Below are 54130 nucleotides of genomic sequence, written 5' to 3'. Positions count from 1 at the left end.
CGATCGCGGTCGCGGTGGCGGACGACCTGGTGCTCTCCTGCGAGCGCCTCGCCCTCGACCAGATCCTCGACAACCTGATCACCAACGCGATCAAGTACGGCGATGCCGGCCCGATCACCCTCGCGGCGCATCGGGACGGCCCGGTCGCGCGGATCCGGGTCAGCGACCGCGGCGTCGGCATCCCGCCGGCCGACCAGGTCCGCATCTTCGAGCGGTTCGAGCGGGCGGTGGGCGATCCGGAGCGGGCGCCGACCGGCTTCGGGGTCGGCCTCTGGCTGGTGCGCCGCCTCGCCGAGGCGATGGGCGGCGGCGTCGCGGTTCACAGCCGCCCTGGCGAAGGCGCGACCTTCACGGTAACCCTGCCGCTCCACGACTGAAACGATCACGCGAGCCGAGAGTGCGGATGACGGGGGCGGGTCCGAACATGGGGCAGGCCGGTGCCTACGGGAGGCTGGAGCGGGTTCCGACCGGGATCGCCGGCCTCGACGACATCCTGGGCGGCGGGCTCTTCCGCGGCGGCGTCTACATCGTCCAGGGCACGCCGGGCTCGGGCAAGACGATCTTCGGCAACCAGGCCTGCTACACCCATGTGGGCGCGGGCGCCTCGCCCGAGCACCGGGCGCTTTACGTCACGCTGCTCGCCGAGAGCCACTCCCGGATGCTCGGCCACATCGCGCCCTTGGGCTTCTTCGCGGCCGGCCTGATCCCCGACCGGATCACGTATCTCAGCGCCTTCCGGACCCTGCAGGACGAGGGGCTGGCCGGCCTCCTGACCCTGCTGCGCCGCGAGATCGCCGCCCGCGAGGCGAGCCTGCTCGTCCTCGACGGGCTGGTGGCGGCGGAGGAGACCGCGTCCTCGACCCTCGAGTTCAAGACCTTCATCCACGAATTGCAGACCCAGGCCGCCGCGACCGGCGCCACCGTGCTGCTCCTCACCAGCGCCTCGGCCGGAACCGACATGGTGGCGGCGGAGCACACGATGGTGGACGGGCTGATCGCCCTGTCGAGCCGGCTCTACGGGCGGCGGGCCGAGCGCGAGCTCGAGGTGCGCAAGTTCCGCGGCAGCGGCTTCCTGCGCGGGCGCCACGCCTTCCGCATCACCGACGACGGGATCCGGGTCTTCCCGCGCATCGAGGCGTCGTTGCGGCTGCCGAGCCGGCGCGACCACGTCGAAGGGCCGCCGCTGACGACCGGGCTTCCCGCCCTCGACGCGATGCTGGGCGGCGGCCTGCCGCACCATTCGACGACCCTCCTCGGCGGCCCCGCCGGCATCGGCAAGACGACGCTCGGCCTGCAGTTCCTCGGGGCGGACCCGGCCACGCCGGGCCTGCTCTGCGGCTTCTACGAGAGCGAGGCGGCGATCCTCGCCAAGGCGCGGGCGCTGCGCCTGCCGGTCGCCGGACTGATCGAGCGCGACCAGGTCGCGGTGCTGTGGCAGCCCGCCACCGAGGGGCTGATCGACGAGATCTGCGCCGATCTCCTGGGGACGATCCGGAACCGGGGGGTCCGGCGCGTGTTCATCGACGGTCTGGACGCGATGTGCCGGATCGCAGGGGACCAGGATCGGATCGTCCGCATCTTCGCCGCTCTCACGGCCGAGCTGAGGGCACTGGGCGTGACGGCGATGTACACCCGAGAGACCGACCAGCGCGGCAACTTCCTCGACGCGCCCTCCGGCGCCCCCTCCCTGCGGCAGACCTCCAGCGTCGCCGAGAACGTCGTGCTGATGCGCCTGTGCGAGCTGCGCTCCGGCCTCCACCGCCTGATCGCCGTGGCCAAGGCCCGGGATTCCGCGATCGACCCCCGCCTGCGCCGCTTCGAGATCCGGGCCGGCGGCCTCGCCATCGATGACGGACCGGACCGGGCCGAGGCGATCCTCGCCGGTCGCGACGTCACGAGCCGCGGCGGGGAGTAGGTCCGTGGCGACGGTGCTCATCGTGGACGACGAATTCGGCATCGCCGAATTGCTGGACGCCGTCCTGGCCGATGACGGCCACACGGTGCTCACCGCCGCCAACGGCCGCCAGGGCCTCGCCCGCGTCGCCGCGCAAAGGCCCGACCTGATCGTCCTCGACTTCATGATGCCGGTGATGGACGGGCCCGCGATGCTGGCCGCCCTGAGGACCGACCCGGCGACGCGGGAGATCCCGGTCGTCCTGATGAGCTCGATGCCCGAGGAGACCGTGCGGGCGCGCGCCTCCGGCCACGCCGCCTTCCTGCGCAAGCCGTTCCGGATCAGGCAGGTGCGCGAACTGGTCGAGCGGCTCCTGGCGGGTCGCGACGGAGATGGTTGACTGAGTCAAATTTCTCGACGATCCTGCTGGCCTGACGGGAGACGGGCCGATGCGGCGGGACGACGAGGTCGAGGAGGCGATGGTCGCGGCGGTGCGGGCCTTCGGCCGGTTCTACACCCGGCAGATCGGCCTCCTGGAGGAGGGGCTGCACCGCAGCGCCTTCTCGCTCACCGAGGCGCGGGTGCTCTACGAGCTCGCCCACCGGGACGGCCTGACCGCCTCGGTCCTCGGCCAGGATCTCGGCCTCGATGCCGGCTATCTCAGCCGGCTGCTCAAGCGGTTCGAGGAGCAGGGCCTCGTGACCCGCACGACCTCCGCGGGCGACGCGAGGCGCCAGGTCCTGGGCCTGACGCCCGAGGGCCGGGCCGCCTTCGCGCCGCTCGACGCGGCGTCGCGGCGCGAGGTGGGGGCCCTGCTCGGGCGGCTCGCGGAGGCCGACCGGACGGCGCTCGTCGGCGCGATGGCGCGGGTGCGCCGCCTCCTCGGCGACCCGTCCGAGGAATCGGCCCAGGAACGTGCCACCTTCCGCGACCTGCGCTCGGGTGACATCGGCTGGATCGCCCACCGCCAGGGCGTGCTCTACGCGGCCGAGTACGGCTTCGACCTCGGCTTCGAGGCCCTGGTGGCCGAGATCCTGGCCGGCTTCGTGCGCGATCACGACCCGGCCCGCGCCGGGGCCTGGATCGCCGAGCAGGGGGGCGAGGTGCTGGGCAGCGTCTTCCTGGCGCCGTCCTCCGAGGGAACCGCGAAGCTGCGCCTGCTCTACGTCGAGCCCGCCGCCCGGGGGCAGGGCCTCGGCCGGCGCCTCGTCGAGGCCTGCATCGCCGGCGCCCGCGCCCGCGGCTACGGGCAATTGACCCTGTGGACCAACGACGTGCTGACGGCCGCCCGGCACATCTACACGCAGGCCGGCTTCCGCCTGGTGGAGAGCGCGCCGCACCGCTCCTTCGGGCAGGACCTCGTCGGGGAGACCTGGGTGCTCGACCTGCGGTGAGGCCGCTCGACCGGACCGACGCCGGCCAGCGTCAGGCCGGCCTGTGCAGGTGACCCCGGGGTCGGGATCGTCCCGGGGCCGTGAGGCCGGGACATCCCCGGCTCGGCTGCCTCACGGCGGCGGGCCGAGCCCGCTCGACCCTCAAGCCGCGTACATGCAAGCGGCGCATAGGCAAGTCGCGCCCATGCAGGCCGCATCCGCGGCGAGGCGGATCGGCGAGGGCCGGCGGGGACCGGGAGGTGACATGGCCGGCTCGCGCCGGGCTCAGTTCGGCACACGCAGCGTCTTGAAGCCGGTCCCAGCGCTGTCCTTGGCGCCGAAGGTGATCGGCTTCTGCGACGAGGACGTGCCGTCATAGATGTAGACGCCGCCGGACGCACCGAAGCCCGTGCTGAAGGGCGCAGCCTGTGGTGCCGTACCTCCCAGGATGACACGGCTGGAACTGCCGCTCAGGAGCGCGCTCTTGACGCTGCCGTCGTCGTTGAGCAGGCGCATGTACAAGACGCCGTCGTCGTTGAAGAAGGCCGCGATCCTGCTGTCGGCCGGGCCACCTCGGTCGGTCAGACGGAGCTGTGCGGCGGTCGCCCCCTGAATGTCGTCGATCATGCTGCCCGCGCCCGTCACCGTGCGCCTCGAGCCGGCGGCATCGGCGAATTCATGGAAATTGTTGGTTCCGGCGTCGGACCAGGGGATCTTGACCGACAGGTACTGGTTGAGCCGGACCTGCCACCCGGTCGTGTTCGCGCCCAGATGCCAGCCGGCATCGAACCCGGACACCTGGTTGCCGATCAGCAACCCATAGGCCCCGTCCGTCGCCCTCAGCAGCGTCTTGGCTCCGGTATAGCCGTCGCCCTGGAAGTAGGCTCCCTGGATCAGGACATTGCGCGTGTCGGATCCGGACAGGTCGAAGCCGACGTAGCCCGCCATTCGCTCCGGACGATAATTGGCGGCATAGTGCGTCCCGCCCTTCACGTGCAGCTGCTTGATGTTGACGCCTTTCACGATGCTCCTGTAGGCGCTGATCTGGCCGCCCATGACTTCGATCCAGGGCTTTCCGGCCGGGAACCTGGCAACGATTCCGTCATCGACGTCGATGTCGATGTGCCCGGCGAGCACCAGGCCCTCGCTCGTCTCTCCGATGTCGTGGGCAGCCAGCGCCGACAGGACCATGCCGCCGACATGCCGGATGTCGGTCGTGGTGCCGCGGTAGCGATGCGCGGCGTTCATCGGCGGCGACGAGAAGGATCCGGTGACGAACACCCCTTCGTAGAGCGGCGAGCGCACGTTCGTGAGGACGTCGGCCGCCTCGAACCAGCCCCCGTCCGCCATGACGTTGATGTCGCGCTGCACGAGCTGCTGCGTCGAGGAGGCCGTGCCGGAGAACGAGACCGTGAGGTAACGGCCCACCCCGGATTGCGACGTGCTGACCGCCATGCCCTCGACCACGAGGCGGTCGGCCGGACCGGCATTCTCGAAGGCGAAGCCCTTCGCTCCGCCCGTGAAGCGGATTTCCGTGGTCCCGGAGCCGCCTCCGCGCACATGGCGCGATCCCGGAGGCAGCGCCACGTCCCGGTTGAGCAGGCACTTGCCGCGCCCGAAGACGAGCCGTCCCGGCATGCCGGCCGGGAGCGCGTCCGCGGCGGCCTGGGCGGCGGCCCAGTCCATCTCGTCCGTCAGCGCCCTGGCCGCCGGATAGTCCGACTGTGCGGAGGCCAGGGCGCGGTACCGGCTCGACAGCGGGTGAGACTGCCCGTCGCAGACCGCACCGTAATCCATCACGCTCGGAGCGTCGGCCGCCCGGGCCGCCATGGTGCGCGTCACCGCACCCGAACCCGGAGGCGTGACGCTCATTCGCGACGCGTCGCACGGGCTGCCCGACTGGCAACCAGGCGGAACGCGCAGCTCCTGTGCCGACACGGCGGCCGGCGGAAGGGCCCCGAGAAGGGCGCTGCCAAGACCGGTGCCAAGAAGGGCGACTGCCCGGATCACGTCCACTGCCCACGCTCCATGAAAGACCCGACGGCTCGTCCGGCGCAGCCTAAGCATCATTCGCCGAGGCGGTCACCGGTCCGGCACCGGCCGTCCGCGATCGGCACCGGTCGTCCGCGATCGGCACCGGTCGTCTGCGACCGGCGGAAGGGTACCGGCGCAGGGATGCCGGGGGCGGACGCCCGACGGGAGGCACCATGTCGGTGGATGGCCCGGGTCGCGGACGCGTCGACCGGGAGCGTGGCGATCGGCGCCGGCCCGCCTGTGTCGGTTGCGAAGAGGCGCGACCGCACACGCTGCGGATCATCGTCCGCGCGCTGGTGACGGGTATCCCCGCCGCTGAGCGTGGAGGCCGCTGACCGTTGTGGCTCCTATCGGTGAGGGGGCCCAAACCGATGCTGACTTCCCGAGAGAGGACGACGCCCTTGACCAGTTCCTGTCGGGTTTGATTGCAGAAAAATGGCACGGCACACGCCACTGCCGATCTGCCTGCGGCGACGCATCTCCAACCCGCACCCTCATCCCGAGGTGCACGCGATGCGTGCCTCGAAGGAGAGCTCCAGACGCCTGTGCGATTCCTGGAGCCCTCCTTCGAGGCCGTCGATCAAAGATCGAGTCGATCTCCGATCGTATGCGAACTCCGATCGCCAGCACTTCAGGATGAGGTTCGAGGATCGGAGGTCCGTAACCCGCGGTCGCTCGCAGTGTCGAGTGCGGTGCAAAATGGCATTCAAGGAATTTAATCGCGAGATACACCCTGAAGTTGATACGATGACAGAATCTAATACTCAAGATACAAAGATATTTTATATCTTCCTTTACGGAATTGTCGCATGATCGAGACGTCATGGACACGATGTTTTTGCCCCGAGCCGTTGCGCACGAGTCCGGCGCTCTCACCCGCTGTCGGGAAGGGAGTGTCGCCTTCGTCTTCGCGATTTTGCTCCCCGTCCTTCTCGGCAGCGTCGGCTTCGGTGTTGATTATGCGACGTGGCTTCTCCGCAAGCAGAAGCTCCAGGGCATCGTCGATGCCACGGCGCTCGCCGTCGTCTCCGACATGCAGGTCACCGGTTTCGGCAGGGGCCGGGCGCAGGCCGTGGCGGAAGCAGCGGCACGCAGCTTGGCGGCGGACAAACTCGGCGAGGACCGGATCGCGGTGGCGACTGAGCCCATCTACCGCCGGCCGGCGACGATTCCGGACGATCCCTTCAGGCTGGCCCTGGCGAACGACCGGGACGAGGCGCCCACGGGCGTGAGGGTGACCCTGTCGCAGCGCAAGCGCGCGATCATGACCACGCTCGTCACGCCGTACCTGACCGACATCACCGTCCAGGCGACGGCCGAGATCGTCGGCACGTCCCGTGTCTGCGTCGTCGCGCTGGACGGGTCATCGGCAGCCGCCATCGGCCTACGGGACAGCGCCCGGATCTCGGCGAGCGACTGCTCGGTCTACGCGATGTCCACGTCCGGCGCGGCGATCGACGCGCGCGACGCCTCGCAACTCGCCGCCGGGAAGTCATGCGCGGTCGGGGGCTATGCCGGCGCGTCGCAGCGCTTCCGGCCGGTGCCGATCACCGGCTGCCCGGCCATCAAGGACCCGCTCGCGGCACGCGCTGCCCCGGCCGTCGGGGGCTGCACGTACACCAACAAGCAGGTCGGGAACTGGAGCGAGGTTCTGAGCCCCGGGACGTATTGCGGCGGGCTCGTCCTCACATCAGGCGCTGTCGTCAGGCTCAACCCCGGCATCTACGTCATGAAGGATGGGCCTCTCGTGGTCGGCTCGGACAGCGGGACGCCCGCGGCCGGGTCTGGGCACCCATATGCCAGCAAACACGTCTCACTCCTTTGTTACCACAACGATGTTTCACCGGCAGTCAAATCTTTTCTGCATTGTCCGACCGCATCGACGTATCTCTCGCCAGCTTCGCTGAGCGGCGACGGCGTCGGCTTCTACTTCACCGGGGCGGTACAGCCGGAATACGACGGCATCGCCCGCCCGATGCAGTTCATGCCGCGCTCGAACGTGTCGCTCGGCGCGCCGACGGAGGGTCCGATGGCGGGCTTGCTGTTCTTTGAGGACCGTGGCGCCCCGGCGGGCCGGCTGTTCGAGGTCATGAGCGACAATGCACGCCGGCTCGTCGGCACGATCTACATGCCGCGCGGCACCTTCGTGGTCTCCGCCAACCAAGTCGTCGCCGACCACTCGGAATACACGGCGATCGTCGCGCAGAAAGTGGCGCTCTCTCAGGCGCCTCGCCTCGTCGTCAACGCGAACTACAACGCGACCAAGGTGCCGGTGCCGCAGGGGCTCGGCCCGACGAGCGCCCGTCCGGCGCTCACGGATTGACGGGCGATCCGCTCCACCGGCTCGGTCGCATCGTCCCGTAACGTCAGGTGCATGGTCCGGGTTCCCGGGAGGCTCGCCGCGATGGGTCTGCCGGTGAGGCGCAATTTCCGGTTTCCTGCCTGGGGTGACGAGGAGATCCCAGGTCGCGGGCGGCGAGGGTGGCGGGGCCGGTGATCGGATCGTCCTGCCTCCGGGCGGGCACGGGAAGAATGGAGGCGGGGGACGGCGGGCGTCGATGACCGGCCGGTCATCTCCGGATGACCCGGGAGGTCACGATGCGACGACCTCGCACGTCATCCGCGCGCCTACTCGGTCACGATCACCCGGTTCGGCAGCTCGTCGGTGTCGCCGGGTCCCGGCGGAGCGGCCTCGGCCAGGATCGCGCCGGCGGCCTCCACCGCCTGCACCAGCCCCTCCGCGAGGGCGTCGCGGCGCAAGGCCGCCACGAGGTCGTCGAGCACCGGGCGCCAGGCGTCGGGGGCGGCGCCGATGCCGATATCGGTCACGACGTCGGCGTAGCGCTCGGCGAGGGCGACGTAGATCAGCACGCCGGTGCGGCCGCTCGTGTGGGAAAGGCCCCGGGCCCGGAAGGCGTGCTGGGCGGCGGCGCGGGCGCGGGCGCGGCGAACCGCGCGGGGCAGGGCGCGGGGCAAGGCCCAGGGAAAGAGGGCCGGGGCCGCCGCGAGGCCGAGGAGCAGCGCCAGGGCGACCGCGAGCTGGATCAGGAAGATCCGGGTGACGGAGAGCCCGGTGAGGAGGATCAGCGGCCAGGGCACCAGGAGCGCCCCGGCGAGCGCCAGCGCCGGCGGCACGCTGCGATAGGCCCCGGAGCGGGACGCCACCATCACGACGATCTCGCCCGCCGTGCCGCGCTCGGCCGCCGCGATGGCGGCACTGATGCGGGCGCGCTCCGCCTCGCTCAAGGATTCGGGCAAGGCTCCCGGCATCACCAGTCTCCCGAGGCGCCGCCACCGCCCGACGAGCCGCCCCCGCCCGAGAAGCCGCCGCCGTAGCCGCCGCCCGTGCCGCCCCCGAAGCCCCCGCAATACCCGCCGCCGAAGCCGCCGCCCGAGGGACCGGGCAGCACGATCCAGCTCCCGCCCGGGCGGCGATGCGGCCGGCCCGGGCCGCCGCGGCCCCCGGCGAGGAGCCGGACGAGCACGACGCCGATCACCACGAGCAGGATCACGACCAGGACCGGGTCGAGGCCGCCGGCGGCATCCTCCCGCACCTCCGCCCGGCGCTGCCACTCGGCGGCGTCCCCGGAGAGGATGCCGAGGATCCCGTCGACCCCCGCCCGGATGCCGCCGGGAAAGTCCCCGGCCTTGAACTTCGGCGCCACCGCGCTCGCGATGATCACCTTGGACAGGGCGTCGGTCAGCGCGCCCTCGAGGCCGTAGCCGACCTCGATCCGCACCTTGCGCTCGGTCGGCGCGACCAGGAACAGCACGCCGTTGTTCTTCGCCTTGGCGCCGAGGGCCCAGGCGCGAAACAGGCGGTTGGCGAAATCCTCGACCGAGGTGCCCTGGAGCGACGGCACGGTGGCGACCACGACCTGATCGGTGGTTCGGTCCTCGTGCGCCTTGAGCGTCGCGGACAAAGCCGCCCGCTCCTCGGGCCGCAGCAGGTTCGCGCCGTCGACCACCCGTCCGGCGAGGGGCGGCAGGTCGAGGGCGGCCGCGGCCCCGGCCCAGAGGACGAGGAGCAGGAAAGCGAGGGCCGCGCCGGCCGCCTTGCGCATGGTCCCGGGACCGGGCCTAGAACTTCACGGTCGGCGGGCGGCTCGACTCGGGGGTGGCGCTGAAGGATTCCATGGGTTTCGCCTCCGGGTAGAGGGTGGAGGCGATCCAGCGGCCCGGGATGGTGCGGATCTCGGTGTTGTAGGCCTGCACCGCCTGGATGTAGTCGCGCCGCGCCACCGCGATGCGGTTCTCGGTGCCCTCGAGCTGCGACTGCAGGGCCAGGAAGTTGGCGTTCGACTTCAGGTCGGGATAGCGCTCGACGGTGACGAGGAGCCGGCCGAGCGCGCCGGAGAGCTGGTTCTGGGCGTCCTGGAACTCGCGGAACTTCTGCGGGTCGCTCACCGTGGACGCATCGACCTTGACCGAGCTCGCCTTGGCGCGGGCCTCCGTCACCTGCACCAGCACGTCGCGCTCCTGCTGGGCGTAGCCCTTCACGGTCTCGACGAGGTTGGGGATCAGGTCGGCGCGGCGCTGGTACTGGTTCTGCACCTCGCCCCAGCGCGACTTGGCGGCCTCCTCGAGCGTCGGCACCCGGTTGACCGCGTCGCAGGCCGAGAGGGTGGTGGCGAGGGCGAGCGCCAGGACGACGAGGCGCAGGCGGCCGATCAGGGAGGCGGTCATGTGGCGGGGCTCCTCGTCCGCGAGCGTTGCCGTGTCGCAGATAGGCGGCCTTCCGCCGCGGACCAGCGGCGCCCGGAACATCAAGCGGCCCCGGCGCGGGTGCGCCGGGGCCGTCGAGCCGCGCGAGACCGGGACCGTCAGGCCGCCCGGATCGCCGCCAGGAACCGGTCGACCTGGCCCTTCACGGTCATCGACTGGGCCGAGAGGCTGCGGGCGGCGTCGAGCACCTGGCCCGCCGCGTGTCCGGTCTCGCTCGCCGAGGCGGTGACCTGGCCGATATTGCCGGACACCTCCTGGGTGCCGCGGGCGGCCTCCGCGATGGTGCGGGAGATCTCGTTGGTGGTGGCGGTCTGCTCGGTCACGGTCGCGGCGATCACCCCGGAGATCTCGCTGACCGACACGATGGTCTCGCCGATCTGCCGGATCGCCCCGGCGGCGCTGCCGGAGGCCGCCTGGATCCGGGCGATCTGGCTCGCGATGGCGTCGGTGGCCCGGGTCGTCTGGCCGGCGAGCTCCTTGACCTCCGCGGCGACGACCGCGAAGCCGCGCCCCGCCGCGCCGGCCCGGGCCGCCTCGATCGTGGCGTTGAGCGCCAGGAGGTTGGTCTGGCTGGCGATGGCCGAGATCATCGTGACGGCGGTGCCGATCTCGTCGGCGGCGCGGGCGAGGTCGCCCATCGCGGCGCCGGTGGACTCGGCCTCGTTCCGGGCCAGCGCCGCGACCTCGTTCGAGCGCAGCACCTGGCGCTCGATCTCCTGGAGCGAGGCCACCAGCTCCTCGGCGGCGACCGCCACGGTCTGCACGTTGGCGGCGGTCTCCTCGGAGGCCGCCCCCACCGCGACGGCGCGCTGGTTGGTGCCCTCCGCCACCCCGGTCATGGCGTGGGCGGTGGCGTCGAGCTGCGTGGCGGCGGCCGCCACGACGTCGAGGGAGGTGACGATGTCGGCCTCGAAGCCGCGCACCAGGCGGTCGACCGCGGCGACGCGCCGGTCGCGGTCGGACTGCTCGGCGAGCGCGCGGGCCTCCATCTCCTGGCGCGCCACCGCGTTGGCGCGGAAGACGTCGACCGCCTTGGCCATGTCGCCCATCTCGTCGGCGGCGTCGCGGGACGGCACCGCGACCGCGAGGTCGCCATCCGCCAGGCGGGTCATCGCCCCGGTCATGCCGCGGATCGGCCGGATGATGCTGCGGGCGATGACGAGCGCGAAGCCGAAGCCGAGGGCGACCACCGCACTGATGAGCCCGACGAGCGTCGCCTGGGCCGCGCGGGCGGCGGCGCCGGTCGAGGCCGCGAGCGCCTCCACGGTGGCCTCGATCGAGCCCCGGGCGGCGTCGCCGGCCTTGGCGATGGCGGCGAATTTCGGCTGGAAGCCCTGGTCGTAGAGTTCGGCGCTGGCGATGACCGCCGACGCGGTCGCCTCGAACCGCTCCTTGTAGGCGGCGAGCGCCTGGCGCACCGCCGCGACCGGCTTGGCGAAGGCGCCGAGGAGGTCCTGGTCGGCGAGCACCTTCAGGGCGGTCTCGGCAGCGCGGACGTTCGCCTGGAAGGTCGCCGGCCCGGCCGCGTCGGTCGTCGCGAGGAAGCGCCAGTTGGCGACCCGCACCAGCAGCGTCGCGGTCTCGATCGCGGTGGCGCGGCCCACGTCGGCGCTGGTGCCGTTCGCCCGGACCTCGGCCACCAGGGCGGTCGCCGCCTTCGTCAGGACGTCGCCGTTGGCGAACAGCTTCGCCCTGTTGTCGCGGATGAGCGTGCCGAGCTCGCCGAGCCGGGCGATGTCGGCCGTGAGGCTTCTGGCATTGGTCAGGACGGCGGCGTAGAGGGCCTGGCGCTCGGGGACGCTGGCGGCGCGCTCGAGCGCGGCACTGGTCTCCTCGAGGCGGGCGAGGGTGCCCTTCATCGCCTCGACGCTCTGCGGATCCTGGGTGAACCGGTACTTCAGGGCCTCGCCGGAGAGCTGGTGCGTGAGCGCGTTGACCGAGACGGTCCTGAGCGCGATGCCCTCCAGCAGCGCCCGCTCCTCGTAGCGCGCGTTGGTGCTGCCGCCGCTGCTCAGCGCGTAGGCGCCGAGACCCGCGGACAGGGCCACCAGCACCCCGAACCCGCCATAGAGGCGCGTGCGAATTCCCGTCTTCACCGGTGAGTCTCCTCGATCCTGGCGCAGCGCTAACGCGAACTCTCTTGCGGTAGGGTTAACATTTATTGATTCCGGTCCGACGCGACCGCTTCGCCGGCATCTCGCCGCCGCACGGCATGACTTCGCGACCATGCAATCAGTCCGGCAGGTCACGTTGCGGGATCGAATACCTGTCCGGCCGGATCGGCCTCCCGGTTGGTGCGGCGACGCTCCGGCGCTATGCCCTGGCGACGGCCGGTGCGGCCGATTCGGGACCGGCATGGCGAAGCGAGCGGCCAAGGCGACAGCGACGGGCAAGACCCCGTCGGGGGAGAAGACCCCGTCGGGGGAGAAGACCCCAAGGGCGGTGACGAGCGGATCCGTGTCCGGGACGGCGGGCGATCCGGCGGACGGGCCGCCCTCGGCCGCCTCCCTCTGGCGGGAGGCGCGCAACGGCGCGGCCCGGGCGCGCCTCGAGAAGTCCCTGCCGGCCGTCTTCCCGGCCCCGGTCCTGCGCCACGCGCTCTCGCGGCCGCTGGTGCCGCCGACGCCGCGGCTCGCCGTCGAGAGCTACTGGCGCCACCACATCCTGCGGGCCGACCGGCTGGCGCGGGCGCTGGCGGCGCAATCGGGCCAGCCGGAAGGCTGGACCTGGCGCCTCGGGACCTGGCGCCTCGGGACCTGGCGCCCGGATCCCCGGCGCCCCGCTCCTCTCCGCCTCGGCGCGGCCGGGGCGGACCTCGGGACGGAGGATGCGGAGGCCGGCCTCGCCTTCAGCTTCCGGATGCCGCCGGCGCCGTTCCGCGAGGCGCCCTACGCCCGGGGCAAGGGGCATTGCTGCGTCTGCGGCCAGCCGGTCTACCGCTTCGGCTGGCACCGGGACCTGTGGGGGGCGGGCGCGCCCAACCGCAACGCGTCGTGGCACGCTGCCTGCGTGGCCGCCTGGAAGCTCTGGACCGGCCCGAGCGACCACGTGAAGGTGCTCAAGCGCCGCCAGCGCCACCGCTGCGCCCAGTCCGGCAAGCGCCTTTTGCGCAGCGCCGAGGTCGACCACCGGGTGCCGCTCTACCGGATCTGGCGCGAGGAGCGGGCGCGGCCCTGGCCCGAGCTCCTCGGCTACTGGGGCCTGCCGAACCTCCAGGTGGTCAACCGGGCGATCCACGCCGACAAATGCGCCGTCGAGGCCGGCGAGCGGGCGAGCGTGCGGCGGTCCGGGCGCGACGGCGCGCCGCCGGCATGACCGACGACGATCAGGGCCCGGACCGCGTGACCGCGCGGACAAAGGCCGAGGCCGTCGCCCGCAGCTGCGGGGGATCGCCGTGGATGCGCTCCATCACCGCGAGGCCGCGGGTGAAGGCGACGGCGAGGGTCGCCGTCTCGGCGACGGACAGCGTCAGCTCGCCTTCGAGCGGTGCGAGCGCACCGGCGACCAGGGCTTCGAGATCCCGGATCAGCCCTTGCACCCGCTCGCGGATGCGCGGCTCGGCCAGGCTGCCGTCATTGGCCGTCTTGGTCGTCAGGCATCCGCGCGAGGGCGACCCCGCGGTCATGTTGGCGATGGCGGCCTCGAAGAAGCGCTCGAGCACCGCGCGCGCATCGCGACCGACCAGGCCGTTCTCGACGGCGCTCAGGAAGCGGGCCGCGTAGAGGTCGAACGCCTTGAGGAACAAGGCCTCCTTGTCGCCGTAGGCGTTGTAGAGCGAGCCGCGCTGCACCCCCGTCGCCTGGGCGAGAGCGGGCATCGACGTCGCGGCCGGCCCCTGCCGCCAGAACAGCGCGAGCGCCCGTTCGAGGACCGCCTGCTCATCAAACTGCCGGACGCCCACCATCTTCCCCGACCCGCGCGGTTCATTCTTGACATCAATGTCAAGTTTGACATTCTTGCCTAAGATAACATGCATGCCCGGCCGGCGCGACGCGGCATCGCAGGCAGGGGCTCACCCGGCGATCCGCGCGGCCGCGGTGGATCGAGGGAGATGCCCGCCGGCCCTGCATCGATCGGAGCGACGGAGGTCGCATGACGACGGACCGCATGACCTCGACGCGCGTGACCTCGGCACGGGTGGCGGGCTCGCTCTACGGCCTGGCTGCCGCCCTGATCTGGGGCGGCTTCCCGGTGGTCACGCGGTTCGGCGTGACCGGTTCCGGGCTCGACCTGTACGACGTGACCTTCGTGCGGTTCGCCGTCGCCGCGCTCCTGACCGTCCCGGTCCTGGTGCGGGCCGGGTGGCCCGACTGGCGGCTGACCGGCCTGCTCACCCTCGGCATCGGCGCGCCCTACATCCTCGTCGTGTCGGGCGGGCTGGCCCGGGCGCCGGTGGCGCTGTTCGCGGTGCTCACCCCGACGAGCATGGTGCTGTTCTCCGCCTGCCTCGGGATCTGGATCCTGGGCGAGCGACCGGGCCGCTGGCAGCTCGGCGGCATCGCGGCGATCGGCGTCGGCAGCGCGGTCGCCGCATCGGCCCTGATCGCCGGGCGTTCGGACCAGGCGTCGGCCCTCGGGCTGTTCGTCGGCGGCGGCGCGCTGTGGGCGCTCTACACCGTGACGGCGAAGCGGTCGGGGCTCGATGCCTGGGTGGCGACGGCGGCCGTCTCCGCCGCCTCGCTGATCGTCTACGGGCTGCCCTACCTGGCGGTCCGGGGCTTCGCGGTCCTGCATCATCCCTGGCCGGGCCTCGCGGGCCAGGCGCTGTACCAGGGCGCCCTCGTGTCGGTGGTGGCCCTGTTCTGCTACAGCAGGGCCGTCCTCCTGCTGGGCGCGCCGGTCGGCGCCTGCTTCGCCGCCCTGGTGCCGGCCCTGGCCATGGTGGAGGGCATCTGGCTGCTCGGCGAGATGCCGGCCCCGCTCTCGGCCCTCGGTCTCGGCCTGTCGACGCTCGGCATCGCCGCCGTCCTTCTCGCCCCCCGCGGCTGACCGGAGACGCGCGCCTGCCGGGGTGCGGGGGACGACCGCCGCCGCCCTGACGCGGCCACGCTCGCCGCAGGTCCGGCGCCGAGCCGCCGGGATCCCGGATCAGCGCGGAACGATGTGCAGCCCGTCATCCGGCAGCAGGTTGCGCGCCGGACCGCCGGTCTGCTGGCCGCCGCCCTGCTGGTAGGCGGGGAGCTCGGGGCGGCGGTCGTTGTCGCCGCCCGTGTCGTACACCCAGGGCGCGGACCACGGCGCGCGGCCGCCGACCGTTCCGGTGGCGTCGATGTCGCGCGGGCCGTAGCGGTACGGGCCCGGCTGGGCGGAGGCCGCCAGGGGAGCAAGGAGCGTGGCCGCCAGCACGGCGGCCGGAATCAGGAGGGGGCGCATCGGCGTCCTTTCGGGAAGGATGGGGTCCGCGGGGGGCGGTCCAAGTTGAGCAGATAACGGCCAGGCTCGGCCTGCCGTTCCGGCATGGCGGGATCCCGTGGCGGGGATCCTGCAGCCTGCGGCCGGCGCGGTTAAGGCTTCGGTCGAGGCGTCCCGCCGCCCTCAGCCGCGCCGCCCCTTGGCGTAGCGCTTGAGCACCCGCTCGCGCTTGAGGCGCGACAGCCGCTCGATCCAGAACACGCCGTCGAGCTGGTCGATCTCGTGCTGCAGGCAGGCGGCGGCAAAGCCCTCCTCCTCGGCCTCGTGCTCCGCCCCGTCGAGGTCGCGGAAGCGCAGCCGCACCCGGGCCGGGCGCTCGACCTCCTCGTCGACGCCGGGCATCGACACGCTGCCCTCGCGGTGGCGGGCGGTCTCGGGCGAGGTCCAGACCAGCTCCGGATTGACGTAGAGGCGCGGCGCGAGGTCGAGCCCGGCCCGGATCACCGTGAGCCGCACGGCCAAGCCGATATGGGGCCCGGTGAGGCCGAGGGCCGAGACGGCGAGCAGCGTCTCCGTCAGGTCGTCGGCCACGGCGCGCAGGGCGGCGTCGAAGGCGGCGACCGGCGGCACGGCGAGGCGCAGGCGCGGGTCCGGGTAGAGCACCAGCGGGCGGACGGGCATCGGGGATTCGCCTCAGCGGGTGTGGAACGAGTCGGGCCACAGGCCCGCCCGCTCGATCCCGACCACCAGCACCACCACCGCGAGGGCGACGGCGAGCACGACCAGGAGGTTGCGGCCCGGCACGCCCCGGGCGATCAGCACGAGCACCAGCAGCAGCGAGATGACCGAGACGACGACGTCCATGGGAGGCTCTTGTCCTGTCGGGAGGGGATCGGGGCGGGGGCCCTGCGTCAAGCCCGAGCCGCGCCGGGCGTTCCGGCCGGCGACGCGAGCGACAGACGGTCCGGTGCCTGACCAAACCGTAATCTTCGGGCCACGGGCCGGTCAGGCCCGAAAACCATAATGGTCCCATCGACCGGCCGCGAGCGCGGCCCGCCAGAGGGAGCCCAGAAACCCGATGCCCCAGACCTCCGAGACCTCCCGCGAGACCTCCCGCGAGACCCGCCGCTTCCACCGCAAGGCCCTCGCCTCCGTGGCCGCCGTGACCCTGGTGGCCACCGGAGCGCTGGGCACCGCCTTCGTGCCGCCGAGCACCCCGGCCTTCGCCCAGGCCCTGCCGCAGACCCCGATCACCGCCCCCGAGCACCCGCCGGGCAGCTTCGCGCCGATCGTCAACCGGGTGAAGCCCGGCGTCGTCTCGGTGAAGGTGAAGCTCAAGGACGACGCCTCCGACGACGAGGATGGCGGTCAGCAGAACCTCCAGACCGTGCCGCCGCAGCTGCGCGAGTTCTTCCGCCGCTTCGGCGAGGGCGGCCCGAACATGCAGCGCCCGCAGCGCCACGGCGGCGGCGCGGCGCAGGGGTCGGGCTTCTTCATCACCGGCGACGGCTACGTGGTGACCAACAACCATGTCGTGAGCAACGCCAAGTCGGTCGAGGTCACCCTCGACGACGGCCGCACGCTGGACGCCAAGATCATCGGCACCGATCCGAAGACCGATCTCGCGCTGCTCAAGGTCACCGACGGCGGTCCGTTCCCTTACGTGAAGCTGTCGCACGGCGCGCCGCAGGTCGGCGACTGGGTGGTGGCGATCGGCAACCCGTTCGGCCTCGGCGGTACCGTCACCGCCGGCATCGTCTCGGCCCGCGGCCGCGACATCGGGGCGGGCCCCTACGACGACTTCCTGCAGATCGACGCGCCGATCAACAAGGGCAACTCGGGCGGTCCCACCTTCAACGTCAACGGCGAGGTGGTGGGCGTCAACACCGCGATCGCCTCGCCGTCCGGCGGCAATGTCGGCCTCGCCTTCGCGATTCCCTCCGAGACCGTGCAGGCGGTGGTCGACCAGCTGCGCGCCGACGGCAAGGTCGCCCGCGGCTACCTGGGTCTCCAGATCCAGCCGGTGACGAAGGACATCGCCGACGGCCTCGGCCTCGACAAGGCCAGGGGCGCCCTGGTGACGAGCGCCCAGGACGGCACCCCCGCCGCGAAGGCTGGGCTGAAGTCCGGCGACGTGGTCCAGGCGGTGAACGGCGATCCCGTGAGCGACGCCCGCGAGCTCTCGCGCAGGATCGCCGCGATGAAGCCCGGCACCAGGGTCGACCTCGCCTACCTGCGCGGGGGCAAGAGCGAGACCGCCCAGGTCACCCTCGGCTCGCTGCCGAACGACACCAAGTTGGCGAGCCTCGAGGATCGGGGCAGCCGGCGGGGCGACAGCCAGCCGCGGCTCGGCCTCGGCCTGGCGCCTGCCGACGCGGTCGGGGCCGGCCGCGAGGGCGTCGCGGTGGTGAGCGTCGATCCGGACGGCCCGGCGGCGGCCAAGGGCATCCAGGAGGGCGACGTCATCCTGGACGTCGGCGGCCAGCCGGTCTCGAGCCTCTCCGACGTCGCCGCCCGCATCCGCGCCGCGGAGAGCGACGGCCGCAAGGCGGTGCTGATGCGGGTCAGGAACGACAAGGGCACCCGCTTCGTGGCCATCGGCCTGCAGAGCAAGAACGGCTGATCGGTCAGGCCTGAAGATGCCGCCGCGCCGTCGAGCGGACTCGCTCGACGGCGCCGGCCGAGCCCGGATGGGTCCCGCGCCGCAGGCATCGGTGCACCGAATGCCGTCGCGTCGATGCGACGGCGCAAGAGGCATGAGGCGCCGGCCCCGCGAGGGGCCGGCGCTCTCGCATCCTCACACCCGGCAGAGGCGGGCGAGCCGCCGACCGGAGACGCGGCCGCGGGGGGCCCCGTCGCTCTGCAGGGCCTCGCCCGCGAGCGCGATCCGGGTCGGGTTCTCGATCAGGGTGTAGCGGGCCTGCCGGAGCGGCAGGCCGAACTGCGTCGCCCAGAGCCGCAGGGCGGCGCAGGCATCCCGCAGGGTCCCGGGGCCGACCCGCAGGGGATCGAGCACCGGGGCGACCTCCGAGGCGCCGAAGGGCAGGGCGCGGAAGCCCGCGAGCAGGCCGGGGCGGCCTTCGGCGACCGAGAAGGCGGCGCTCGATTCGACGCCGAGCGCCGCGACGCGGTCGGGCGGGGTCGTCGCCAGGGTGAGGGTCACGGGCTGCTCGGCCAGCACGACCACGGCGCGGTCCGGCGCGCCGGACAGGTCGAGGGCGAGGGGCCGGTAGCCGGCGCTCGTGTCCCGGGGCGCGGTGAAGACGAGGCCGATCAGGTCCAGGGCGGCGGCGGAGCCCGCGACCCGGTCGGGATGGGCGGTCCAGCCGATCAGCCGCGCGCGCTGGGCGGCGCGCTCGGCCGTCACGTCCGGAACCTGGATCTCCGGTACCGGGCGGCTCGGGACCCTCGTGTCCGGGACCTGCGAGGGCGGCACGGCCGTGCCGGGACTCTGGCTGCCGGGCGGTTGCTTGCCGGGCACCCGGGTGTCCGGCCCCTCCTGCCCCGCATCCCGGACCGCGACCGGGCCGGGATCGGCCGGTGCGGGAGCGGCAGGGCAGACCGGACAGGCCCGCGCGGGGACCGCCGGCCGGGCCGGGCTGTCCGCCGGCATCTCCGGGGTGCGGACCGGGGGCGTGACCGTCTCGGTCGCCGAGCGGAGCAGGCCGACGCGCGGATGGAGGGCGACGATCACGGCGAGCGGGATCGCGACCGCCGCGAGCGCCGCCAGGCCGAGCCCATATCGCCCGCTTCCGTCCCGCACGCGTCACCGCCTCGCTTCCGCGCATCCCCCCGGCGCGATCCGGGCAGTATGCACGCGATTGGGCGGAAAGTGCGTCCGCGACAAAGACTTAGATGAAAAACCTGGGGATGGTCGCCCATCCCCTCTTGCGGCCTGCCGCAGCGGCATGAACCGCACCGCGGATCACCCGGGGACGGTCCGCCGGACGGGTGTCCAACCGGCGCGGCGATGCCGTATGCTGGCGGCATGCCGACTCCCGCCCCCGACCCGACGGACGGCCTCGCGCGCCGGCTGCGGCTGGAGCGCGAGGCGCGGGGCTGGTCGCTGTCCGACCTCGCCGCCCGCTCCGGGGTCTCGAAGGCGATGATCAGCAAGGTCGAGCGCGGCGAGGCGAGCCCGACCGCGATCCTGCTCGGCCGCCTCTCGGGCGCCTTCGGGCTCACCCTCTCGACCCTGCTGGCGCGGGCGGAGGGCGAGACCGGCCAGGTCAGCCGGCAGGCGGCGCAGCCGGTCTGGATCGACCCGGCCACCGGCTACCGCCGGCGGCAGGTCTCGCCGCACCTCGCCCCCGCGGCGGAGAACCCCCTCGACCTGACCGAGGTGGAACTGCCGGCGGGCGCCGCGGTCTCGTACCCGGCGGCCTCCTACGCGTTCCTGCGCCAGATGATCTGGATGCTCGACGGCACCCTGACGTTCCTGGAGGGCGAGGCCATCCACGTGCTCGAGGCCGGCGACTGCCTGGCCCTCGGCCCCCCGGCCGACTGCACCTTCGCCAACCGGAGCGAGCGCCCCTGCCGCTACCTCGTCGCCGTGGTGCGGCAGCGCTGAAAGCTGCGGCAGCGCTGAACGCCGCGGCAGCGCTGAAAGCTGCGCCGGGCGCTCAGGCCGCGCGCCGGGCCAGGACGCTGCGGGCCTCGGCGCCGCCGCGCAGGAAGCCGTAGACCAGCACCGGCCAGCAGAACAGCAGCACCGCCAGGGGCACCGGCATGTGCCAGCCGACGATCGCCCCGACGATGCCCGCCGCCGAGCCGACGAAGCGGAAGTAGAACACCGGCACCGCCACCACGAGGGCGAGCAGCACCGGCACGCCCAGCACCGCGGTCAGCCCGGCCTGCACCGCCAGGAGATTGGTCACGCCCATGACCAGGAACACCAGGAAGGCTCCGATCTGCATCATCCGGTTCTCGCCCCACGACGTCTCGCTCACGAATCGCTGCGACCCAGACATCAGGCGAGCATGGCTTTTTGTGGGGCGCCGGCGCCCGGATGCCGTCCCGCGTCGTTCGCTCCCCCGAACCGCCTTCCGGCAGAATGTTTTTGTGTTTTGATGCAGACCGGAAGATAAAATATCCTCATGACGCTCTCGTCACGAAGTCGGCTAACAGTCTTTCATCCCGGAGATCCGGGTCTATACGATCGCCATGTGCGCCAGCGCACAGTGGTACAGCCATCCGCAACCTAGATCACCCGGCGATCGGCGCCGCAACAATCTCGGCAGCCGCACCGACAACCTACGAGATCGACGATGACGAAGACGACCCTGCTCCTCGCCGGGGCGACCCTGCTCGCCGCCACGGCGGCCTCGGCCCAGTCGGCGAAGGAGATCTACAGCTACAAGGCGCCCTCCGGCATGTTCAGCGAGGGCACGACGAAGTGGGACATGTACCGCTTCATGGCGATCGACCACGAGCAGCAGGAGGCGGCCCGGGCCGCCCAAGCGGCCGAGCGGAATGCCGCGGTGCCGCAGCCCTCGGTCGCGGGCCGGCCGACCGTGCAGACCCGGCTCCGCCGCGGCCAGCACTGAACGGACAGCACTGAACGGAGCGGGGGCGGGGGATGCACCCCCGCCACATCCGCGCCCGGACGCAACGTCATCTAACCGTCATACATCTCCCCAACCGCGCCGGCTCGGATAGAGTTTTCACAGTGCGGACGGCCCAGGATCCGCTGCCAAGAATCCGAGGGGGGAGCATGATGGATGCGCAGGCTCTGCTCGTCCAAGTCCAGTCCAACATCGGAGCGACCTGCGACCGCGCGACCCGGCAGGCATCATTGATCGAGATGCGGGAGCGCGCGGGGCTTCCGACCGAGCGCGAGCGGAATGTGCTTCGCGGAATCCGGGTGTCACTGGGCCTTGAATACCACCACGAGGAGGTGCTGCTGTCCCGCCTGGCCGAGGAGCCGGGGGACGGGCGCCACGCACCCCTCGCCCGGCGCGCCTGCCACCGCGGCGCGGGAGAGGATTGCCCGCTGCCGGTCCGCTGCTGCGCGGCCCTGGCGGCGACCGTCACGCCCTGGTCGTCGCACGCGGCCCGGTCGCCCGCGACCGCCACGGCGGGCTGATTCGCCCGAACAGCCCCCGGGAGAGCCCGGACGGACCGGTCCGCGGCCCGCCACGGCTGAGGCCTCGCCGCCACACCGGCCTTCCCGTCGGCCGCCGCCCGCCTCGGGCCGCCCTCGCAGGCAGGGGTGCTGTTGCACCGGAGCACTGGCGGGACGGCGGAGCCCGGCGGTCTTCTTGCCGGGCGGGGCCAAGGTCCTGGGCAGGGCCAAGGTTCCGCCCGTCGCCCGCCAGACGTGTCAGCCGGAGATGCCCGCCAGAATGCCAGCCATGTCGAACGCGCCGCTCTTCCTCCACCTCGCCGGGTCGCTGGCCTTCGTGGCCGTCGCCGGCCGCGGCATCGGCTGGGCCCTCGACGCCTGGGTGCGCCGCGCCCCGGACGGTCCCGAGGGCGACGTGGCACCGGCCGCGCACCCGGAGCCTCCGCGCCCACCGGCCCCGTTCCCGGAGCGCGCCGCCCGCGACCGGGCCTCCGCCTGAAGCGCTGCGCGCTCAGGCGCCGTGCGCCGCCGCGGATGGCCCGGCCGACGCGAACTCGGCCCGCGCCTTCGCGTTCGGCGCGAATCCCTTCTCGCGGCACCAGGCGAGGAACGTCTCCGGCTCGAGGCGGACCCGCACCACCGCCACGCCGCTGCGGGACACCTCGCGCTCGACCTGCGTCGCCGACATCAGCCAGGCCGCGTAGCTGGCGGGCAGGCCGGAATCCTCCATCACCTCCAGGATGCGGGGATAGTCGCCCGGCTCGTACCAGGCGAGGCCGAGGCTTCGTGGACGCTCCATCGCAACCCTCCCACGGCGCTCCCGGGCCGGGGACCGCCCGCACCGGCCAGTGTGGCGGCAGCGGGGACGCGCGCAACAGAAAAAAGGCCGCCCTTGCGAGGCGGCCCGAAGTCTAGGGAGGAAACGCCCAAAGAGGGCTGCACCGCCGCGACGCCATCGCGGCGGTACGGGATTCTTCTCCCATGCTGCAGCGCACACAGCAACCGACCGCACCGCGCAACGGCCATGCTTGCGGCGCATGACGGCCGGAAGGCCGGTCGGGGAAGGCGGCAATCCCGCCTTTGTCCCCGGAGAGGGCGGCAAACCGCCCCTTGCCCCGCGGCGGCGACCTGCTAGACGACCCTTCTCCCTCGTGGACGTACCCTGTGGCGCTCCGGCTCCGCCGACAGGCTGGACCGCGGGGGAGCTCGTGACGACGAGTTGGCGGCGGACCAGTTCTCCCTGCCAGCCTGTGAGGCTCAGTGGGCCGGGTGGTTGCGGGAGGGTCGGCGCAGCGGGGAACAGGAACCGCGTCGTCGGCTGATGGCCCACACATTCGCCCGCCCTCGGCGGACAGGACGGCAGGCGGGGTTAGCGCGCCGCCGCGCAAGTTCAAGAATTCCGGACACAGCCACGCTTCGCTAACCATGCGCCGGTTCGCAGGGGAGCGCGCATGAGAACGGCAGCGAGAGCTTACCGGTTCGGGGGCCCGGGCCCCCGCCGGCCGGAACGGTCCTGCGAGACCCGCGCCGGCGGGACGGGACGGGGGGCGCGGCAGGCGGCGGAGATCTGGTCCCAGCAGGAGCACCGCGGCCTGACGGCCCGCGAGCTGATCCGCCTGGCCCAGACCGTCCGGCTGCGGTCCTCGGAGCCGGCCGAATAGACCTCTGACAAACGCCGCCCGGCGAAGCCTCGCCGGGCGGCGCGCCGCTCAGGCCGGCTCGTCGCGCAGGGCGTGATAGATCAGGATCGCCGCCGCGGTGGCGGTCCCGATCCCGCCGAGGGTGAAGCTGCCGAGTCTGACCGTGAAGTCCCCGGCGCCGAGCACGAGCGCCGTGCCGACGGTGAGGAGGTTGCGGGTGCGGGCGAAATCGACCCGGTTCTCGACGAAGATCCGTCCGGCCGCGGCGGTGATCAGCCCGAACACCACCACCGAGAGGCCGCCGATCACCGGGCCGGGGATCACCAGGATCGCGGCGCCGAATTTCGGCGACAGCCCGAACAGGATCGCCACGATGCCGGCGGCCGCGAAGACCAGGGTCGAGTAGATCCGGGTCACCGCCATCACGCCCATGTTCTCGGCGTAGGTGGTCACGCCGGTGCCGCCGCAGGCCCCCGACAGCATCGTGGCGAGGCCGTCGCCGAGGAAGGCCCGGCCGAGCCAGGGGTCGAGGTTGCGGCCGGTCATCGCCCCGATCGCCTTCACGTGGCCGAGATTCTCGGCCACCAGCACCAGAGCCACCGGGGCGATGAGCCCGATCGCCGCCGGGTCGAAGACCGGGGCGGTGAGATGGGGCCAGCCGAACCACGCCGCGTCCGCGATCCGCCCGAGGTCGAGGGGCCTGGCGAGGCCGAATCCGTTGGCCAGCACCCCGTAGAGCAGGGTGGCGGCGAGCGCCCCGATCAGGAGCGGCAGGCGCCGCAGGGCGCCCGGCAGGTAGGCCGCCGCGAGCCCGACCGCCGCGACCGTGAACAGCCCGACCCCGACCTCGAGGCCCGAGCCCGAGATGCCCTTCACGCCGATCGGCGCGAGGTTGAGGCCGATCGCGCCGACGATCGCCCCCGTCACGGCGGGCGGCATCAGCCGGCCGATCCAGGCGTCGCCCGCGCGCATCACCGCGACGCCGACGAGCGCGTAGACCGCGCCCGCCGCCACGATGCCCCCGAGGGCGACCGGCAGGTTCGGGTTCGGGCCGTTGCCGGAATAGCCGGTGGCGGCGATCACGACGGCGATGAAGGCGAAGCTCGAGCCGGGATAGCTCGGCACCCGGCCGCCGACCACGACGAAGAACAGGAGCGTCGCGAGCCCCGAGAACAGGATCGCGAGGTTGGGGTCGAAGCCCATCAGCAGCGGGGCGAGGGCGGTGGAGCCGAACATCGCCACGACGTGCTGGAGCGCCAGCACCAGGACCTGGCCCGTCGGCGGCCGCTCGTCCGGCAGCACCACCGTCCCGGTCGCGAGCCGCCAGCGCGGAAAACCCCGCTCCTCCATCCGTTCCCGCGTCTCCGGGGCCATGCCGTCTCTCCCTGATCCCCATGCCGGGGATCCCCATGTCCGGGCAGGGCCTTAAGGGATGCCGGGCGGGTCCGGGAAGGGGCGGCGCCAAGGAACGACAGAACAAGGAACGACAGAACGGGCGCGACGGTCCCGGAGCCGGCCGGGTTTGCGCGCGCGAGCGGTCCCGTGCGAGAAGGTCCACCCCTTACGCGCGGCCGGCAGCGACAGCCATGACTCTTCCGGACAGGCCCCTCGCGGACGAGACCCCGGCCGACCTCACGGTCATGATCTCGGGCGGCTTCGCCCTGGCCTACGCGGCGGTGCTGCCGGATTTCTCGCGCGAGACCGGCCTCGCGGTCCGGACGCTGTCCGGCGCGTCGCAGGGGCAGGGGCCGCGGACCATCCGGCACCAGCTCGCGCAGCAGGGCGCCCGGGTCGACGTGGTGATCCTCTCGAGCGAGGGCCTGCACGAGCTGACGGCGCTCGGCCGGATCGCCGCGGGCTCGGCGGTGGAAATCGCCACGGCGCCGCTCGCCGCCGCCGTGCGGACGGGCGCGCCGCATCCCGACATCGCCACCGTCCCGGCGCTCGCCCGCACCCTGTCGGCGGCCCGCCTCGTCGCGATGCCGGGCAGCACGAGCGGCCTGTTCATCCGCGACACGGTGTTGCCGCGGCTCGGCCTCGCCGGGACGGTGCGCGCCAGGATGTTTCCCCGGGGCACGGAGTCCACCGCCGCGCTGGCGGCGGGCGAGGCCGACCTCGCCCTCGGGCCGGTGAGCGAGCTGGTCGACATCCCGGGGATCACGGTCATCGGGCCGCTCCCCGACGCGGTCCAGCTCGTCCAGACCTTCGCGGCGGCGATCGTCGCGGGCGCGCAGGCCGTCGGGCCGGCCGAGCGCCTGATCGCGCATCTCGCCTCCGACCGGGCCGCCGCGGCGATCCGGCGGACCGGCATGGAGCCCGTCGGGATCCGGCGGGCGGGGTGAGGGCCGTGCCCCTTTCCCCATCGGCGTCGCGCGCGTGCCGCTCGTTCCTCAGGGCCGCAGCCCCCTCGCGGGAGGGCGTCCGCCAGGCAGGGCCTTGTCACGCCGCCCCCTCGTCGCAGGCGCAGGCCTGTCCGTAGCCGAAGGCCTGCCGCAGGGCGAGGCGCCCGCCCGGCGTCACCGCGACGGCCCGGCTGCCCTCGCTCCGGCGCAGCCAGCCCCGGTCGAGGCAGGTCGCCAGCAGGGCCGCCCCGAGGGCGCCGGCGATGTGGGGCCGGCGCTCGCTCCAGTCGAGGCAGGGCCGGCAGAAGACCCGCCGGCCGGACGCCGCAGCGGCGAGGTCGACCCCCAGGCCGCGGAGAAACACCTCGCCCGCCGGGGTCAGGGCGCCGCCATCGGCCCCGAGCTCGACCGCGCCCCGCGCCACGAGGGCGTCCGCCATGGCGACCGCGAGGCGGCCGGCGAGGTGGTCGTAGCAGGTCCGGGCCTCGCGCAGGGCCGCGTCCCGCGGTCCGGGTATCCGGGACCCTGGCGAACGGGAGATTGCCTGCGGGGCGGGGCCGGCCGCCACCGCCATCACGCCCTCCAGCATCCGGGCCACCGCCGGGGAGGCGAGGCGGTGATAGCGGTGGCGCCCCTGGCGCGCGACCGCGAGGAGCCCGGCCTCGGCGAGCTGCGCGAGGTGGCCGCTCGCGGTCTGGGGCGTGACGCCGGCGGCGCGGGCGAGCTCGGCGGCCGTGAGAGCGCGGCCATCCATCAGCACCGCCAGCATGCCGGCGCGGGCCGGATCGCCCACCAGGGCGGCGGTGCGGGCCAGCGCGGCGGTGGTCACCATGGCGGCTCTCCTCAGGGCGGCTCTTCGGGTCGGGCCTCCCTTGTAGCCCGGGGATCGGCCGGACGCTTCGGCCGGCGCCGAATCATCGCGCCCCACCGGCAGGCGACAGGTCGCCCCGTCCGAAACGGAGGGTCCGCCATGCTGCCGCTGATTCGCCTCGTCCTCGCCCTCTGCCGCCCGGGCGGCCCCGGAGGCGGCCCGCCCGGGGAGGGCGCGCTCGCCAGAACCCTGCGGCAGCGCCGCGACCGCGCCAGACTGGCCGCGCTCGACGACAGGTTGCTGCGCGACATGGGCCTGCGGCGCGAGACCTCCGCGGCGGGGCTCGACTTCGTGCCCTTGTCCCCGGCCGATCCGGTAGCGGCGGCAAGACCTGCCTCGTCGCCCCGGGACTGCCGGGGACGGGACGAGCGCGGGTTTCCGGCGACCGCGTCTCACCGCCACGGCGCCATCGACTGGCCATGATCGGGCCGTGATCGCGCCTTCATGACGGAGCGGATGTCGGGAGCTTACGATGCTGAGCCGGCGGTGTTTCCCTTTTGCACCACGTCGCTTGGTTCCGATTATCAGGCCGAGGGATTGGTTTACGGACCGTATCTGTGCCCCGTCTTCGCCACATTCCGCCGCAAGCTTGACCTCGAGCGCGGCCATTCCGGCCGTGCCCGGCTGATGCACGAGAGGGGCCTGCATGACGCGGAACCGGACTTTCCCCATCACCGCCGCCCTGGCGGTCCTCGCCGCGGCGCCGCAGCTCGGCGCCTGCAGCCTGGTGCCGGCCGGGGTCGACACGACGGGAAGCCTTCCGGACCGCAAGCCGCTCGCCGCCGTCACCCCCGCCGACCGGGACTGCCTGGCCCGTGCGATGTACTTCGAGTCCAACCGCTCGAGCGAGGAAGGCCTGCTCGCGGTCGGCACCGTGGTGATGAACCGGCTCGAGGCGCCGGCCTACCCGAACTCGATCTGCGGCGTGGTCGGCCAGAAGCGCCAGTTCGCCACCGGCGTGCTGCACAAGCCGATGCGCGACAAGGAGCGCGAGAAGGCCGAGCAGGTCGCCGACGCGATCCTGGCCGGCGAGCGCCACGAGAAGGTCGGCGGCGCGATGTTCTTCCACACCGCCGGCTACACCTTCTCCTACCGCAACATGCACTACGTGGCTCTGGCCGGCGGCAACGCCTTCTACGAGAAGCGCCCCTGGTACGACCGCGAGGGCGCGACGCCGCGCCGGGCGCCGGCCGCCCCGGTCCAGCTCGCACAGGTCCAGCCCACCTCCGGCAGCGTCCGCTGGACCTCGCACCCGGTCCGGGTCGCGTCCCGCACGACCCAGCAGACTCCGCTCGCCGAGCTCGGCCCCGCCCGCAACATCTGCCGCGTCGCCGCCGCCGAGACCGGCCAGAGCCCGGGCTGAGCCCTCATCCGGCGGGGCTCGACGGTCCCGACCCGGTCCGGGGCGGGCCTGGAGGGCCTCCGGTGCGGAGGCCGAAGGGCGACTGCTGCGTGCTCCGCTTCGGCGCCCGTTCGATCGGCAGCGTCAGTTGAAGGCCCGCCGCGCCGCCATCTCTGAGCGACATCCCGGGGCCGCGCAGCGGAACCCGAGATCCATGACCGCTGGCGCGTCAGGACGAGGCGGAACGTTGGCCGCCTGACTGCCGTGACGCCAGCGGTGATGGATCCCGGGTTCTCGCCAAGGCTCGCCCCGTGATGAACATGGCGGGTGTCAGTTCGCCGAAGCCCTGGCGCTCCCGAGCAAGAGCAGCGAGGCACAGATCGCCTGCCTCCGGCGATTCGACGGTCATCGCGGCGTCGAACCGCTGTCGACCACGTTCAACGCGAGTCATGCCATCGCCGTGCGCTCCGGCGGCCGGCACGATCCGCCCCATGGACGATCCTCGCCGAGGTCGCTCTTCCCCTGCGGATCAAGCAACGACGATTCCCACAGAATTGGATGTTACCACCCGGAAGAATACGTAGATGTCCGATCCAGCTTGGGCGAGAGGATCGTGTTTGCTAGGTCACGGGCGATGCGATTGTGAAGCCGGGGACTTGACGATGGTGACATATACGACTGCCGCCTGTGCCGCCCTGATCGCCACCGCCGCCTTCCTCGGGACATCGTCCGAGGCGAGTGCCCGCTGCTGGAGGTGCGGACCGGTGAATCCCGTCTACAACTACCGGACGGTCAACAAGGTGATGAACCAGACCCAGTATCGGGACGTCCAGCGCACGCACTACGTGCACAAGACGCGCCCCATCTACAACATCACCCGCGTCCGTCCGATCGTGCGGCTCCACACCGTCACCCGCGTTCACCACCACACCGTTCCGGTGATCCGCAACGTGAACATGTACAGCACGCAGCGTCTGCCGACGCAGTACTACTATTCCAACAGCGTGCGGAACGTCTATCACGGCTGCGGCTGCAACTGAGGCACCGTCCCGGAACGCGGACGGCCGCCGCATCCCTGCCGACGGGTCAGGGACCGGCCGCCGTGAGCCCGGCGGCCAGGCAGGCCTTCGGGCAGACCGGCGCCCGGCCGAGCAGGCGCGCGAGCGCCGCCTGCGGGCCGGCCGCGCACAGCTTGCCGAGGAACATCCTGTCCTCGCTGCCGATGTCCGGGATGCGGCACGAGGCCAGCATCGTGCGCTCCGCCTGGTCCCACAGGGCCGCGACGGCGTTCCTGGTCTCCGGCCGGTTGAGTCCCGTCCAGGTGGCGGGGTCGGTCCCGGCGGCCTCGACGTAGAGCCCCACGAAGCTCATGAGCGCGGCCAGACCGTCGCGATGCGACGTCTGGGCGCCCGGACCGCGCCGGTCGTCGAGCGCGATCGCGGTGGCGAGGTCGTGCGTGTAGGCGTTCAACTCGTCGAGCAGGTAGCGGAACTCCGTCGCCGACGTCGCTCCCCCCGGGCGCAGATAGGTGGTCACGAAGAGGCTCGGCCGGAAGTGCCGCGCGATCCGGGCCGGCGCCAGCGGCGTGCCGCCTTCGGGCGGCCGCTTCACGGCCCCGCCCCCGATCAGCGGATAGGCATCGTCGTCGCCGGTGATCACGTGGACGGATTCGTGCACGGCCGTCGGCAGGCCGAGCTGCGCGTCCTGACAATCGAGCCAGGTGCGGAAGAAGGCCTTGTCCTTGACCTGTCGGAAGATCGCGTGGCCGTCCGGCGACGCGGCCTTCAGGACGTCGAGCGCCTTCGCGTCGCATCCACCGGCGAAGGCCGGCCCGACGCCCGGGAGCAAGGCGGCGGAGAGGGCGAACCCGCACAGGGCTGTTCTGGCGATCCTGCGCATCGGCCGGCCTCCCGCGAGAGGCGGATCATCCCGTCGGCATGGTTAAGGAAGCGTGACGGCACCGCGTCCCGGACGCACGATCGTCGCGACGTCGTCGCCTGACGGGGGCGGGGGCGGCCCGATCGACGGCCCCGCAGCCCCTCAGGGCAGCGCCGCGAAGCGCGCCGTCAGGAAGCGCGGCCTCGCCGGCTCGGGGGAGGCCGCGAGGGTGAGGCGGGAGGGCTCCTCGGCGAGGCGCAGGCGCGAGAACGGCGAGGGCTCGGTCTCGATCGCCGGCAGCGGCACGAAGGCCGCCGCGGCCTCGGTCGCCGCGACCTGCACCGGATGGATCGGGGCCGCCGGGCGCCGGCGGGCCGGGATCACCACCACCTCGCGGCCGGCGAGCGCCAGGGCCTCGGGCCGGCTGACCTCGCCGAGGCCGGCCGGGACGATGAAGGCCGCGAACGGGCTGGCGGCAGGGGTGGCGTAGGCGGTGGCGGTCGCAACGGTCGGGCCGCCGGTGACCGTGATGCCGCCGGTCGCGCCGCCGCTCACGGCGATGCCGCCGGTCACGGCGGCCGAGAAGGCGCCGGCGCGGCGGAGCATCGCGGTGAAGCTCGGGTGCTGGCCGCCATCGGCGTAGGTGGTGCGCACCGCCTCGGTGCCCTCGGCCACCAGGGCCTGGATGCGGGCCTCCTCCTCGGTGCGGCGGGCCAGCGCCAGGGCCTCGACCTCCGGATCGGGATAGGGCGCGAAGACGTAGCGCCCGCCCTCGACGCCGACCAGCGGCTCGCGGCCGGTGGCCTCGAACCGGTCCGAGCCCTCCTTGAGCTGGCGCCAGAACGCGATGTGCCGGTCGGTGCGGTGGCGGGCCAGGGCGCGGGCGGTCATCCGGAACGGGAAGGCCTGGAACTGGAACGCCGCCTGCCCGCCGGCGAGCGCGTCGCGCACCAGCGCGTAGATCTCGCCGACCTGCCGGTCGGTCATGGCGAAGCAGCCGGCCGAGGAGCAGGTGCCGTGCACCATCAGGGCCGAGCCGGTGCCGCCATGCGCCCGGTCGTAGGCATTGGGATAGCCGACGTCGAAGGAGAGATAATAGGCCGAGTTCGGGTTCAGCTGCCGGGCCGCGACCGAGTAGAACCCCTCCGGCACCTGACGGTCGCCGGCCCGGGTCTTGGGGCCGAGCTGGCCCGACCAGCGGCAGATCGGGAAGGTCTTGAGGTGGACGAAGCGGCCGTCCGCCGCCCGCTTCCACACCTCGATCTCGGATTCCTGCTTGTAGGCCCGCAGCAGCACCGGCGCCGACGGCGCCGTGTTGCGCGCCGCCATCAGGGCCAGGGTGGCGGGCGGCACCGGGGCAAGGTGCTTCGGCGCGGAGGCCGCAGGCGCCGCCCCCGCGAGCAGGCCCGCCACGCACAGGATCGTCCTCGCCCGCACGCCCATCCCGCGCCGCTCCATCCTCGCCCGCCTGCCTCGCCCGCCCGAACGCCTGGCACCGCAATGTGGCGGTTTTCGCGCACGACCAAGCCGCTCTGTACTGTCAAGATCGTTGCGGTTAGGTGAAGTGTCGCCGGCCGTCCGACTTGTCCCCCTGTGGACCGGCGCTTGGCTGGCTTTCTCAAGATTTTGGTAACGATCTGTTCGTGCCTGGCGCGCAGCATCGCCCGTCACGTCCCGGCACGGGACGCCGGATGACGGAGGCTGCCATGCCCGAGACCGGACGAAGCTGGCTGCGGCTGGTGGACGACGCGCAGCCCGAGGCGGAGGCCGATGGGCCGCTGCCGGGAGAGGCCGGACGGCGCCGCCTCGCCGCCCTGCGGGGCCAGCTGCGCAACCAGCTCGCGGCCCTGCGCGAGAACCCGATCTCCGCCGAGGCCCGGGCGACCCCGGAGGGCGCGGACGCCGCGGCCGCGCTCGAGCGGCTGACCGCCGAGGTCACGCGCCTCGCGGAAGGCTGGGACCGCCTCGCCGCCGCGGTCGCGGCCCTGTCGGCGGGTGACGGGGCGGCGCCGGAGGAGTAGGGTTCGGGCCTCCCGCCGGCACATCCGAGCGATCATGGCCCCGACCATCAAGCTGCGACCGCTGGAACGCGAGGACCTGCTCTTCGTGCACCAGTTGAACAACAACGACAGCATCATGCGCTACTGGTTCGAGGAGGCCTACGAGTCCTTCGCCGAGCTGGCGCAGCTCTACGAGCGCAACATCCACAACCAGACCGAGCGGCGCTTCATCATCGCCACGCCGGAGAACGAGCGCGCCGGGCTGGTGGAGCTCGTCGAGATCAACCACCTGCACCGCTCCTGCGAGTTCCAGATCGCGATCCATCCGGCCTTCCAGGGCCGCGGCTACGCCAAGCGGGCGACCCAGATCGCGATGGACTACGCCTTCAAGGTGCTCAACATCCACAAGCTCTACCTGCACGTCGACAAGGACAACCGCCGCGCCATCAGCATCTACGAGGCCTGCGGCTTCGAGACCGAGGGCATCCTTCGCGACGAGTTCTTCGTCAACGGCAAGTACCGCGATGCGGTGCGGATGTGCATGTTCCAGCCGGCCTACCTCGCCCGGCGCGGCGGCGGCGACGTCAACGAGCCGGTGCTCAAGACCTGACTCGTGCGGCTCACCCCTGGCGCGGGCCCGCCCGGCTCCCCTATTGAGGGGGCCGACCGGAGCCCCCAGAGCCTTGCTGCGCGAGACCTACCACATCGAGATCATCGGCCCCGAGGACGCGCCGGTCCAGCGCGCCTCGGTCCGCACCGCCGGCCTCGACGCCGCCCGCGAGCGGGCTTTGCGCCTCTTCCGCCGCGCCCGGGTGCCCCAGCGCTCGGGGCCCGCGGCCGAGGCGGTGCGCATCGTCGACGGCGCCGGCACCGAGGTGTTTCGCTGGAGCGTGTGGGACGAGGGGACCGGGCCGGGGCGCGGGCGGGGATGACCCTCGTCGTCCCGCGCCGCGCTCCTCACGCGTGAGGCGAATCGCGCGTCGCCTGTCCTCAGGCGGGCTCCGGCGCGCAGTCCTGCGCGGCCGCCCGGTCGCGGACGTCGCCGATCACCCGGCCGGGCACGCCGACCACCAGGGCGAAGTCCGGCACGTCCTCGGCCACCACCGCGCCGGCTCCGATCATCGCACCGCGGCCGACCGTGACGCCGGGCAGCACCGTGGCGCGGGAGCCCAGGGAGGCGCCGGCGCCGATGCGGGTCGGGCGCCCGATCGAAGTCGGGCGCCCGATCGAAGTCGGGCCTGAGGCTTCCGCCCCGGCCTCGCCGATCACCACCCCGTGGCCGACGAACACGCCCTCGCCGAGGGCGACCCCGGGCCCGAGCGCGCTGTGCGAGGAGACCTTGCAGCGCGGGCCGACGATGCTGCCCGGCCGGATCTGCACGAAGGGCCCGACCCGGGCGTCGGCGCCGATGCGGCAGCCCGCGAGGTCGACGAGGTCCGGATGGGTGATGCGGGCGCCGTCCTCGAGGGACACGTCGGTGATCGGCATGCGGGCGGGCTCCCGGACCTGTCGCGAGGCATGAGGCTGTCGCGAGGCTCGGCCGGGAGCCTAGGCGGCGATCCGGCCGCACCGCAGCACCGGCTTTCGGGCGCCGGGCGGGGCCGGACTCCCCTCGTCGGGGCGGGGGCGGCGACCGCGCCCTACGCCGTCCTGCGGAGCCGATCCACCACGCGGGGCGCCTGCGCGGCCCGGCGCCACGCCCGAACGGACGAGGGGTGGCCGATCGAGGCATCACCCGCCTCCGCCGCCCGGGCGGACCGGGCCCGCGCCTACGCCGTTCCGTGGCGTTCCGGCCCGGCCGCGGCCGGACGTACACCGGGGTCACGGACGACGCGCGGGGTCTCCCGAACCCGGGCCGTCGTCCGCGGCGGCCACCAGCACCCGCGGGGGAGCCGCCGAACCCGGATCCCCCGCCGCGGTCGAGCCGAAGAGAGCGCGATCTTGCTGAACAACCCGATCTGGACCGACGCGTCCCTGGCCCCGCGCCTGAGGGACGACCCGCCGGAGACGCGCACGCTCGAGGTCCGCGACATCCTCGCGTTCCTGCGCCGCCGCCGCGCCCGGATCCTCGCCTGCGCCCTGGCGGGGGCGGCGCTCGGCGCCCTCTACGCGCTCACGGCGGCGCCGGTCTACACAGCCCGGGCGCAGCTCGTGATCGATTCCAAGATGCCGCCGCTCTTCGCCGAGCCGGGCGGCGACGTCGCGCGCGCCATCGACACCGGCCAGATCGCCAACCAGATCGCGATCCTGCGCTCCGAGAAGGTCGCCCGGATGGTGATCGACAAGCTCGGGCTGCGGGGCGACCTCGAATTCGGCGGGGCGCCGCCCCGGCTCCCGGCCTGGCTCACCGCCGCCCAGGAGCGGCTGACCGCGCGGCTGACCGCGCGGCTGGCCGTCCTGATGGATGAAGCCCGCGGCGCCTTCAGGGGCGTGACCGGCCCGGGCGACGGCGAGACGCCCGACCGCGCCCTCGAGGCCGAGCGGCGGCTCCTCGACACCTTCGCGGCGCGCCTCGACGTGCGCCGCGCCGGCCTCGCCTACGCCCTCGACATCTCGTTCTCGGCCCGCGATCCCCAGAAGGCGGCCGACATCGTCAACGCCGTGGTGGAGCAGTTCCTGCGCGAGAAGCGGGAGGCACGCATCGAGGCGTCGCGCTTCGCCACCGACTGGCTGAACGAGCGCGTCGACCGCTTCCGGGCCCAGATGAACGCGGCGATCCGCGCCGTGCAGGAATTCCGCGCCTCGCACAACTACCGCATCCGGCGCGGCCGGCGCGACGATCCCGACGGACCGGCCGGAAGCGCCGGAGCCCAGATCACGGGCGGCCAGCAGGCCGCCGCACGCGCACCTGCGGACGACGAGCCCGGCACCCTGGAAGAGCTCGAATCCGCCGCCGAGACCTCGCGCAAGGTCTACGAGAGCCTGCTCGTCGTGCTGGCCGAGGCGGTGCAGCGCCAGAGCGCCCCGGTGGCCGATTCCCGGGTCATCACCGCGGCGACCCGGCCGCTGTTCCGCTCCAATCCCGGCCTGCGGCTGACGATGCCGGCCGGCGCGGCGGCGGGTGCCGGCCTGTTCGTCATGGCGGGGCTCGCCGGCCTGCTCCTCGACGGGCGCGCCCGCTCCCGGCGCCAGATCCGGGCCGCGACCGGGCGGGACTGCCTCGGCTGGATCCCGCGCCGGCGGGGCGCACGCCGCCGCGGGCTCGGCGCCGAGGCGCGGCTCTGCGCCGGGCTGGCCGACGGGCTGCAATGGACCCGCCTGTCGCTGGCCGCCGCCGGCCACGCCGCGCCCTTGCGCACCATCGGCCTCACGGCGGCGGGGCGCACCTGCGGGCGCACCAAGGCCCTGGCGGCGGTCGAGCTCGCCCGGCTCTACGCCGCCTCCGGCTCGCGCGCCCTGGTGATCGACGCGGACGCCGCCGACCCGGTGCTGCGCGCGAGACCGGCGGAGGAGGGGATCGGCGCGGCCCTGTGCGGCCGGCCGGGGAAGGCGGCCGAGAGCTGGCGCTCCTGCGTCACCGCCCTGGCCGAGGGTTGCGACGTGCTGCCGCTCGCCCCCGAGACGCTGCCCTCGCCGCACTGGCTCGGCTCGCCCGCCATGGAGGCGCTGCTGGCCAGCCTGTGCGACACCTACGACGTGGTGATCGTCGACCTGCCGCCGGTCGGCCGCTCGGCCGCCATCCTGGCGCTCGCGCCGCTCCTCGACGGGGTGGTGCTGATGACAGAGTGGGGCCGCACGCCGCTGCGCACCCTGACCGAGGCCTGCGAGACCCTCGAGAACGCCCGCGCCCGGATCCTCGGCACGGTCACCACCGAGGTCGACCGGACTGCCCTCGATGCCTGAGCGGCGGCGCCGAATTCCTTACGCGGCCCGCGAGTTAGGCATATCATGCATGAATGGTGGGCATTTCGGCATAATTCCGCCGGTTGCATGCGATGTGTGCATATCGCAAGTGCGAGATCATCGATTGTTGCGTCGCAGCATAGGGGCCATTGTCCGGGACAGGAACCACAGAGTTCCACTCACCTCCAACTTCGGAGCCGGACCCATGGCCTCCTCCCCGTCGATCACCGCGACCCGCCCCACCGCCACCCGCGCCAAGCCGGGCCTGCTCGCCGAGATGCTGCGTCTCTGGCTCGAGCACAAGAGCCGCCTCGCCCAGTTCGGGATCCTGCCGCTCTGACGATTCTCAGGCCGGGCCGCTGAGGCCCGGCTCCCGGGCCGGGCGCCCGGCGAGGCGCGCGACCATCGGCTCGGCGAGCGCGTGGTAGAGCCCCTCCGGGCAGACCAGCTTCGAGGTCGCGTCGGCGATGAGCGCCGCGACCATCAGGGGGATCACCAGGGCGTGGTTCTCCGTCATCTCCGACACGATGACGAACGAGGTGATCGGCGCCTGCAGCACGCCGGTCAGGTAGGCCACCATCCCGACCAGCACCACCGCGCCGACCGGCACCCCGTCGAACAGGCCGGCGATCTCCGCGCCGAGGCCCGCCCCGACCGCCAGCGACGGGGCGAACAGCCCGCCCGGGATGCCGCTGATCGACGACAGGGTGGTGGCGACGAACTTCGCCGGCCCGAACCAGGCATGGGTGTCGGCGGTGCCGTGCAGCAGGGCCTTGGCCTGCTCGTAGCCGGTGCCGTGGACGTGGCCGTCGGTGGCAAGCCCGCACAGGGCGACGCCGAGGCCGCACAGGGCCGCGAACAGCACCGGCCGGCCCGTGACGACCCGTCCCGCCATCCCGGGCAGGCCGCGGGCGACCGCGATGACGATGCGGCTGAACGCCCCGCCGAACAGCCCCCCGAGCACGCCGCAGACCGGCACGACGGCCCAGGCCCGTCCGAGCGGCAGGGTGTCGGCGGTGGTGCCAAAATAGGTGTAGTTGCCGACCAGCGCGAGCGAGGTCAGGCCCGCCGCGATGATCGCCCCGAGGATCAGGCTCGAGGTCTTGGCCTCGTAGGAGCGGCTCAGCTCCTCGATGCCGAACACGATGCCGGCGAGCGGCGTGTTGAAGGCCGCCGCCACCCCGGCGGCGCCCCCGGCCAGGAGCAGGCCGCGCTGGCGCTCCGGCGCGAGCCGCCCGGCCGCCGCCATCAGGGCGGCGCCGACCTGCACGGTCGGCCCCTCGCGCCCGGTCGAGGCGCCGCAGAACAGCCCGAGCGTCATCACCACGATCTTGCCGACGGCGACCCGCAGCGAGATCAGGCCGTGGCGGGCCCCCGCATCCTCGATGTCGCGGGCGGCGATCACCTGCGGGATGCCGCTGCCTTGCGAGTTCGGAAAGACCGTGCGGGCCAAGAGCGCCGCGAGCCCGAAGCCGACGGGCGTGAGGACGAGGGCGGCCAGGGGCGAGACGGCGAGGATCGCCCGGAACCCCGCCTGCGCGGCATCCGCCAGGACGGCCATCAGCACCGCCGCGGCCCCGACCGCGATGCCGCCGACGAGGAACAGCCCGCGCCGGACCCACACGCCGACGAGATCCCGCGACCCGGGCAGCCGCCTCACGATACCCCGCACCCGCAAAGCCCCCCGCCCGTCACGGACGGGCACCTTGGCCTCCCGCCCGTCCAGGACAGGCACCTTGGACGAAACCGCCGGGAATGCGAAGCTCGGCCAGGACAGGGCAGGCACGGGAGGACGGCATGCGTGTGCTGGTGGTGGGGGCCGGCGCGACCGGCGGGTATTTCGGCGCCCGGCTCGCGGCGGCGGGGCGCGACGTGACCTTCCTGGTCCGCGAGGCCCGGGCGGCGCGGCTCGCGGAAGGCGGCCTGTCGGTGAAAAGCCCGCTCGGGGATTTCCGCATCGATGCCCCCGCGACCGTGACGGCGGGCACGATCCCCGGGCCGTTCGACCTCGTGCTCCTGAGCTGCAAGGCCTACGACCTCGCCGGCGCCCTCGACGACGTCGCCCCGGCGGTCGGGCCCGGCACGATGGTGCTGCCGATCCTGAACGGGATGGCGCATCTCGACGCCCTCGATGCGCGCTTCGGGCCCGAGCGGGTGCTCGGCGGCTCCTGCGCCATCGCGGCGACGCTCTCGCCCGAGGGTGCGATCGTGCAGATGAGCGACCTGCACGCGCTCACCTTCGGCGAGCGGGACGGGACGCGCTCGGAGCGCATCGCCCGGGTCGCCGCCGTGATGGAGGGGGCGGGCTTCGCGGCGCGGCTGAGCGACAGGATCCTGCTCGAGATGTGGGAGAAGTGGGTCTTCCTGGCGACGCTCGCCTGCGGCACCTGCCTGATGCGGGCGACCGTCGGCGACATCGTGGCGGCGCCGGGCGGGCGCGAGGTGATGCTGGGGCTCCTCGATGAGTGCCGCGGCATCGCGGCGGGCGCCGGCCACCCGCCGCGGGAGAAGTTCCTCGAGACCAGCCGCGGCACCCTGACGGCGGCGGGCTCGGGCTTCACCGCCTCGATGCTGCGCGACATCGCCCGCTCCGCACGGATCGAGGCCGACCACATCGTCGGCGACCTCCTGGCCCGCGGCCGCCAGGCGGCGCCGGACGGCGCCTGGCCCCACCTCGCCATCGCCTACACGCATCTGAAGGCCTACGAGGCCCGGCGCGCGCGCGAGCAGGGCTGAGCGGACGGCGAGACCCGGAGGGCGGAATTCACCCCCTCCGGGTCACTCGGGTCCGGGTCACTCGGGGGCCGCGCAACGGAGCCAGGGCTGACGCGGTGGACGCCAAGTGCGCAAGACCGTCGCCCAGGATCTCGCATGGCGCATCGCTGGTGATCCCGTGCCGAGGCCGCGGGCGGGAGGAGGCGAGACTGCCTCGGTACTGCGCCAGCCGGTCGGGGAGGATCGACTGCGTGGCCATTGGAGTTAGGTTCGGACGAGATCGAAACGCCCTCGAAACCGAAAGGAGCGCGCAGCGATGACGGAGAGCGTGTCGGTTCCCCGGTGCCCCGACGTGGTGCTGTCGGATTTCGGGGCCTTCTTCGAGGAGCAGCGGCGCCGGCGCGAGGCCATCGCGACGCCGGAGCCGGCGCCCGAGGCGCCGCTCTCGGAGGAGGATGCACGGCGCGTGGCGCTCCTGCGCGACATCGCCGCCGAGGTGCTGGCGGCGGCCTCGACCCAGCTCGCGCCCCACGGCGTGCTGATCGAGCGCGGGCCTTCCTTGCGCGGCCGGCCCGACTTCGAGCAGGCCTACACCCAGTTCATGCTGATCAACCGGCATACCGGCCAGGCCTCGGACGTCTACGTGATGAGCATCACGGATGCCGGCTACTTCCTGGCCAGCGCCTGCGACCCGCGCCTCGACCACGACCACCACGACCGCCAGGTGACCCACTGCGCCGCCAGCGCCCTCAACTGCGACATCGTCGCCCGGGTGATGAAGGACGCGATCCTGCACGTGGCGTGATCCCGGCGTGAGCCCGGCGCGAGCCCGGCCGGAGGGCCTGGAGGCGGCGGCCTTAACGTATCCTTAGGTTTTTGTTCCAGCGCGGCAGTTCAAAAAAGTCGGCTACAAATCCTCTTGACCATCCCTCGGCGGAGGGGCAGCATCGTCCTCGTCGAGTCGAACTCGAGGAGGTAGCCATGAGATCTCAAGGTTGCAGCCCTCACGCGACACATACCGATGCCGGTGACCAGGACACGCCACCGGACTACTCTCGACAGGGATAGTGGCTTCAGGGCGGGCTGAATACGGTACGGGGCCGAGTCGGCCATCGCAATCGTGCCGTGCGACCATACCCGCACCCTGAAACGTGGACCCTGCCCCTTAAGGCTCGTCGGTGCGCCGGCGGGCCTTCGTCGTTGTGGGGTCCTCGGTTCCGGGACCGGCCCTGCCGTGCTACGGCGGTCCGCAGGAGGATCCCGATGTCATTCGACCGTTCCCGCCGCGGCAGCGATCCCCGGCAGGCCGCCGAGGCCGCGTTCCGCGCCGTGACCCGCAAGACCCCGGAGGGGCCCGCCCCCGAGGTGAAGACCGCCGCCAGGCCGGCCACGCCCAAGCCGGGCGTGCCGGGCCTGCGCGAGACCGTCTCCTTGCGCCTCGACCGCGACGTGCTCGACCATTTCCAGGAGGACGGACCGGGCTGGCAGGAGCGCATCAACGCCGCCCTGCGCAAGGCTGCCGGGCTCTGATGCGGCTCGGCGCGGCGGTTCTCCTGACGCTCCTCGCCGCCCCGGCCTGCGCGCAGGGCGGACAGGTCACCAACCCGTTCGCGTCGAACTACCCCTCGGTGCCGATCCGCGAAGGGGTCGCCCCGCCGCGTCTCAGCGCAGGAACAGCCCGAAGGCCCGCGGCCCGTCCGCGGTCTTCACCGTCCCGGTCACCGTCAGCGCTCCGGCATCGATCACCGTGAGGGTGTTCGATTCCCAGTTCGCCACGTAGACGGTCCGGCCGTCCGGGCCCGCCTGGATGCCCTCCGGGTACTCGCCGACCGCGAGCCGCGGCCCCGGCGCCAGGGTGGCGGCGTCGAAGGTGCTGACCGTGCCGCCATACTGGTCGGTGACGAAGGCGCGGCCCTGCGCCAGCGCCACCGCGTAGGGACGCTCGCCGACCTTGACCCGGCCGACCTCGCGCCGCTCGCCCAGGTCGACGACCGAGACGTCGTTCGAGCCGACATTGGCCGAGAAGGCCCGCCGGCCCTCGCGGTCGATCGTGACCCCGAACGGCCGGGTGCCGACCGGGATCGTCGCGACGCGCTCGCGCGTCGCGGTGTCGACCAGCGACAGGGCATCGTCGTCCCGGTCCGCCGCGAGGAGGAATTTCCCGTCCGGCGTCACCGCGATGCCGGAGGGCGAGGTGCCGACCGGGATCTCGGCCGCCACCGCGAGGGACCTGGGGTCGATCTCCCAGAGCCGCTTGGCGTACCAGTCGGCGACGTAGACCGCGCCGCTCACCGGGTTCACCCCGACCCCGAGGGGACCGCCGCCGAGCGGCACCGTCCGGACGACCCGCCGCGCCGCGGCGTCGATCACCACGAGGGCCTTGCCCTCCGGGGCCGTGACGTAGACGGAGGCCCGGTCCGGCGACAGCGCGACGCCGGCCGGCGCCCCCGGCACCGGAATCCTCGCCACTACAGTGAGCGCGTCGAGGTCGACGACGTCGACCGCGTCGGCGTTCTGGGCGGTGACGAAGGCCTCCGCCGCCAGGGCGGGGAGGGGCGCGAGGGCGATTGCGATCAGGCAACCGACCGCGGCGAGGCGCCGGGCGGGTCCCGGGGCGCGTCCGAAGTGCGGGGATGCCGGCGCGAGGATCCCCCTCATCCCACCCGCGCCCTCATCCTGAGGTGCTGCCGCCTGCGGCAGCCGCGAAGGAGGGCTCCAGCTGTCGCAGCGCTCCCTGGAGCCCCCCTTCGAGGTCAGTCCATCAGAGATGGGCGCGATCTCCGATCGCCGATGCCTCAGGGTGAGATTGCGAACGGGACGGGAGGAAGCGGTCACGTCGGTCGGGCTCTCACGAGCTGCCCTTCTCGATCTTCGCCTTCAGGTTGTCGAGGCCGCCGCGATACAGGCCCTTCACCGCCTTGACCGCCGCCTCGTCGCTCAGCTCGGGCGGCGGATCGTTGTTCATGTAGCCGCGGTAGAACGCGCCGTCCCACACCACCTGCGACTTGCCGCCCTCGGCCGGCTCGACCTTGATCGTCGAGGAGTAGTTGTTGACCGGCAGCACCTTCACGTCGACCTTGTTGATCCGGTACGACAGGCTCTTCTGCTCGGCCGAGTACTTGTAGAGTTCCTCCTCGACGGTGGCGCCGCCCTTCAGGGTGAGGATGCGGGTGGCCTTGACCTCGTTGCCGCCCTTGCCCTCGGTCTTCTCGACCGGCGGCAGCCAGCTCATGTCCTGGAAGTTGCCGACCACGGCCCAGACCTTGTCGGGCGCCGCGTCGATCGTCACCGTCTCCTCGACCTTCTTGCGGGTCGGGCCGTGGGCCTGGACCGGCGCCGCCGCGAAGGCGGCGGCGAGGGCGGCCGCGAGGATGCGCTTCATCGGGTGTCTCCTCTCAACGCTCGGCATCATGCGCCGAAGTGGTCACCGGTTCGGCGGCGAACATGATGCAAAAAAACCAGAGCCCAGGCAGAGTTGCACCCTGCAACTCTGCCTGGGGCTCACGCGTCATCGACCGCGAGGGACGCCGCCTCGGGCAGGGCGGCGGCGACCTTCTGGGCGATCCAGTTCCAGGCTTCGCGCTCGGCGGGCCCGGCGGTCTTCTCGACGGCGACGCGGTGGTGGCGCAGCTCCGCCAGCACCGTGTCGGGGTTCAGCATGTGGAGCCGCGTCGACAGGATCGCCGCCTCCAGGACCGCGCTCGAGCCCCGGTTGTAGCCGAGGAACGGGCGATGCGCCTGCGCGTGCACCACCCGGCCGCGGAAGCGCGGGCGGACGGGATCGTCGCGCACCTCCACCACCTGCAGCTCCATGTGGCCGTAGGCCTCGCCGAGACGCGGCACGGGGATCGCGCGGCACGGCACGGTCGCCCAGTCGCGCCGGCCGGTGACGCAGCCGGCGATCACCCGGATGTCGGCCGGCGCGGCGGCCGAGAAGAACGGCACCGCCTCCAGGTTGGCGATGGTGGGCGAGGGCCGGAACGGCGCCACCCAGAAATCCTCGCCCTCGGCGATCAGCCCGAACGGCACCAGGTGCAGCGTCCCGTCGGCTCCGGCCGTGGTCACGATGGTCTCGAGGATCAGCGGCACGGTCTCACGGCTTTCCGCTGTGGCGGGTGTGGCCCGGGGCCTTGAAGCGGGTGGTGTCCTCGACCTCGGCGTCCATGGCGCAGCCCCAGTCCAGCGGCTCGTCCTGCACGTAGCGCTTGCCGAGGCGCCAGGCGAGCTCGGCCTTGGTCAATTCGCCGCCGAGATAGAAGGCGTGGGCGCCGTCCCCCTCGACCCCGAGATCGGGGAAGAACGCCATCGCGTCGCGCCCGGTCTTGTGGATGTCGCGGTTGTAGATGTGCACCCCGTCCTCCGCCACCGCGACGCGGTAGTTGGGGTCGCGGACCTCGGCGGCGAGCATCGCGATCTCGTCGGGCGTCTGGGTGTAGGGGCGCTTGTCGTGGAGGGCGAGGAGCGCCCGGCCGTAGCCCTTGGGGAGGGCGGCGTCGGCCTTTGCGGCATACATCACCCGGCGGGCGGCGTCGTGCTCCTCGACCGTGCGGCGGGTGTGGTTCGAGACCTGGACGATCAGCACGTTGCCGATCGCCAGTTCCGAGCACACCCCCATCAGCAGGGCCGTGATCCCGAGGCTGTCGGCCTCGGTGAGCTCGGTGAGGTTGCCGGTGCCCATCATCATGGCGATGTCGGGGTGGCGTCGCCGGGTCTCGTGGTAGCGCACCAGCGAGGCGGCGAAGCCGAAATGGATCGGCTCGAGGATCGGGTCGGCGATGAACGGGCGGCCCGCCCGCTGCATCCGGTCGATCGCCCGGTCGAGGGAGGGCAGGTCGTCGGGGCGCAGCGGGACCAGCACCGGCACCGCCTCGGTCTCGAAGGCGAGGTCGAGGGTCTCCTCGTTGAGGCTGAGCAGGAAGTCGGCCCCCGCCTGCGCCCCCTGGCGCAATTCGTCGATCGAGAACGAATCGACGCTGACCCGCAAGCCCTCGGATTTCAGCAGCCGCACGCTGTCGGCGAGGTGCGGGAAGGGGGTGTCGGGCAGCCCGCCGAGATCGATCACGTCGGCCCCGCGGCCGGCGAGGTCCTTCGCCCGGACGAGGATTGCCTCCGGCGACAGCCGCGGCGCGTCGACGATCTCGGAGAAGATCCGCACGGCGTGGCGCGAGAGGTCGACCTTGCGCCCGGCAAGGCCGAGGAAGACCGGCAGGTCGACGATCTCGTCCGGCCCGCGCTCGACCGGCAGGCCGAAATGGGCCGAAAGCGCCGCCGTGTCGGCCCGGCAGCGCCCGGGCAGGATGACCCGCGTCGCGCCTTCCGGCACCTGGACCCGGTTCCGGATGATCGCCTCGGTCATCAGCGCCGCGACCTTCACGCCGGCATCGGCGATGGTCCAGGCGAAGCGCTCCGGCGGCAGGGACGCGGCGATCTTCTCCAGCCGCGTCTTGGCGAGGCGTCCGGTGACGAAGACGAGGTGCTCCCTCACGCGGCGCGCTCCGCCAGGGCTTCGGGGCACGCGACGGCGTCGCGGCAGAGCCGGTCGCCGCCGGGGCCGCGCAGCACGATCGCGCCGGAAAAGCGGGTCGCGAAGCCCGGGAAGGCGGCGTCGACGAGGCCGGCCCGGGCGAGTTCCGCGGGACCTGCCCCGGGCGCCGGATCGGCGGATTTCACCAGCAGGCAGGTGCGCGCGCAGAGGCGGGCGGCGAGCCAGAGCGCCAGGCTGTCCGAGGTGACGTCCCAGCTCTCCGGGATCTCCGGGTGGCCGGCCGCCAGCGCCGAGGGATCCCAGACCGGCACGCCACCGGCGGCGAGGCATTCGACCGGGTCCTCCGTCACCGCGAGGCGCGGCTCGAGGGCGGCGAAGATCCGGGCCATGCCGGCCATGGCGCCGATCGCCAGCCGGTGGGCGAGGGGATCCGGGAAGGCGAGGGCGGCTTGCGTCGCGCGCACCGCGTCGGCGAGCGCCCCGCCGCCCGGCACGATCGCCACCGGCCCGTCGACCCCGTCGGGGAGGGCCCCGAGCAGCCGGCGCAGCCGGGCGCCGTCGGCCACGAGGCTGCCGCCGATCTTCACGACGGTGAGAGGAAGGCTCATGCGCCACACCCCGCGCGTGCAGGGCTGCCTGAATAAAGGAAGAAGCGCGGACTGTCCCCTCTCCCCGCGGGCGGGGAGAGGGCTGCGACGACCTTGTCGTCGGCGCAGCGAGCCCGCAGGGCGAGGGTGAGGGGGTGTTTCCGGAGGAGGCTTACGGGTCGAGACCCCCTCACCCTCGCTCCGGCTGCGCCTGCACTCGCTTCACCCCCGACGAGGGGGGTGAAGCCCTCTCCCCGCCCGCGGGGAGAGGAGGTTTCGCGCCATATCCTGGCCCGAGGTGGCACACGAAACGCCCAACCGCACACCGGCACGGCTACGCCGCCTCGACGCGGGGCAGGACCGCGGCAAGGCGCCGCGCTGCCTCCGCGATCCGGGCCGGATCGAGGCGGCCGGTCCGGTCGGCCCGCGCGCACAGGCCGCCGCGAAAGCCGAGATAGCCCGGCCCGAGGGCCGCCAAAGCCGGGATGTCGTCGAGGGCGAGGGAGCCGGCGAGGCCCGAGAGCAGCCCTTGCGCCCGGCACGCCGCCGCGAAGCCGGCGAGGCGGGCGAGGGACAGGTGGCCGGTGAGCCGCCGCCCGTCCTTGGTCCTCGTGTCGATCATCGCCCCCGAGAACCCCGCGGCGGCGAGCGCCGGCACGTCGGCCCCGTCCGGCCCGTCCTCGGCGAACAGCACCGCGATCACCGGAACGCCGGCCGGCAGGGTCAATCCCGCGGGATCGCGCCCCGGCGCCCAGGCGATCTTGAGGTAGTCGACGCCCGTGCCGGCGAGCGCCGCCAGGCAGGCGGAGGCTTCCCGCCCGTCCCGCGGCTCGCCCGCCACCGCGCTCGTCAGCCCGTCGCCGGCGGCGGCCGCGATGGCCCGCACGGTGTCGGCCGGCAGCGCCCCGAGGGCGCCGCGGTCGGGATCCTTGGCGTCGATCAGGTCGGCGCCGTGCCGGCGGGCGAGCGCCGCCTCGGCGGCGTCGCGGACGCTGACGAGAAGGCGGACGCGGGTGGGGGGTGTGTCGGGCACGGGATCAGGACCGGTTCGGCAGCGGCTCGGCGAAGAGGCGGTTCTTCACCAGCGAGCGCACGCCGTGGAGCCAGGTGTCGTCGGTGTCGCCCTGGATCAGCACCTGGCCGCCGCGCAGCACCTTGCCGCTCTCGGCCTCCGTGATGGAGATCGTGAGGTTGAGGACCTGCGGGGCGTTGCGCTGGACGTAGCCGTAGACGACGAGGACCGCCCCCGCCGCCTTCGCGATCTTCTCCGCGCAGCCCTCGCACTTGTAGAGCGGGGCGTCGCGCCGGATCGCCGCGGCCTGGGGCGCGAGGTCGACGGGCGCGAGGCCGCGGCTCGTCACCTCCCGCCGCAGGGCGTCGCTGGCGAGGCCTAAGCGCCGCATATCCTCCGGCCGCAGGGGGCGCGGCCCGATCGTGCCGGGCTCCGCCAGCTCGATCGGAAACACCGCCGCCGCCTCCGGCGCGGCCGCGGCCGGCAGGCCGACGAGCAGGGCCGCGAGGGCGGGGAGGGCGCGAAGGACGAGCATCGCCCGACCCTCGCACGGCGATGCGCGCCGGCGCAACGCGGCGGCGCCGGGCCCGCCCTCGGACTTTCGGGGGAGGGCACGGCTCTTAAGCCACGGTACACGACACGGCCAGTGTGTCGGCGGTTAGGGACCTCCGACCCTCGAACCTCATCCTGAGGTGACCGGCGATCGAAGATCGCGCCGCTAGCGGCAGCCTCGAAGGAGGGCTCCAGGGATCGCACCGACTTCTGGAGCCCTCCTTCGAGGCCCAGCGATCTGCGATCGCCGGTCACCTCAGGATGAGGTCGCGGGTCGGAGGGACGACTGACGCTGCCTCCAAACCGCACTGTCGTGTACCGTGCTCTTAAGCAATCCTCATCGATGAGGCGTTGAGGGCGTTCGAGAATCCCTGCTAGCGTGCCGCCCGCATGGTCGCCCTCCGCACAGCCGCCCTCGCCCCCGCCCTCCTCGCCCTCCTGGCGGGCGCGCCCGGCGCCCTCGCGCAAACGCCCGCTCCGCCCGCCGCGGCGCAGGCGAGCGAGATCCGCATCGGCCTGATCTACCGGCCGGCCCCGGCCCCGTCCTCCTACGACGCGCAGGCCGCGCCCGAGGACGAGGGGCTGGCGGGCGCGAAGCTCGCGATCCAGGACAACACCGCCACCGGCCGCTTCGTGGGCCAGCGCTACGCCCTCGACGCCGTGGCTTTGGCCACCGCCGCCCCGGGCGAGCCGGCGCCGCAGAGCCCGGTCGAGGCCGCCCGCGAGTTGGCCGCCAAGGGCCTGCGCTTCCTCGTGCTCGCGCTCCCCGCCGACGAGGTGCTGGCGGTGGCCGATGCGCTCAAGGGCTCAGGGATCGTCCTGTTCAACGCGGCCGCCCCCGACGACCGCCTGCGCGGCGCCGATTGCCGGGCAAATATCTTCCACGTCGCCCCGAGCCGGGCGATGCAGACCGACGCCCTCGCCCAGTTCCTCGCCTTCATGCGCTGGCGCAAGCTCTTCCTGATCACCGGCCCGCAGGACGGCGACAAATTGTGGGCCGAGGCGATGAAGCGCTCGGCCAAGAAGTTCGGGCTGCAGATCGCGGCGGAGCGCCCCTGGACCTTCGGGCCGCTGGCGCGGGCCCGCGGCGACACCCCGACCCGCGCCGAGGCCCTCGTCTTCACCCGCGGCCTCGACTACGACGTCGCCGTGGTGGCGGACGAGGCGGGCGATTTCGGCGACTACGTCCCGTTCCACACCGTCGATCCGCGGCCCGTGGTCGGCACCCAGGGGCTGGTCCCCACCACCTGGCACCCGACGCTGGAGGTCTGGGGCGCCGCCCAGGCCCAGAACCGCTTCCGCCGCCTCGCCGGCCGGCTGATGCGCCCCCTCGACTACCAGGTCTGGGCGGCTTTGCGGACCGTGGGCGAGGCCGCCTTCCAGACGAAGACCACCGACCCGGCGGCGCTCATGGCCGCCATCGCCGACCCGGCCTTCACCCTGCCGGGCTACAAGGGCGTCGCGCTCAGCTACCGCCCCTGGGACCACCAGCTGCGCCAGCCGCTGCTGCTGGTGCAGCCCCAGGCGCTGGTGGCGGTGGCGCCGGAGCAGGGCTACCTGCACCAGCGCACGCCGTTGGATACGCTGGGGATCGACCTGCCGGAGACGCAGTGCCGGCTGACGAAGTCGTGACCCGGCCATAAGTCGGTCTCGCCTGCCGATGCACGGCGGGCCAGGTAGGATCATGAACGGACCGCGGGCGAACAGCGCGGCCGCGAAGGGAGGACGAATGAGCCGTCACCGGATGAGGCCGGCGCGAGCCGCGGTCGTCGCGGCCGCCCTTCTGGCCGCTCCCGCCCACGCCACCACCGTCTATGTCAGCAACGAGAAGGGCAACTCGGTCAGCGTCATCGACGTCGACAGCCTGAAGGTCACGGCGACCTGGCCGGTGGGGCGGCGGCCGCGGGGGATCACGGTGGGGAAGGACGGGAGCCTGCTCTACGTCTGCGCCAGCGACGACGACCGCATCGACGTGCTCGATACCAAGACCGGCAAGATCGTGCGCTCGCTCCGCGCAGGGCCGGACCCGGAGCAGTTCATCGCGCATCCCTCCGGCAACCCGCTCTACGTCGCCAACGAGGACGACAGCCAGGTCACGGTGCTCGACATCGAGAAGAACAAGGTGGTGGCCGAGGTGCCGGTCGGCGTCGAGCCGGAGGGGATGGGGTTGAGCCCGGACGGGTCGATCCTGGTCAACACCTCCGAGACCACCAACATGGCCCATTTCATCGACACCAAGAGCTTCCAGGTGATCGACAACGTGCTGGTGGATGCGCGGCCGCGCTTTGCCGAGTTCAGCCGGGACGGCAAGTTCCTCTGGGTCTCGGCCGAGGTCGGCGGCACCGTCTCGGTGATCGACGTCGAGACCCGCAAGGTGGTCAAGAAGATCACGTTCAAGATCCCGGGCGTCACCGACGAGCAGATCCAGCCGGTCGGCGTGCGCCTGACGAAGGACGGCGGAAAAGCCTTCGTGGCGCTCGGCCCCGCCAACCGGGTCGCGGTGGTGGATGCCAGGACCTACGAGGTCCAGAAATACCTGCCGGTCGGCCAGCGGGTGTGGCAGCTCGCCTTCACGCCGGACCAGAAGCTCCTGTTCACCACCAACGGCACCTCGAACGACGTCTCGGTGATCGACGTCGAGGGGCTCAGGGTGACGAAGAGCATCCCGGTGGGCCTGCTGCCGTGGGGGGTGGCGGTCTCGCCGCAGTAAAGCACCTTCCCCTCCCCCTTGTGGGGAGGGGGCAGGGGTGGGGGTGGTGCCGCGTAGAGCTGTGCGGTGCCTCCTGCACCACCCCCACCCCCTTACCCCTCCCCACAAGGGGGAGGGGAGGCGCCTAACCTTCTAATCGGACAGCCCATGCGCGCCTTTCTCGCTGCCGCCGCCCTCGCCGCCGGCCTCCTCACCCCCCACGCCCTCGCCGGCGACCTCACCCGCGGGCGCACCGAGCTTCCCGAGCTCGTCCTCGGCGCCGAGGACAACGACTACGCGGTGCCGGTGAAGGACATCGAGATGGAGGCCGGCAAGTCCTACCGGCTGCGCATCACCGCCAAGGGGCAGAAGGAGTACAAGTTCTTCGCCGGCGAGTTCTTCCGCGGGGTGTGGATGAACCAGATCGTCATCAACCACCTCGAAGTGCACATGGCGGGCGCGCCGCACCACCTCGAATTCGACGACCAGGGCACGATCGCGCTCGAATTCGTCACCGTGCGGGCCGGCGAGTTCCCGTGGTCGGTCCAGGGGCTGGAGAGCCGGGGGATGACCGGGCGCTTCATCGTGAAGTGACGGGCGTTTGCGGGCGGCGCCGGCCTACCCTACACCGGCCGCAAGAACGAATGGAGGGACCCCCCGGATGCGCCTGTGCCTGGCCGCCCTGCTCCTGCTGACGGCGTTGCCCGCCCGCGCCGACGACGCGGCCGCGTGCCGGGACGGCATCGCGACGATCAAGGCCGAGCTGGCGAAGTCTCCCCCTGAGCCGGTCGCGCGGGCCCTGCGCAAGGAGCTGCGCATCGCCGAGCGGGAGCTCGGCGAGAAGGAATACGACGAGTGCCTCGACGCGGTGCGGGACGCCCGCAAGGCGCTCGCCCGATGAGCCAAGAGTCGATGAGCCAAGAGTCGATGAGCGCGGAGGCCCTTGCGGTCGAGGGCGTCACCCACCGCTTCGGCGCCCGCACGGCCCTCGACGCCGTGTCCTTCGCGGTGCCGCGCGGCGCCTTCGTGGCGCTGCTCGGCCCGAACGGCGCCGGCAAGACCACCCTGTTCTCGGTGGTGACGCGGCTCTATGCCAGCCAGGCCGGGCGCGTCGCGCTGCTCGGGCACGACCTCGACCGGGAACCGTCGCGGGCGCTCGCCCGCCTCGGCGTGGTCTTCCAGGCCCGCACCCTCGACACCGACCTGACGGTGCGCCAGAACCTGCTCTACCACGCCGCCCTCCACGGCATCCCCCGCAAGGCGGCGCTGGCGCGGATCGAGGGGCTGCTCGCCCGCATCGGCCTCCTGGAGCGCCGCGACGACAAGATCCGCACCCTGTCGGGCGGCCAGTCGCGGCGGATCGAGATCGCCCGGGCGCTGATCCACGCCCCCGACCTCCTGCTCCTCGACGAGCCGACCGTCGGCCTCGACCTCGAATCCCGCGCCGACATCGTCACGATCGTGCGGGCGCTGGTGCGGGAAGAGGGGCTGTCGGTGCTCTGGGCCACCCACATCTTCGACGAGATCGACCCGCAGGACCGGGTCGTGGTGCTGCATCGCGGCCGCATCGTCGCCCGCGGCCTCGCCGGCACCCTGAGCGAGCCGACCGGCTCGCTGGAGACGGCGTTCCGCCACATGACGGCCGAGCGCGGGCCGGATGGCCCCAGGAGGGTCGCGTGAGGAGAGTGGCATGAGCGCGGGCACGGCCCTCACCCCGGTGCGCGGCCGGCTCGATGCCGGCGGCTACCTGATCGCGCTGGCCGGCATCGTGCGCCGGGAGCTCCTGCGCTTCTTCAACCAGAAGGAGCGGTTCTTCTCGGCGCTGGTGCGGCCGCTGGTCTGGCTGTTCATCTTCGCGGCGGGTTTTCGCAACACGCTCGGCCTGTCGATCACGCCGCCCTACGAGACCTACGTGCTCTACGAGGTCTACGTCGTGCCGGGCCTCGCGGTGATGATCCAGCTGTTCAACGGCATGCAATCGTCGCTGTCGATGGTCTATGACCGCGAGGTCGGCTCGATGCGGGTGCTGCTCACCAGTCCCTATCCGCGCTGGAGCCTGCTCTTCGCCAAGCTGATCGCCGGCGTGATCGTGTCGCTGATCCAGGCCTACGTCTTCCTCGGGATCGCGAGCATCTTCGAGACCGACATCCCGTGGCTCGGCTACCTCGCCGCCCTGCCGGCCTTCCTGGCCGCGGGGCTGATGCTCGGCGCCATCGGGCTGTTCCTGTCGTCGCTGGTGCGCCAGCTCGAGAATTTTGCGAGCGTGATGAACTTCGTGATCTTCCCGATGTTCTTCGCCTCCTCGGCGCTCTACCCGCTGTGGCGGGTCAACGAGTCGAGCGCGACGCTCTACTGGATCTGCCAGGTCAACCCGTTCACCCACGCCGTCGAGCTGGTGCGCTTCGCCCTCTACGGCGCCTTCAACCCGGTCTCCGGCGCGGTCGTGGTCGGGACGGGGATCGCGTTCTTCGTCATGGCGGTGGCCGCCTACGATCCCGGCCGCGGGCTCCTCGCCCGGCGCGGCGGCCCGGCCGGGGAGGCGGGCTGACCGCCCCTTCAGATCAGGGAGATGCCCACGATGCTCCGCCCGCTCCTCGCCACGCTCCTGGTCCTCGGCGCCGCCCCGGCGCTGGCCCAGCCGCGGCCCGATCCCGACTGGCCCTGCGCCCAGCGCAAGGTCTCGACGCTCGGCCCCGGCGCGGTCTGGACCGGGCCCGACCCGGCCCCGGCGCTCGCCGAATGGGGCAACGACACCGAGGCGGCGCTGCTGGCGCAAAAGATCGCGTCGCGCCGGCTGCCGCTCGAGGAGGTCGACGGCCTCCTCGACGCCTTCGTGGCCAGGCTCGACAAGGCCGAGAAGGACGCCCGCCTGACCCGGGTCTTCGCCGGGGTGTTCGAGGTGCTGAACGGCGAGCGCGACAAGGTGGTGGCCGGCATCGGCCGCTACGCCCGCGGGCAGCGGGTGATGGCCGAGCGCATCCGCGACGAGGCCGGGAAGATCAGCGAGGTCAAGACCGCGCCGGACGTGCCCGACACCAAGGAGCTGGCCGAGCTGGAGACCCGCTTCACCTGGGACAAGCGCATCTTCCAGGAGCGCAGCCAGTCGCTCACTTACGTCTGCGAGGTACCGACCCTGCTCGAGCAGCGCCTCGGCGCCATCGCCCGCAAGATCCAGGACCGGCTCTGAGCCTGAGCCCCCGATCGGGCCCCCTAGCGGGCCTCCGTCGCCGGCCGGAGCGCGGCGGTGCGCCGGCGCTCGCAGGCGACCTTCAGGTATGTCTCGCGCGCCCGCACGAAGCCGCTCTGCGCCGCCAGGGTCTCGCCCTGCATCAGGCAGGCCATCGGGGTGGGGGCGGGGGCGACCGCCACGTCGAGGGCCGTCTCGCGCGAGCAGTCGGGCGCCGCCAGGGTGCTGGCACAGACCAGCGCGACGGTGAGGAAATCCGCCATGTCACCTCCACAGGCCGCCACGCGGGTCAGGCGGAGGTCCGGGCCGGAGGGACGCTCGCGCCGCGCTGATGGGCGCAAGCAGAGCGATTCGCGTGCCAGCACTGGACGAAGGTCGAAGGCCGCGACGCTTTGTTGCAGCGCAGCAACAGATCGCGGCGCAGCAACGACCGTCAGCGCAGGTCGTTCCACCAGCCGGCGAAGCTCTGCCGGGCAGGGGCGTCCCGCTCCTCCCGGCTGAGGCGCCGGTACTCCCGCGGCGCGACGCCATGCGCCGCCCTGAAGGCGCGGCTGCAATCGGATTCGCTGGTGAAGCCGCACCGATAGGCGAGGTCGGCGATCCGGGCCGTCTCGTCCGGCTGGGCCAGCAGGGCGCGCAGCCGCACCAGGCGGCGGGCGCGGATGTAGCGGGCGACGCCGCCGCTCGGCGCGAAGGCGCGATAGAGCACGGAGCGCGACACGCCGATGCCGGCGGCCACCGCCTCCGGCGTGGCGGCCGGGTGGGCGTCGATGTACTGGCGCGCCCGCCGGCGGCAGGCGGCGGCGGCGGCCATCTGCACGGCGTCCGCCCCCTCCGGGGCGTGGCCCGCGAGGGCGAGGCCGAGGAGGTCGGCGGTCGCCCGCGCCAGGCGCTGGCGGTCGCCCGGACCGTAGAGGTGCAGGTCGTCGCGGAGCGAGGCGAGGAACCGGGCGAGGAGCCGCGACCGGTCCTGCGGCAGGACGGCGCCGTGCAGCCGCCCGGGCTCGGTCACGGTCGCCTCGATCGCGGCGCGGGGCACCGAGAGGGTGAGCACCCGGGCGCGGCCGGCGCGGGTCTCCATCGGCCGGCTCATGTCGATCAAGGCGATCTCGCCGGGCCCGACGGTCCGGCCGCCCTCGGGCGTGTCGACCGCGAGGGCGCCGTCGAGGACGAGCTGGGCCGTGAAGTGGTCGAAGCCGTTGCGGATCACCCGCCGGGGCGAGCGGACATGCGCGACGCCCTGCAGGCGACGGTCGAACAGGATCAGGGTGTCGAGGCGCTGCGCCGTGACCGCGACCGCGAAGGCCCCGTCGAGGCGCGCCGCATCGGCCACCGTGGCATAGAGATCGTGATAGGCCTCGAACCCGCCCTGGCCGGACGGCGTGGCGTCGGTGGAAAACCGCAGGCCCGTCTCGCGCCGGGCCGTGGCTTCGTCATCAGACATGGACCACTCGATCGCCGTTGATTCTCTGGGGTTAGAGCGAAAGGAGCGCCCGATGCAAGAACCCGGAGACAGGAACCAAGATATCCCACCCACCGCCGATGTCGGCAGGCCCGTCGCCCGCGGGCACACGCCGTGCTCCACGGGCAACCCGAGCGGTCACCGGCACCGCACCACCCTCGACTCCGACGGGGTGCGGACCGACCGCCGCAACCTCCAGCCGGATCGATCCCGGACCGATCGCGTTCCTGCGATCACATGCCGGCTGACGGTGCGTCGGCGGGGGGAAACGGATCAGGAACGGGCGCGCCGGAATTTGCGCCTTGACGCCGGCAGGCCCAGGCGGTCTAAAGACGCGCCCGCCCAGGATGGCTCGCGTCATGCGTCTCAGGAGCCCGCAGGCTCTCGCCGGTGTAGCACAGCGGTAGTGCAGCGGTTTTGTAAACCGAAGGTCGGGGGTTCGATCCCCTCCGCCGGCACCATCTAAACCACTGGAAAACCGAGAGAATAGGTCGCGTCAGAGACGCCTCTATAGGCACTTGATGCCCTATTGCGACGGCACAAAATCCGGCACAGTCTGTTCCGCAGGCGTTCCTCTCTCCCTTCGAGAGACGCGATAGCCCGGCCCTGGGTCCAAATCCGGGGTCGGCACAAAATCCGGCACAGCATGATCACCCTCCCACCCATCGTCCTCGAATGGTCCCGCGGCCTCGCCAGCCTCTCGCCCGCCGTGCCGCCGTGCCGTCGAACTCGCGATCGTTCTCGGCCCAGCGCTGCTTGTGCAGCACCTCCTCCTGCGTCGGCCTCGGCGACGTAGTCTGGCCCGATTTCGTAGCCGGACATTGGGCGCCGGTTCGTGCGCCTACTGAAGTCCTCGTCCTCGGCCGTATCCTGATCGAGGAACTCTCAGTTTACGCCGCGACGCTCAACGACCGACCGGCCCCCATCGACCATAGACCCGACCCACGGTATGAGGCCGGGAGTAGCTGCAGCCTGCGACTGGGATCGGCCATAGTAATTACCCAGGGGGGGGCGCTCGGTCGCGGCGTGACGCTGTCGAGGGACCGATGCGGGGTGCTCGCGGCCCCTCTTGCCGATAGTTGA

The 54130-nt window shown here is 72.8% G+C and carries 59 protein-coding genes and 1 tRNA gene (1 of these 60 cut by a window edge); 33 read left to right on the top strand and 27 right to left on the bottom strand.

Annotation, left to right across the window (positions count from 1 at the left end):
- The 4 genes in view from EU555_RS25275 to EU555_RS25260 are tightly spaced (at most 49 nt apart) and all read left to right on the top strand, a layout consistent with a single transcriptional unit that may run on beyond the window.
- Window positions 1–377, top strand: the final stretch of a protein-coding gene (locus EU555_RS25275) for a sensor histidine kinase (RefSeq protein ID WP_135418003.1). 433 nt of this gene lie to the left of the window's left edge; the window shows 377 of its 810 coding nt (coding positions 434–810); the start codon falls outside the window, past its left edge; the stop codon is at window positions 375–377.
- A gap of 26 nt (window positions 378–403) precedes the next feature.
- A complete protein-coding gene (locus tag EU555_RS25270; protein WP_135418001.1) occupies window positions 404–1915 on the top strand; it encodes an RAD55 family ATPase in 1512 nt (503 codons plus the stop codon).
- A gap of 4 nt (window positions 1916–1919) precedes the next feature.
- Window positions 1920–2294: a response regulator gene (locus EU555_RS25265; RefSeq protein WP_135417999.1), complete on the top strand. Its 375-nt coding sequence runs from the start codon at window positions 1920–1922 to the stop codon at window positions 2292–2294.
- A gap of 49 nt (window positions 2295–2343) precedes the next feature.
- Window positions 2344–3288 carry a bifunctional helix-turn-helix transcriptional regulator/GNAT family N-acetyltransferase gene (locus EU555_RS25260; protein ID WP_135417998.1) on the top strand — a complete coding sequence of 315 codons (945 nt, stop codon included), beginning with the start codon at window positions 2344–2346 and terminating at the stop codon, window positions 3286–3288.
- 264 nt (window positions 3289–3552) lie between these two features.
- On the opposite strand, the gene EU555_RS25255 is transcribed toward EU555_RS25260, so the two are convergent.
- Complete coding sequence (locus tag EU555_RS25255; RefSeq protein ID WP_167858658.1) at window positions 3553–5109, bottom strand: hypothetical protein; 1557 nt, start codon at window positions 5107–5109, stop codon at window positions 3553–3555.
- 1015 nt (window positions 5110–6124) lie between these two features.
- Here EU555_RS25255 and EU555_RS25250 point away from each other — a divergent pair.
- On the top strand, window positions 6125–7624 hold the full coding sequence (locus EU555_RS25250; RefSeq protein WP_245524481.1) for a pilus assembly protein TadG-related protein: 1500 nt from the start codon (window positions 6125–6127) through the stop codon (window positions 7622–7624).
- 305 nt (window positions 7625–7929) lie between these two features.
- On the opposite strand, the gene EU555_RS25245 is transcribed toward EU555_RS25250, so the two are convergent.
- The 4 genes from EU555_RS25245 to EU555_RS25230 all read right to left on the bottom strand — a co-directional run bounded on the left by EU555_RS25245 (window position 7930) and on the right by EU555_RS25230 (window position 12122).
- The gene (locus EU555_RS25245) at window positions 7930–8571 is read right to left on the bottom strand and encodes a TPM domain-containing protein (protein WP_135417995.1); all 642 of its coding nucleotides are present in this window, start codon (window positions 8569–8571) and stop codon (window positions 7930–7932) included.
- A complete protein-coding gene (locus EU555_RS25240; RefSeq protein ID WP_135417993.1) occupies window positions 8571–9365 on the bottom strand; it encodes a TPM domain-containing protein in 795 nt (264 codons plus the stop codon). Before EU555_RS25240 ends, EU555_RS25245 begins: the two co-directional genes overlap by 1 nt.
- Window positions 9366–9381: 16 nt before the next feature.
- Complete coding sequence (locus EU555_RS25235; protein WP_135417991.1) at window positions 9382–9987, bottom strand: LemA family protein; 606 nt, start codon at window positions 9985–9987, stop codon at window positions 9382–9384.
- A 137-nt stretch (window positions 9988–10124) separates the two neighbouring features.
- Window positions 10125–12122: a methyl-accepting chemotaxis protein gene (locus EU555_RS25230; protein ID WP_135417989.1), complete on the bottom strand. Its 1998-nt coding sequence runs from the start codon at window positions 12120–12122 to the stop codon at window positions 10125–10127.
- Window positions 12123–12381: 259 nt separating this feature from the next.
- On the opposite strand from EU555_RS25230, the gene EU555_RS25225 reads away from it, so the two are divergent.
- Entirely contained in the window at window positions 12382–13341 is a 960-nt protein-coding gene (locus EU555_RS25225) for a hypothetical protein (RefSeq protein WP_245524480.1), read from the top strand.
- A 10-nt stretch (window positions 13342–13351) separates the two neighbouring features.
- Here the strand turns inward: EU555_RS25225 and EU555_RS25220 are convergent, their stop codons facing one another.
- Window positions 13352–13930 (bottom strand): TetR/AcrR family transcriptional regulator, encoded by a 579-nt coding sequence (locus EU555_RS25220; RefSeq protein WP_135417985.1) that lies wholly within the window; start codon window positions 13928–13930, stop codon window positions 13352–13354.
- A gap of 188 nt (window positions 13931–14118) precedes the next feature.
- On the opposite strand from EU555_RS25220, the gene EU555_RS25215 reads away from it, so the two are divergent.
- On the top strand, window positions 14119–15015 hold the full coding sequence (locus EU555_RS25215) for a DMT family transporter (protein WP_135417983.1): 897 nt from the start codon (window positions 14119–14121) through the stop codon (window positions 15013–15015).
- 99 nt (window positions 15016–15114) lie between these two features.
- Here EU555_RS25215 and EU555_RS25210 read toward each other — a convergent pair whose 3' ends face one another.
- The 3 genes from EU555_RS25210 to EU555_RS36340 form a co-directional block, all read right to left on the bottom strand.
- Window positions 15115–15399, bottom strand: a complete 285-nt coding sequence (locus EU555_RS25210; protein WP_135417981.1) for a hypothetical protein — start codon at window positions 15397–15399, stop codon at window positions 15115–15117.
- Window positions 15400–15561: 162 nt separating this feature from the next.
- Window positions 15562–16059: a peptide deformylase gene (locus EU555_RS25205; RefSeq protein ID WP_135417979.1), complete on the bottom strand. Its 498-nt coding sequence runs from the start codon at window positions 16057–16059 to the stop codon at window positions 15562–15564.
- Between the two features lie 12 nt (window positions 16060–16071).
- The gene (locus EU555_RS36340) at window positions 16072–16242 is read right to left on the bottom strand and encodes a hypothetical protein (protein ID WP_167858657.1); all 171 of its coding nucleotides are present in this window, start codon (window positions 16240–16242) and stop codon (window positions 16072–16074) included.
- Window positions 16243–16456: 214 nt separating this feature from the next.
- Between EU555_RS36340 and EU555_RS25200 the strand changes: the two genes are divergently transcribed.
- The gene (locus EU555_RS25200; RefSeq protein WP_135417977.1) at window positions 16457–18001 is read left to right on the top strand and encodes a Do family serine endopeptidase; all 1545 of its coding nucleotides are present in this window, start codon (window positions 16457–16459) and stop codon (window positions 17999–18001) included.
- Between the two features lie 174 nt (window positions 18002–18175).
- Here the strand turns inward: EU555_RS25200 and EU555_RS25195 are convergent, their stop codons facing one another.
- Window positions 18176–19141: a hypothetical protein gene (locus EU555_RS25195; RefSeq protein ID WP_135417975.1), complete on the bottom strand. Its 966-nt coding sequence runs from the start codon at window positions 19139–19141 to the stop codon at window positions 18176–18178.
- Window positions 19142–19366: 225 nt separating this feature from the next.
- Here EU555_RS25195 and EU555_RS25190 point away from each other — a divergent pair, with 225 nt between their 5' ends.
- The gene (locus EU555_RS25190) at window positions 19367–19948 is read left to right on the top strand and encodes a helix-turn-helix domain-containing protein (protein ID WP_135417973.1); all 582 of its coding nucleotides are present in this window, start codon (window positions 19367–19369) and stop codon (window positions 19946–19948) included.
- A 52-nt stretch (window positions 19949–20000) separates the two neighbouring features.
- Here the strand turns inward: EU555_RS25190 and EU555_RS25185 are convergent, their stop codons facing one another.
- Window positions 20001–20327, bottom strand: a complete 327-nt coding sequence (locus tag EU555_RS25185) for a hypothetical protein (protein ID WP_245524479.1) — start codon at window positions 20325–20327, stop codon at window positions 20001–20003.
- Window positions 20328–20645: 318 nt separating this feature from the next.
- Here EU555_RS25185 and EU555_RS25180 point away from each other — a divergent pair, with 318 nt between their 5' ends.
- The 3 genes from EU555_RS25180 to EU555_RS25170 all read left to right on the top strand — a co-directional run bounded on the left by EU555_RS25180 (window position 20646) and on the right by EU555_RS25170 (window position 21941).
- Complete coding sequence (locus EU555_RS25180) at window positions 20646–20924, top strand: hypothetical protein (RefSeq protein ID WP_135417971.1); 279 nt, start codon at window positions 20646–20648, stop codon at window positions 20922–20924.
- Between the two features lie 317 nt (window positions 20925–21241).
- Window positions 21242–21463, top strand: a complete 222-nt coding sequence (locus EU555_RS25175) for a hypothetical protein (protein WP_135417969.1) — start codon at window positions 21242–21244, stop codon at window positions 21461–21463.
- Window positions 21464–21722: 259 nt separating this feature from the next.
- Entirely contained in the window at window positions 21723–21941 is a 219-nt protein-coding gene (locus EU555_RS25170) for a hypothetical protein (RefSeq protein ID WP_135417967.1), read from the top strand.
- Window positions 21942–21953: 12 nt separating this feature from the next.
- On the opposite strand, the gene EU555_RS25165 is transcribed toward EU555_RS25170, so the two are convergent.
- Complete coding sequence (locus EU555_RS25165) at window positions 21954–22241, bottom strand: hypothetical protein (protein WP_135417966.1); 288 nt, start codon at window positions 22239–22241, stop codon at window positions 21954–21956.
- 652 nt (window positions 22242–22893) lie between these two features.
- On the opposite strand from EU555_RS25165, the gene EU555_RS25160 reads away from it, so the two are divergent.
- Window positions 22894–23103, top strand: coding sequence for a hypothetical protein (locus EU555_RS25160; protein ID WP_135417965.1), 210 nt, complete (start codon window positions 22894–22896; stop codon window positions 23101–23103).
- 48 nt (window positions 23104–23151) lie between these two features.
- On the opposite strand, the gene EU555_RS25155 is transcribed toward EU555_RS25160, so the two are convergent.
- Window positions 23152–24456 (bottom strand): solute carrier family 23 protein, encoded by a 1305-nt coding sequence (locus tag EU555_RS25155; RefSeq protein ID WP_425375149.1) that lies wholly within the window; start codon window positions 24454–24456, stop codon window positions 23152–23154.
- Window positions 24457–24668: 212 nt separating this feature from the next.
- Between EU555_RS25155 and EU555_RS25150 the strand changes: the two genes are divergently transcribed.
- Window positions 24669–25424 (top strand): substrate-binding domain-containing protein, encoded by a 756-nt coding sequence (locus EU555_RS25150; RefSeq protein ID WP_167858656.1) that lies wholly within the window; start codon window positions 24669–24671, stop codon window positions 25422–25424.
- A gap of 97 nt (window positions 25425–25521) precedes the next feature.
- On the opposite strand, the gene EU555_RS25145 is transcribed toward EU555_RS25150, so the two are convergent.
- Complete coding sequence (locus tag EU555_RS25145) at window positions 25522–26256, bottom strand: ArsR/SmtB family transcription factor (protein WP_135417963.1); 735 nt, start codon at window positions 26254–26256, stop codon at window positions 25522–25524.
- Window positions 26257–26394: 138 nt separating this feature from the next.
- Here EU555_RS25145 and EU555_RS25140 point away from each other — a divergent pair, with 138 nt between their 5' ends.
- The 3 genes from EU555_RS25140 to EU555_RS25130 all read left to right on the top strand — a co-directional run bounded on the left by EU555_RS25140 (window position 26395) and on the right by EU555_RS25130 (window position 28677).
- Window positions 26395–26718 carry a DUF1127 domain-containing protein gene (locus EU555_RS25140; protein WP_135417962.1) on the top strand — a complete coding sequence of 108 codons (324 nt, stop codon included), beginning with the start codon at window positions 26395–26397 and terminating at the stop codon, window positions 26716–26718.
- Window positions 26719–26941: 223 nt separating this feature from the next.
- The gene (locus tag EU555_RS25135) at window positions 26942–27658 is read left to right on the top strand and encodes a cell wall hydrolase (protein WP_135417961.1); all 717 of its coding nucleotides are present in this window, start codon (window positions 26942–26944) and stop codon (window positions 27656–27658) included.
- A 641-nt stretch (window positions 27659–28299) separates the two neighbouring features.
- Window positions 28300–28677, top strand: a complete 378-nt coding sequence (locus tag EU555_RS25130) for a hypothetical protein (protein ID WP_135417960.1) — start codon at window positions 28300–28302, stop codon at window positions 28675–28677.
- Between the two features lie 46 nt (window positions 28678–28723).
- On the opposite strand, the gene EU555_RS25125 is transcribed toward EU555_RS25130, so the two are convergent.
- On the bottom strand, window positions 28724–29536 hold the full coding sequence (locus EU555_RS25125; protein WP_135417959.1) for a hypothetical protein: 813 nt from the start codon (window positions 29534–29536) through the stop codon (window positions 28724–28726).
- Between the two features lie 141 nt (window positions 29537–29677).
- Window positions 29678–30973: a L,D-transpeptidase family protein gene (locus tag EU555_RS37180; RefSeq protein ID WP_135417958.1), complete on the bottom strand. Its 1296-nt coding sequence runs from the start codon at window positions 30971–30973 to the stop codon at window positions 29678–29680.
- A gap of 248 nt (window positions 30974–31221) precedes the next feature.
- On the opposite strand from EU555_RS37180, the gene EU555_RS25115 reads away from it, so the two are divergent.
- From EU555_RS25115 to EU555_RS25105, 3 genes are all read left to right on the top strand, one after another.
- Window positions 31222–31536, top strand: coding sequence for a hypothetical protein (locus tag EU555_RS25115; RefSeq protein ID WP_135417957.1), 315 nt, complete (start codon window positions 31222–31224; stop codon window positions 31534–31536).
- A 34-nt stretch (window positions 31537–31570) separates the two neighbouring features.
- Entirely contained in the window at window positions 31571–32125 is a 555-nt protein-coding gene (gene speG, locus EU555_RS25110) for a spermidine N1-acetyltransferase (RefSeq protein WP_135417956.1), read from the top strand.
- 76 nt (window positions 32126–32201) lie between these two features.
- A complete protein-coding gene (locus EU555_RS25105) occupies window positions 32202–32447 on the top strand; it encodes a hypothetical protein (RefSeq protein ID WP_135418056.1) in 246 nt (81 codons plus the stop codon).
- Window positions 32448–32505: 58 nt separating this feature from the next.
- On the opposite strand, the gene EU555_RS25100 is transcribed toward EU555_RS25105, so the two are convergent.
- Window positions 32506–33003 (bottom strand): acyltransferase, encoded by a 498-nt coding sequence (locus tag EU555_RS25100; RefSeq protein ID WP_135417955.1) that lies wholly within the window; start codon window positions 33001–33003, stop codon window positions 32506–32508.
- A 453-nt stretch (window positions 33004–33456) separates the two neighbouring features.
- On the opposite strand from EU555_RS25100, the gene EU555_RS25095 reads away from it, so the two are divergent.
- On the top strand, window positions 33457–35358 hold the full coding sequence (locus tag EU555_RS25095) for a Wzz/FepE/Etk N-terminal domain-containing protein (RefSeq protein WP_167858655.1): 1902 nt from the start codon (window positions 33457–33459) through the stop codon (window positions 35356–35358).
- A 205-nt stretch (window positions 35359–35563) separates the two neighbouring features.
- Window positions 35564–35698 (top strand): hypothetical protein, encoded by a 135-nt coding sequence (locus EU555_RS37525; RefSeq protein WP_281041314.1) that lies wholly within the window; start codon window positions 35564–35566, stop codon window positions 35696–35698.
- Window positions 35699–35704: 6 nt separating this feature from the next.
- Here EU555_RS37525 and EU555_RS25090 read toward each other — a convergent pair whose 3' ends face one another.
- Entirely contained in the window at window positions 35705–37063 is a 1359-nt protein-coding gene (locus EU555_RS25090; protein WP_135417953.1) for a chloride channel protein, read from the bottom strand.
- Between the two features lie 92 nt (window positions 37064–37155).
- Between EU555_RS25090 and panE the strand changes: the two genes are divergently transcribed.
- The 3 genes from panE (at window position 37156) to EU555_RS25075 (ending at window position 39603) form a co-directional block, all read left to right on the top strand.
- Window positions 37156–38094, top strand: a complete 939-nt coding sequence (panE, locus tag EU555_RS25085) for a 2-dehydropantoate 2-reductase (RefSeq protein WP_135417952.1) — start codon at window positions 37156–37158, stop codon at window positions 38092–38094.
- Between the two features lie 295 nt (window positions 38095–38389).
- Window positions 38390–38878 carry a hypothetical protein gene (locus tag EU555_RS25080; RefSeq protein WP_135417951.1) on the top strand — a complete coding sequence of 163 codons (489 nt, stop codon included), beginning with the start codon at window positions 38390–38392 and terminating at the stop codon, window positions 38876–38878.
- Window positions 38879–39336: 458 nt separating this feature from the next.
- Window positions 39337–39603: a BrnA antitoxin family protein gene (locus EU555_RS25075; protein WP_135417950.1), complete on the top strand. Its 267-nt coding sequence runs from the start codon at window positions 39337–39339 to the stop codon at window positions 39601–39603.
- Between the two features lie 132 nt (window positions 39604–39735).
- Here EU555_RS25075 and EU555_RS25070 read toward each other — a convergent pair whose 3' ends face one another.
- The 7 genes from EU555_RS25070 to EU555_RS25040 form a co-directional block, all read right to left on the bottom strand.
- Complete coding sequence (locus EU555_RS25070) at window positions 39736–40731, bottom strand: YVTN family beta-propeller repeat protein (RefSeq protein WP_135417949.1); 996 nt, start codon at window positions 40729–40731, stop codon at window positions 39736–39738.
- A gap of 190 nt (window positions 40732–40921) precedes the next feature.
- Window positions 40922–41455, bottom strand: a complete 534-nt coding sequence (locus EU555_RS25065; RefSeq protein ID WP_135417948.1) for an SRPBCC family protein — start codon at window positions 41453–41455, stop codon at window positions 40922–40924.
- Between the two features lie 119 nt (window positions 41456–41574).
- Window positions 41575–42162, bottom strand: a complete 588-nt coding sequence (locus EU555_RS25060; RefSeq protein ID WP_135417947.1) for a DUF447 domain-containing protein — start codon at window positions 42160–42162, stop codon at window positions 41575–41577.
- Between the two features lie 4 nt (window positions 42163–42166).
- The gene (locus tag EU555_RS25055) at window positions 42167–43558 is read right to left on the bottom strand and encodes a DUF6513 domain-containing protein (RefSeq protein ID WP_135417946.1); all 1392 of its coding nucleotides are present in this window, start codon (window positions 43556–43558) and stop codon (window positions 42167–42169) included.
- Window positions 43555–44166 (bottom strand): amino acid kinase family protein, encoded by a 612-nt coding sequence (locus tag EU555_RS25050; protein ID WP_135417945.1) that lies wholly within the window; start codon window positions 44164–44166, stop codon window positions 43555–43557. The genes EU555_RS25055 and EU555_RS25050 overlap by 4 nt, the downstream gene beginning before the upstream one ends.
- Window positions 44167–44479: 313 nt before the next feature.
- Window positions 44480–45178, bottom strand: coding sequence for a (5-formylfuran-3-yl)methyl phosphate synthase (locus EU555_RS25045; protein WP_135417944.1), 699 nt, complete (start codon window positions 45176–45178; stop codon window positions 44480–44482).
- A gap of 4 nt (window positions 45179–45182) precedes the next feature.
- On the bottom strand, window positions 45183–45692 hold the full coding sequence (locus EU555_RS25040; RefSeq protein WP_135417943.1) for a DUF3280 domain-containing protein: 510 nt from the start codon (window positions 45690–45692) through the stop codon (window positions 45183–45185).
- Window positions 45693–46099: 407 nt separating this feature from the next.
- Here EU555_RS25040 and EU555_RS25035 point away from each other — a divergent pair, with 407 nt between their 5' ends.
- From EU555_RS25035 to EU555_RS25005, 7 genes are all read left to right on the top strand, one after another.
- Window positions 46100–47341, top strand: a complete 1242-nt coding sequence (locus EU555_RS25035) for an ABC transporter substrate-binding protein (RefSeq protein ID WP_135417942.1) — start codon at window positions 46100–46102, stop codon at window positions 47339–47341.
- 97 nt (window positions 47342–47438) lie between these two features.
- Window positions 47439–48419, top strand: a complete 981-nt coding sequence (locus EU555_RS25030; RefSeq protein ID WP_135417941.1) for a YVTN family beta-propeller repeat protein — start codon at window positions 47439–47441, stop codon at window positions 48417–48419.
- Window positions 48420–48566: 147 nt separating this feature from the next.
- The gene (locus EU555_RS25025; RefSeq protein ID WP_135417940.1) at window positions 48567–48992 is read left to right on the top strand and encodes a cupredoxin domain-containing protein; all 426 of its coding nucleotides are present in this window, start codon (window positions 48567–48569) and stop codon (window positions 48990–48992) included.
- 67 nt (window positions 48993–49059) lie between these two features.
- The gene (locus tag EU555_RS25020; protein ID WP_135417939.1) at window positions 49060–49299 is read left to right on the top strand and encodes a hypothetical protein; all 240 of its coding nucleotides are present in this window, start codon (window positions 49060–49062) and stop codon (window positions 49297–49299) included.
- Between the two features lie 11 nt (window positions 49300–49310).
- Complete coding sequence (locus EU555_RS25015) at window positions 49311–50078, top strand: ABC transporter ATP-binding protein (protein ID WP_425375148.1); 768 nt, start codon at window positions 49311–49313, stop codon at window positions 50076–50078.
- 10 nt (window positions 50079–50088) lie between these two features.
- A complete protein-coding gene (locus EU555_RS25010) occupies window positions 50089–50946 on the top strand; it encodes an ABC transporter permease (RefSeq protein WP_135417938.1) in 858 nt (285 codons plus the stop codon).
- 30 nt (window positions 50947–50976) lie between these two features.
- A complete protein-coding gene (locus EU555_RS25005) occupies window positions 50977–51585 on the top strand; it encodes a hypothetical protein (protein WP_135417937.1) in 609 nt (202 codons plus the stop codon).
- Between the two features lie 23 nt (window positions 51586–51608).
- Here the strand turns inward: EU555_RS25005 and EU555_RS25000 are convergent, their stop codons facing one another.
- A complete protein-coding gene (locus tag EU555_RS25000; protein ID WP_135417936.1) occupies window positions 51609–51848 on the bottom strand; it encodes a hypothetical protein in 240 nt (79 codons plus the stop codon).
- 170 nt (window positions 51849–52018) lie between these two features.
- Entirely contained in the window at window positions 52019–53029 is a 1011-nt protein-coding gene (locus EU555_RS24995) for a helix-turn-helix domain-containing protein (RefSeq protein ID WP_135417935.1), read from the bottom strand.
- A 404-nt stretch (window positions 53030–53433) separates the two neighbouring features.
- Between EU555_RS24995 and EU555_RS24990 the strand changes: the two genes are divergently transcribed.
- Window positions 53434–53508: transfer RNA gene (locus tag EU555_RS24990), tRNA-Thr, on the top strand.
- Window positions 53509–54130 lie beyond the last annotated feature (622 nt).

The organism is Methylobacterium nonmethylotrophicum (assembly GCF_004745635.1).
GTDB classification, from domain to species: Bacteria; Pseudomonadota; Alphaproteobacteria; order Rhizobiales; family Beijerinckiaceae; genus Methylobacterium; species Methylobacterium nonmethylotrophicum.
This window is presented reverse-complemented; position numbering and strand designations above follow the sequence as displayed.

Bases quoted from the DNA above. Each gene is read 5' to 3' on its own strand.
- EU555_RS25130 (WP_135417960.1), top strand. From the start codon at position 28,300: ATGGTGACATATACGACTGCCGCCTGTGCCGCCCTGATCGCCACCGCC.
- EU555_RS37525 (WP_281041314.1), top strand. From the start codon at position 35,564: ATGGCCTCCTCCCCGTCGATCACCGCGACCCGCCCCACCGCCACCCGC.
- EU555_RS25030 (WP_135417941.1), top strand. From the start codon at position 47,439: ATGAGCCGTCACCGGATGAGGCCGGCGCGAGCCGCGGTCGTCGCGGCC.
- EU555_RS25210 (WP_135417981.1), bottom strand. From the start codon at position 15,399: ATGCGCCCCCTCCTGATTCCGGCCGCCGTGCTGGCGGCCACGCTCCTT.
- EU555_RS25145 (WP_135417963.1), bottom strand. From the start codon at position 26,256: ATGGTGACCACCGCCGCGCTGGCCCGCACCGCCGCCCTGGTGGGCGAT.
- EU555_RS25125 (WP_135417959.1), bottom strand. From the start codon at position 29,536: ATGCGCAGGATCGCCAGAACAGCCCTGTGCGGGTTCGCCCTCTCCGCC.
- EU555_RS25240 (WP_135417993.1), bottom strand. From the start codon at position 9,365: ATGCGCAAGGCGGCCGGCGCGGCCCTCGCTTTCCTGCTCCTCGTCCTC.
- EU555_RS25205 (WP_135417979.1), bottom strand. From the start codon at position 16,059: ATGCCCGTCCGCCCGCTGGTGCTCTACCCGGACCCGCGCCTGCGCCTC.
- EU555_RS25235 (WP_135417991.1), bottom strand. From the start codon at position 9,987: ATGACCGCCTCCCTGATCGGCCGCCTGCGCCTCGTCGTCCTGGCGCTC.
- EU555_RS25245 (WP_135417995.1), bottom strand. From the start codon at position 8,571: ATGCCGGGAGCCTTGCCCGAATCCTTGAGCGAGGCGGAGCGCGCCCGC.
- panE (WP_135417952.1), top strand. From the start codon at position 37,156: ATGCGTGTGCTGGTGGTGGGGGCCGGCGCGACCGGCGGGTATTTCGGC.
- EU555_RS25080 (WP_135417951.1), top strand. From the start codon at position 38,390: ATGACGGAGAGCGTGTCGGTTCCCCGGTGCCCCGACGTGGTGCTGTCG.
- EU555_RS25225 (WP_245524480.1), top strand. From the start codon at position 12,382: ATGGCGAAGCGAGCGGCCAAGGCGACAGCGACGGGCAAGACCCCGTCG.
- EU555_RS37180 (WP_135417958.1), bottom strand. From the start codon at position 30,973: ATGGAGCGGCGCGGGATGGGCGTGCGGGCGAGGACGATCCTGTGCGTG.
- EU555_RS24995 (WP_135417935.1), bottom strand. From the start codon at position 53,029: ATGTCTGATGACGAAGCCACGGCCCGGCGCGAGACGGGCCTGCGGTTT.
- EU555_RS25220 (WP_135417985.1), bottom strand. From the start codon at position 13,930: ATGGTGGGCGTCCGGCAGTTTGATGAGCAGGCGGTCCTCGAACGGGCG.
- speG (WP_135417956.1), top strand. From the start codon at position 31,571: ATGGCCCCGACCATCAAGCTGCGACCGCTGGAACGCGAGGACCTGCTC.
- EU555_RS25020 (WP_135417939.1), top strand. From the start codon at position 49,060: ATGCGCCTGTGCCTGGCCGCCCTGCTCCTGCTGACGGCGTTGCCCGCC.
- EU555_RS25015 (WP_425375148.1), top strand. From the start codon at position 49,311: ATGAGCCAAGAGTCGATGAGCGCGGAGGCCCTTGCGGTCGAGGGCGTC.
- EU555_RS25025 (WP_135417940.1), top strand. From the start codon at position 48,567: ATGCGCGCCTTTCTCGCTGCCGCCGCCCTCGCCGCCGGCCTCCTCACC.
- EU555_RS25250 (WP_245524481.1), top strand. From the start codon at position 6,125: ATGGACACGATGTTTTTGCCCCGAGCCGTTGCGCACGAGTCCGGCGCT.
- EU555_RS25100 (WP_135417955.1), bottom strand. From the start codon at position 33,003: ATGCCGATCACCGACGTGTCCCTCGAGGACGGCGCCCGCATCACCCAT.
- EU555_RS25140 (WP_135417962.1), top strand. From the start codon at position 26,395: ATGCTGCCGCTGATTCGCCTCGTCCTCGCCCTCTGCCGCCCGGGCGGC.
- EU555_RS25270 (WP_135418001.1), top strand. From the start codon at position 404: ATGACGGGGGCGGGTCCGAACATGGGGCAGGCCGGTGCCTACGGGAGG.
- EU555_RS36340 (WP_167858657.1), bottom strand. From the start codon at position 16,242: ATGGACGTCGTCGTCTCGGTCATCTCGCTGCTGCTGGTGCTCGTGCTG.
- EU555_RS25040 (WP_135417943.1), bottom strand. From the start codon at position 45,692: ATGCTCGTCCTTCGCGCCCTCCCCGCCCTCGCGGCCCTGCTCGTCGGC.
- EU555_RS25155 (WP_425375149.1), bottom strand. From the start codon at position 24,456: ATGGCCCCGGAGACGCGGGAACGGATGGAGGAGCGGGGTTTTCCGCGC.
- EU555_RS25135 (WP_135417961.1), top strand. From the start codon at position 26,942: ATGACGCGGAACCGGACTTTCCCCATCACCGCCGCCCTGGCGGTCCTC.
- EU555_RS25010 (WP_135417938.1), top strand. From the start codon at position 50,089: ATGAGCGCGGGCACGGCCCTCACCCCGGTGCGCGGCCGGCTCGATGCC.
- EU555_RS25000 (WP_135417936.1), bottom strand. From the start codon at position 51,848: ATGGCGGATTTCCTCACCGTCGCGCTGGTCTGTGCCAGCACCCTGGCG.
- EU555_RS25115 (WP_135417957.1), top strand. From the start codon at position 31,222: ATGCCCGAGACCGGACGAAGCTGGCTGCGGCTGGTGGACGACGCGCAG.
- EU555_RS25180 (WP_135417971.1), top strand. From the start codon at position 20,646: ATGACGAAGACGACCCTGCTCCTCGCCGGGGCGACCCTGCTCGCCGCC.
- EU555_RS25035 (WP_135417942.1), top strand. From the start codon at position 46,100: ATGGTCGCCCTCCGCACAGCCGCCCTCGCCCCCGCCCTCCTCGCCCTC.
- EU555_RS25050 (WP_135417945.1), bottom strand. From the start codon at position 44,166: ATGAGCCTTCCTCTCACCGTCGTGAAGATCGGCGGCAGCCTCGTGGCC.
- EU555_RS25215 (WP_135417983.1), top strand. From the start codon at position 14,119: ATGACGACGGACCGCATGACCTCGACGCGCGTGACCTCGGCACGGGTG.
- EU555_RS25165 (WP_135417966.1), bottom strand. From the start codon at position 22,241: ATGGAGCGTCCACGAAGCCTCGGCCTCGCCTGGTACGAGCCGGGCGAC.
- EU555_RS25170 (WP_135417967.1), top strand. From the start codon at position 21,723: ATGCCAGCCATGTCGAACGCGCCGCTCTTCCTCCACCTCGCCGGGTCG.
- EU555_RS25075 (WP_135417950.1), top strand. From the start codon at position 39,337: ATGTCATTCGACCGTTCCCGCCGCGGCAGCGATCCCCGGCAGGCCGCC.
- EU555_RS25260 (WP_135417998.1), top strand. From the start codon at position 2,344: ATGCGGCGGGACGACGAGGTCGAGGAGGCGATGGTCGCGGCGGTGCGG.
- EU555_RS25150 (WP_167858656.1), top strand. From the start codon at position 24,669: ATGACTCTTCCGGACAGGCCCCTCGCGGACGAGACCCCGGCCGACCTC.
- EU555_RS25190 (WP_135417973.1), top strand. From the start codon at position 19,367: ATGCCGACTCCCGCCCCCGACCCGACGGACGGCCTCGCGCGCCGGCTG.
- EU555_RS25070 (WP_135417949.1), bottom strand. From the start codon at position 40,731: ATGAGGGGGATCCTCGCGCCGGCATCCCCGCACTTCGGACGCGCCCCG.
- EU555_RS25200 (WP_135417977.1), top strand. From the start codon at position 16,457: ATGCCCCAGACCTCCGAGACCTCCCGCGAGACCTCCCGCGAGACCCGC.
- EU555_RS25005 (WP_135417937.1), top strand. From the start codon at position 50,977: ATGCTCCGCCCGCTCCTCGCCACGCTCCTGGTCCTCGGCGCCGCCCCG.
- EU555_RS25065 (WP_135417948.1), bottom strand. From the start codon at position 41,455: ATGAAGCGCATCCTCGCGGCCGCCCTCGCCGCCGCCTTCGCGGCGGCG.
- EU555_RS25160 (WP_135417965.1), top strand. From the start codon at position 22,894: ATGAGAACGGCAGCGAGAGCTTACCGGTTCGGGGGCCCGGGCCCCCGC.